General features: G+C 37.2%; 52 protein-coding genes (1 of these 52 running past the window's edge). 9 read left to right on the forward strand and 43 right to left on the reverse strand.

Annotated elements, in window-relative coordinates:
- Positions 1-179: 179 nt before the first annotated feature.
- On the reverse strand, positions 180-674 hold the full coding sequence (locus tag E7274_RS11800; RefSeq protein WP_304176147.1) for a nitroreductase family protein: 495 nt from the start codon (positions 672-674) through the stop codon (positions 180-182).
- 109 nt (positions 675-783) lie between these two features.
- Positions 784-1,344 carry a flavin reductase family protein gene (locus E7274_RS11805; RefSeq protein WP_304176149.1) on the reverse strand — a complete coding sequence of 187 codons (561 nt, stop codon included), beginning with the start codon at positions 1,342-1,344 and terminating at the stop codon, positions 784-786.
- Positions 1,345-1,479: 135 nt separating this feature from the next.
- Here E7274_RS11805 and E7274_RS11810 point away from each other — a divergent pair, with 135 nt between their 5' ends.
- Entirely contained in the window at positions 1,480-1,827 is a 348-nt protein-coding gene (locus E7274_RS11810) for a winged helix-turn-helix transcriptional regulator (protein WP_304176151.1), read from the forward strand.
- A 196-nt stretch (positions 1,828-2,023) separates the two neighbouring features.
- Positions 2,024-2,710 carry a hypothetical protein gene (locus E7274_RS11815; RefSeq protein ID WP_304176152.1) on the forward strand — a complete coding sequence of 229 codons (687 nt, stop codon included), beginning with the start codon at positions 2,024-2,026 and terminating at the stop codon, positions 2,708-2,710.
- Positions 2,711-2,910: 200 nt separating this feature from the next.
- On the opposite strand, the gene E7274_RS11820 is transcribed toward E7274_RS11815, so the two are convergent.
- The 19 genes from E7274_RS11820 to E7274_RS11910 form a co-directional block, all read right to left on the reverse strand.
- On the reverse strand, positions 2,911-4,281 hold the full coding sequence (locus E7274_RS11820) for an MATE family efflux transporter (protein WP_304176154.1): 1,371 nt from the start codon (positions 4,279-4,281) through the stop codon (positions 2,911-2,913).
- A 141-nt stretch (positions 4,282-4,422) separates the two neighbouring features.
- The gene (locus E7274_RS11825) at positions 4,423-4,803 is read right to left on the reverse strand and encodes a YbaN family protein (RefSeq protein ID WP_304176156.1); all 381 of its coding nucleotides are present in this window, start codon (positions 4,801-4,803) and stop codon (positions 4,423-4,425) included.
- 16 nt (positions 4,804-4,819) lie between these two features.
- Complete coding sequence (locus E7274_RS11830) at positions 4,820-6,487, reverse strand: amino acid ABC transporter ATP-binding/permease protein (RefSeq protein WP_304176158.1); 1,668 nt, start codon at positions 6,485-6,487, stop codon at positions 4,820-4,822.
- Complete coding sequence (locus E7274_RS11835) at positions 6,487-8,220, reverse strand: ABC transporter ATP-binding protein/permease (RefSeq protein ID WP_304176161.1); 1,734 nt, start codon at positions 8,218-8,220, stop codon at positions 6,487-6,489. The genes E7274_RS11830 and E7274_RS11835 overlap by 1 nt, the downstream gene beginning before the upstream one ends.
- Before the next feature lie 25 nt (positions 8,221-8,245).
- A complete protein-coding gene (locus tag E7274_RS11840) occupies positions 8,246-9,022 on the reverse strand; it encodes an ABC transporter ATP-binding protein (protein ID WP_304176163.1) in 777 nt (258 codons plus the stop codon).
- Positions 9,006-10,019, reverse strand: a complete 1,014-nt coding sequence (locus tag E7274_RS11845) for a FecCD family ABC transporter permease (protein WP_304176165.1) — start codon at positions 10,017-10,019, stop codon at positions 9,006-9,008. The genes E7274_RS11840 and E7274_RS11845 overlap by 17 nt, the downstream gene beginning before the upstream one ends.
- A gap of 3 nt (positions 10,020-10,022) precedes the next feature.
- Positions 10,023-10,949, reverse strand: coding sequence for a heme ABC transporter substrate-binding protein IsdE (isdE, locus tag E7274_RS11850; RefSeq protein ID WP_304176167.1), 927 nt, complete (start codon positions 10,947-10,949; stop codon positions 10,023-10,025).
- Positions 10,915-11,766: a heme-binding Shp domain-containing protein gene (locus tag E7274_RS11855; RefSeq protein ID WP_304176169.1), complete on the reverse strand. Its 852-nt coding sequence runs from the start codon at positions 11,764-11,766 to the stop codon at positions 10,915-10,917. The genes isdE and E7274_RS11855 overlap by 35 nt, the downstream gene beginning before the upstream one ends.
- The gene (locus tag E7274_RS11860; RefSeq protein ID WP_304176171.1) at positions 11,763-14,549 is read right to left on the reverse strand and encodes a hypothetical protein; all 2,787 of its coding nucleotides are present in this window, start codon (positions 14,547-14,549) and stop codon (positions 11,763-11,765) included. The genes E7274_RS11855 and E7274_RS11860 overlap by 4 nt, the downstream gene beginning before the upstream one ends.
- Positions 14,550-14,613: 64 nt before the next feature.
- Positions 14,614-15,582 (reverse strand): hypothetical protein, encoded by a 969-nt coding sequence (locus E7274_RS11865; RefSeq protein WP_304176172.1) that lies wholly within the window; start codon positions 15,580-15,582, stop codon positions 14,614-14,616.
- A 36-nt stretch (positions 15,583-15,618) separates the two neighbouring features.
- On the reverse strand, positions 15,619-16,533 hold the full coding sequence (locus E7274_RS11870; RefSeq protein WP_304176174.1) for a hypothetical protein: 915 nt from the start codon (positions 16,531-16,533) through the stop codon (positions 15,619-15,621).
- A gap of 33 nt (positions 16,534-16,566) precedes the next feature.
- Positions 16,567-17,046 carry a hypothetical protein gene (locus tag E7274_RS11875; protein WP_304176176.1) on the reverse strand — a complete coding sequence of 160 codons (480 nt, stop codon included), beginning with the start codon at positions 17,044-17,046 and terminating at the stop codon, positions 16,567-16,569.
- Positions 17,047-17,273: 227 nt separating this feature from the next.
- Entirely contained in the window at positions 17,274-18,074 is an 801-nt protein-coding gene (locus tag E7274_RS11880) for a hypothetical protein (RefSeq protein WP_304176177.1), read from the reverse strand.
- A 126-nt stretch (positions 18,075-18,200) separates the two neighbouring features.
- Positions 18,201-19,529, reverse strand: coding sequence for an MATE family efflux transporter (locus E7274_RS11885; RefSeq protein ID WP_304176179.1), 1,329 nt, complete (start codon positions 19,527-19,529; stop codon positions 18,201-18,203).
- A gap of 66 nt (positions 19,530-19,595) precedes the next feature.
- The gene (locus tag E7274_RS11890; RefSeq protein ID WP_304176181.1) at positions 19,596-21,560 is read right to left on the reverse strand and encodes a fructose-1,6-bisphosphatase; all 1,965 of its coding nucleotides are present in this window, start codon (positions 21,558-21,560) and stop codon (positions 19,596-19,598) included.
- A gap of 85 nt (positions 21,561-21,645) precedes the next feature.
- Positions 21,646-24,438, reverse strand: coding sequence for an alpha-L-rhamnosidase (locus tag E7274_RS11895; RefSeq protein ID WP_304176183.1), 2,793 nt, complete (start codon positions 24,436-24,438; stop codon positions 21,646-21,648).
- Between the two features lie 103 nt (positions 24,439-24,541).
- The gene (locus E7274_RS11900; protein ID WP_304176185.1) at positions 24,542-25,432 is read right to left on the reverse strand and encodes a glycoside hydrolase family 43 protein; all 891 of its coding nucleotides are present in this window, start codon (positions 25,430-25,432) and stop codon (positions 24,542-24,544) included.
- 14 nt (positions 25,433-25,446) lie between these two features.
- Positions 25,447-27,654, reverse strand: coding sequence for a family 78 glycoside hydrolase catalytic domain (locus E7274_RS11905; protein ID WP_304176187.1), 2,208 nt, complete (start codon positions 27,652-27,654; stop codon positions 25,447-25,449).
- A 1-nt stretch (position 27,655) separates the two neighbouring features.
- The gene (locus E7274_RS11910; protein WP_304176188.1) at positions 27,656-29,011 is read right to left on the reverse strand and encodes an MFS transporter; all 1,356 of its coding nucleotides are present in this window, start codon (positions 29,009-29,011) and stop codon (positions 27,656-27,658) included.
- A 170-nt stretch (positions 29,012-29,181) separates the two neighbouring features.
- Here E7274_RS11910 and E7274_RS11915 point away from each other — a divergent pair, with 170 nt between their 5' ends.
- Positions 29,182-30,201, forward strand: a complete 1,020-nt coding sequence (locus E7274_RS11915) for an AraC family transcriptional regulator (protein ID WP_304176190.1) — start codon at positions 29,182-29,184, stop codon at positions 30,199-30,201.
- Here E7274_RS11915 and pgmB read toward each other — a convergent pair.
- Genes pgmB through E7274_RS11930 form a run of 3 tightly spaced genes read right to left on the reverse strand, consistent with a single transcriptional unit; the run spans position 30,173 to position 32,613 of the window.
- Complete coding sequence (gene pgmB, locus E7274_RS11920; RefSeq protein ID WP_304176192.1) at positions 30,173-30,808, reverse strand: beta-phosphoglucomutase; 636 nt, start codon at positions 30,806-30,808, stop codon at positions 30,173-30,175. The genes E7274_RS11915 and pgmB overlap by 29 nt on opposite strands.
- A 5-nt stretch (positions 30,809-30,813) precedes the next feature.
- A complete protein-coding gene (locus E7274_RS11925; protein WP_304176194.1) occupies positions 30,814-31,662 on the reverse strand; it encodes an MBL fold metallo-hydrolase in 849 nt (282 codons plus the stop codon).
- A 21-nt stretch (positions 31,663-31,683) separates the two neighbouring features.
- Positions 31,684-32,613, reverse strand: a complete 930-nt coding sequence (locus E7274_RS11930; protein WP_304176196.1) for an alpha/beta hydrolase — start codon at positions 32,611-32,613, stop codon at positions 31,684-31,686.
- A gap of 216 nt (positions 32,614-32,829) precedes the next feature.
- Between E7274_RS11930 and E7274_RS11935 the strand changes: the two genes are divergently transcribed.
- On the forward strand, positions 32,830-33,951 hold the full coding sequence (locus tag E7274_RS11935) for an AraC family transcriptional regulator (protein WP_304176198.1): 1,122 nt from the start codon (positions 32,830-32,832) through the stop codon (positions 33,949-33,951).
- 20 nt (positions 33,952-33,971) lie between these two features.
- Here the strand turns inward: E7274_RS11935 and E7274_RS11940 are convergent, their stop codons facing one another.
- From E7274_RS11940 to E7274_RS11950, 3 genes are all read right to left on the reverse strand, one after another.
- The gene (locus tag E7274_RS11940) at positions 33,972-35,690 is read right to left on the reverse strand and encodes a glycoside hydrolase family 3 protein (protein ID WP_304176200.1); all 1,719 of its coding nucleotides are present in this window, start codon (positions 35,688-35,690) and stop codon (positions 33,972-33,974) included.
- 15 nt (positions 35,691-35,705) lie between these two features.
- Positions 35,706-37,151, reverse strand: coding sequence for an MFS transporter (locus E7274_RS11945; RefSeq protein ID WP_304176203.1), 1,446 nt, complete (start codon positions 37,149-37,151; stop codon positions 35,706-35,708).
- 107 nt (positions 37,152-37,258) lie between these two features.
- Positions 37,259-39,682, reverse strand: a complete 2,424-nt coding sequence (locus tag E7274_RS11950; RefSeq protein ID WP_304176204.1) for a glycoside hydrolase family 2 TIM barrel-domain containing protein — start codon at positions 39,680-39,682, stop codon at positions 37,259-37,261.
- Between the two features lie 221 nt (positions 39,683-39,903).
- Here E7274_RS11950 and E7274_RS11955 point away from each other — a divergent pair, with 221 nt between their 5' ends.
- Positions 39,904-41,637, forward strand: coding sequence for a methyl-accepting chemotaxis protein (locus tag E7274_RS11955; RefSeq protein ID WP_304176206.1), 1,734 nt, complete (start codon positions 39,904-39,906; stop codon positions 41,635-41,637).
- A gap of 51 nt (positions 41,638-41,688) precedes the next feature.
- Here E7274_RS11955 and E7274_RS11960 read toward each other — a convergent pair whose 3' ends face one another.
- Both E7274_RS11960 and hcp read right to left on the reverse strand, forming a co-directional pair.
- Entirely contained in the window at positions 41,689-41,850 is a 162-nt protein-coding gene (locus tag E7274_RS11960) for a hypothetical protein (protein ID WP_304176208.1), read from the reverse strand.
- Between the two features lie 86 nt (positions 41,851-41,936).
- Positions 41,937-43,568: a hydroxylamine reductase gene (gene hcp / locus E7274_RS11965; RefSeq protein WP_304176210.1), complete on the reverse strand. Its 1,632-nt coding sequence runs from the start codon at positions 43,566-43,568 to the stop codon at positions 41,937-41,939.
- 105 nt (positions 43,569-43,673) lie between these two features.
- Between hcp and E7274_RS11970 the strand changes: the two genes are divergently transcribed.
- Positions 43,674-44,327 (forward strand): Crp/Fnr family transcriptional regulator, encoded by a 654-nt coding sequence (locus E7274_RS11970; protein WP_033151745.1) that lies wholly within the window; start codon positions 43,674-43,676, stop codon positions 44,325-44,327.
- Positions 44,328-44,329: 2 nt separating this feature from the next.
- On the opposite strand, the gene E7274_RS11975 is transcribed toward E7274_RS11970, so the two are convergent.
- The 4 genes from E7274_RS11975 to E7274_RS11990 form a co-directional block, all read right to left on the reverse strand.
- Positions 44,330-45,334 carry a PAS domain-containing protein gene (locus tag E7274_RS11975; protein ID WP_304176212.1) on the reverse strand — a complete coding sequence of 335 codons (1,005 nt, stop codon included), beginning with the start codon at positions 45,332-45,334 and terminating at the stop codon, positions 44,330-44,332.
- A gap of 86 nt (positions 45,335-45,420) precedes the next feature.
- Positions 45,421-46,044 carry a DUF4317 family protein gene (locus E7274_RS11980; protein ID WP_304176214.1) on the reverse strand — a complete coding sequence of 208 codons (624 nt, stop codon included), beginning with the start codon at positions 46,042-46,044 and terminating at the stop codon, positions 45,421-45,423.
- A 56-nt stretch (positions 46,045-46,100) separates the two neighbouring features.
- Positions 46,101-46,577 carry a pyridoxamine 5'-phosphate oxidase family protein gene (locus tag E7274_RS11985; protein WP_304176216.1) on the reverse strand — a complete coding sequence of 159 codons (477 nt, stop codon included), beginning with the start codon at positions 46,575-46,577 and terminating at the stop codon, positions 46,101-46,103.
- A gap of 316 nt (positions 46,578-46,893) precedes the next feature.
- Positions 46,894-47,685 carry an HAD-IIB family hydrolase gene (locus E7274_RS11990; RefSeq protein ID WP_304176218.1) on the reverse strand — a complete coding sequence of 264 codons (792 nt, stop codon included), beginning with the start codon at positions 47,683-47,685 and terminating at the stop codon, positions 46,894-46,896.
- Positions 47,686-47,836: 151 nt separating this feature from the next.
- Here E7274_RS11990 and E7274_RS11995 point away from each other — a divergent pair, with 151 nt between their 5' ends.
- The 3 genes from E7274_RS11995 to E7274_RS12010 all read left to right on the forward strand — a co-directional run bounded on the left by E7274_RS11995 (position 47,837) and on the right by E7274_RS12010 (position 51,104).
- Positions 47,837-48,616 carry a DeoR/GlpR family DNA-binding transcription regulator gene (locus E7274_RS11995; RefSeq protein WP_304176220.1) on the forward strand — a complete coding sequence of 260 codons (780 nt, stop codon included), beginning with the start codon at positions 47,837-47,839 and terminating at the stop codon, positions 48,614-48,616.
- A 50-nt stretch (positions 48,617-48,666) separates the two neighbouring features.
- Positions 48,667-49,347: a dihydrofolate reductase family protein gene (locus E7274_RS12000; protein ID WP_304176222.1), complete on the forward strand. Its 681-nt coding sequence runs from the start codon at positions 48,667-48,669 to the stop codon at positions 49,345-49,347.
- Positions 49,348-49,580: 233 nt separating this feature from the next.
- On the forward strand, positions 49,581-51,104 hold the full coding sequence (locus E7274_RS12010) for a hypothetical protein (protein ID WP_304176224.1): 1,524 nt from the start codon (positions 49,581-49,583) through the stop codon (positions 51,102-51,104).
- A gap of 234 nt (positions 51,105-51,338) precedes the next feature.
- Here the strand turns inward: E7274_RS12010 and E7274_RS12015 are convergent, their stop codons facing one another.
- From E7274_RS12015 to E7274_RS12060, 10 genes are all read right to left on the reverse strand, one after another.
- Positions 51,339-51,752, reverse strand: a complete 414-nt coding sequence (locus tag E7274_RS12015; RefSeq protein ID WP_304176226.1) for an EamA family transporter — start codon at positions 51,750-51,752, stop codon at positions 51,339-51,341.
- A 13-nt stretch (positions 51,753-51,765) separates the two neighbouring features.
- Entirely contained in the window at positions 51,766-51,903 is a 138-nt protein-coding gene (locus E7274_RS12020; RefSeq protein ID WP_330598847.1) for a DUF4186 family protein, read from the reverse strand.
- On the reverse strand, positions 51,903-52,244 hold the full coding sequence (locus tag E7274_RS12025; protein WP_033151758.1) for a phenylpyruvate tautomerase MIF-related protein: 342 nt from the start codon (positions 52,242-52,244) through the stop codon (positions 51,903-51,905). The genes E7274_RS12020 and E7274_RS12025 overlap by 1 nt, the downstream gene beginning before the upstream one ends.
- Before the next feature lie 30 nt (positions 52,245-52,274).
- Positions 52,275-52,799 carry a nitroreductase gene (locus E7274_RS12030; protein ID WP_304176228.1) on the reverse strand — a complete coding sequence of 175 codons (525 nt, stop codon included), beginning with the start codon at positions 52,797-52,799 and terminating at the stop codon, positions 52,275-52,277.
- A gap of 15 nt (positions 52,800-52,814) precedes the next feature.
- Positions 52,815-53,294, reverse strand: coding sequence for a YbaK/EbsC family protein (locus E7274_RS12035; RefSeq protein WP_044935562.1), 480 nt, complete (start codon positions 53,292-53,294; stop codon positions 52,815-52,817).
- A 99-nt stretch (positions 53,295-53,393) separates the two neighbouring features.
- Positions 53,394-53,687: a hypothetical protein gene (locus tag E7274_RS12040; RefSeq protein ID WP_304176229.1), complete on the reverse strand. Its 294-nt coding sequence runs from the start codon at positions 53,685-53,687 to the stop codon at positions 53,394-53,396.
- 13 nt (positions 53,688-53,700) lie between these two features.
- The gene (locus E7274_RS12045; RefSeq protein ID WP_304176231.1) at positions 53,701-54,264 is read right to left on the reverse strand and encodes a GNAT family N-acetyltransferase; all 564 of its coding nucleotides are present in this window, start codon (positions 54,262-54,264) and stop codon (positions 53,701-53,703) included.
- Between the two features lie 83 nt (positions 54,265-54,347).
- Entirely contained in the window at positions 54,348-55,301 is a 954-nt protein-coding gene (locus tag E7274_RS12050) for an L-lactate dehydrogenase (RefSeq protein WP_304176233.1), read from the reverse strand.
- Positions 55,302-55,420: 119 nt separating this feature from the next.
- Entirely contained in the window at positions 55,421-56,566 is a 1,146-nt protein-coding gene (locus E7274_RS12055; protein ID WP_304176235.1) for an FprA family A-type flavoprotein, read from the reverse strand.
- Positions 56,567-56,669: 103 nt separating this feature from the next.
- Positions 56,670-57,671, reverse strand: partial view of an MATE family efflux transporter gene (locus tag E7274_RS12060; protein ID WP_304176237.1) — the 3' portion only. It continues 360 nt past the right edge of the window; 1,002 of the gene's 1,362 nt are visible here — the last part of the coding sequence; the start codon falls outside the window, past its right edge — the gene reads right to left on this strand; it ends in the stop codon at positions 56,670-56,672.

Consider the following 57,671-nt stretch of genomic DNA (forward strand, 5'->3'; position numbering starts at 1 on the left):
ATTTATTTCTCCTGCTTTACTATTAAGCAGATTACGAGAGATACATTTTCATATTTGGAGTATTTTATAAAGCGAGCTACCATTCGCTGCCGAAAGACAAATCGAATAATAGCCCGCTTATGTGATGTGTATGTGTTTAATTTTCAAATTTTTTTAGAACACAAATAGCGTTTCTTTTACTAGACCCAATGTATTCTAGACTCATCATATCTATCCTGTTGAGTGCGTGTTTCTGCAGGATAACCAAATGGAAGAAGTGCATATGCATGAAGCTTATCACCAATACCAAGAACTGCATCTGCCTTTTCCATTCTATCTGGGATTGGAGCAACTGCAAGCCATACTCCACCAAGTCCCAATGAATCAATCTCAAGCCATGCATTTTCTGTTGCAATTGCTAAATCTATAGTGTCAAACTCTGGAAACATAAGCCCCTCAGTGCGATAGCATGGAACCAATACAGCTGGTGCATCCTTTGCACAGCCAGAATATGGACTGCATTCTGAAAGTGCCTTGATTTTCTCTTTATCTGTTACCACATAAAACTCCCAAGGCTGCTGATTTCCAGCCGAAGGAGCTGCCATGGCTGCCTTCAAAATCTGTTCGATTTTTTCCTTTTCTACCTGCTTATCCTGATATTTTCTAATACTTACTCTTTCAAATATTTCTTTCATGATGTTCTCCTATTCTTAACATGAATAATCACACATACTATTAGTGCCAATGCAGCTACACTGTGAATGCACCTTAAAAAATTGTACTCCTCTCTAGGTCAAGTAATTTTTATTGCTCATAGTTTTTTCCTTCTACCCAGCATCTGCCAATTACTTTTCCCACACTTAGATATTTAGCACTTTGAAATTCGAATAGCACTGGATTTGCTTTCTCATAATCAATCTTGCCTCTTTCATTCAAACACTCTTCCTGCACATAAGTATGTTCTGGCTTCAAAATATAATTTGTGAAGTTGCCAACTTCAATTTGATCAATTACCCTACAAGCCATTGAAACTGGTGCTTCATCAATGATTGGTGCATTCTTAAGTTCCTCAAAATGGTGCTGAAATACCGTAGACTTATCTGTAGTTGCACCTTTTGCAATGCCACAATAATCAGCTCTAACTAGCATATCTTTGTTGATAAGACTAACCGAAAGTTCATTTACATTTTTTATCATAGCATCAGTTAGTGTATGAGCCTTATCAATACTAACAAGTAAATGCCCGTGATCAACAACACCTACATGAGCTATTACTAGAAAGTTTACCTTGTCACCATCTTTTACTCCGACCACAGTTGCTGGTGTTGGATATAATCCCATTACTGAACCTATATCTTTTTGCATTCTTTACCTCCTAAAGCATTTGCTTTTTCTTGCATATTTTTTGTTTACGTGATAAAAATAGCATGTGAATATATTTTTGTGAAGAATGCACTTTTTTGTAATATACTTACTTTTTAGAAACTATAGGAGGTCTATATGTCTAATAAATCAACCAATTCGGAAAAGCCTTTTCACTGCCCCGTAGAAGCGACTTTTAGTCAAATCGGCGGCAAATATAAAATGATTATCCTTTATCACCTATTACACGACGGAGTTCTTCGTTATAACCAAATCCAAAAATATATTCCACAGGCAACAGCTAAAATGTTGGCTCAGCAATTACGAGAACTTGAAGCTGATGACTTAGTTCATCGTGAAGTATATCCTGTTGTTCCACCAAAAACTGAATACTCTCTTACAGAACGAGGACTAAGTTTAAAACCAGTTATTGATTCAATATGTGATTGGGGTAGAGAGTATATGGCAGGTACATTTGATGAGTAAAAATCCCTTTGAATTTTTTTCTAAACTTGTGATATTATTTGCTAGGAAATTTAATAAATACATAAACGACACATGTAGTGCATGGCACGTAAATCTGATCACGGTACATATGTAATCTATTTAGATGAGGTATATATCCAGATTTCAAAAACCAAGCTACATGTGTTTTTTTATGCAAAGAAAAGGAGAAAATTTTATGCCAAGAAACCAATTTCAAAGAATGATTTTTGCTCTACTAACAGTAATAATCACAGTGCATGGCTACGTATTTTATAGCCTGTATGTTGTTAATGGAAAGCTACTAATGGAGATGAATGGAACAGGTAGTGTTCTAGATGCCATAAACACTCAGGGCGGTGTTTATATGTTTGGTAGAATGCTTCCAATCTGGGCTGTTGTCATTGTAGAATTCTGCTTCGCATATACGTTAGAGTGCTTATTAGGCAGCCCACTTTCATTTAAAATGGCTTGCTCAATGTTTGACCCACGTAAAATTCATCCTATGATTTTTGAAACAGCAATCATATCATGCACAGTTTTAATCATGTGTCCAGCTATGAGCTTCATTGCAGCATTTTTATACTATCCATATTACAATGGCTTTAATGTTTTCACATTACTTGCAAATTGGATTGAACTCATATGTCATAACTTCCCATTTGCATTCTTTTCACAGGTATTCTTTATTCAACCTTTTGTAAGATTTTTATTTGGAAAGATTTTTGCAAAGGACATTGCTGCAAGAAAACAGCAAGTTGAGTCTGAACGTCCACAAAATGAAGTGGAAGCTATCGCTGATATTTTCAAGAGAATGGATGAAATACAGGAAAGACTTGAACACGAACGTAGACAACGTAAGAAATTGGCAGAAAGAATGCAGTAACTAAGAGGCGGCCTTATGGCCGCCTTTTGGTTATTGTATTAATTCGGAATCACATCAAACAGCCTTGCCATTTACTTCAACCCTTCGTTTTATTATCCATCTCTTCAAAAAACAATCCCGCTATATACAAAGCTGATTGTCCATACAGTCCCAAATCATCATCATACTACTGACTAGCAAATGAGTCCTTCCCTCAATGATTATATAACCCTAAAACTTAAACTATTTTTTACTATTCTCTTAAGCATAATATATCCAATCACCGCAGTTATAACCTCTGCTATAATAAATGTCGTCCATATTATAGATTTAGATGCACTTCCCGAAATGACCATATTTGAAAATACATATGCTACAGGAATGACAATCAAAAACTGTCTTAAAACTGAGATCACAAGTGACTGAGGACCAGCATTAAGTGCTTGATAAATCCCCTGAAATGAAATATTAAATCCAGCAAATAAAAAGCTAATTGAGACAATACGCATTGCCGCAACACAAATGGACTCAGTTTCCCCTGATAGCCCAAACATATTTGCAAATGGACTTGCGAAAACCTCTAGAAGCAATGTTCCAAACAGCATTATTGCAGAAGTATAAAGTATTCCCCATTTCATTCCTTCTTTGATTCTCTTTTCATCCTTCATTCCATGGGCAAAAGAAATGATAGGTGTAATTGTATCTCTCATTCCAAATGCAGCGAATAATATGAACTGCTGAATCTTATAGTAGAGACCATATGCAGTAACTACATTTTCACCAATACGAACAAAGATTATATTTAATAAATAAGTCATTATGGACATGAGGGCCTGGGCTATGATTGCAGGAAAGCCTATTGAATAAATTTCTTTAACCATAGAGCCTGTCAGTTTTAAATACTTTCTATCATTTGACACTTCATTATCGTATCTACGATGGAAGTACCATCCTAATCCCATGGATACAAACTGACCTATAACTGTTGCAAGTGCAGCACCCACTACTTCCATTCTAGGAAGTCCAAGGAGTCCATAAATCAGGATTGGATCAAGCACAATATTTGTAAGAGCGCCCGCAATCTGTGAGATTGTTGAATACTTAGAACGTCCATGTGCCTGAAGTAGTTTCTCATAAACTGTAAAATAAACGTTTCCTAGTGAGAGCATGCAGCATATCCTAAGATAAACCACAGCCATTTCTGAGATAGTTGCATTTGATGTTTGAGTACCTATATAAAACTTTACTCCAAATGCTCCAAACAGGAAAAACATTGCAAATATTATAAATGCCAGAACTTTTGTTGTACCTGCAGCTTTAGATGCCTTTTCATAATCTTGCTGCCCTAAGCTCCTTGCTACAACGACATTCATTCCCACACCAGTTCCAATTCCTAGTGCAATCAATAGCACCTGCACCGGAAATGCAAGTGTCAAAGCATTCAACGCCATCTCTCCATTAGTACCCATATTTGATACAAACGCAGAATCTACAATGTTATAAAGCGCCTGCATCATCATTGATAAAATAATTGGTGTTCCCATCTTTATCATCAGTGAATTTACTGGTGCTTCTTTCATAGGATTGTTCATTTTATACCTCCAACAAAAAAGCGCATGTAACGAATGCTGCCAGACGCTGGACTTACGCTTTCGCTACACACGCTTTATAATCTAAAAGCTAAATTATCAAATTATCACTTATCTGTCCAAGGTAATTTTTACCAAAAATTCTTACTCTGCTTCCTTTACAGCTAACGTCTTCATTCTAAAGAAGACCATATACAGATGGCCTAGCCAAACTATAGCAAGAATTATTCTTCCTACTGGTACTTCATCCATCATATAAAATCCGAATCCCATAAGCAGTGTCACCACAACTACCATCTTGATTTTTGCTGACATTGTCATACCTTTTTCTCTTACAAACTCTTCCAGATGATTTTTGTAAAGAGATGTACCTATAAACCAATCATGAAGTTTCTGAGATCCCTTCGCATAGCAAAACAGTGTAGCTAAATAAAATGGAACCGTAGGAAGAATAGGCAAAGCAATCCCAACTGTTCCAAGAGCTAGACAAATAGAGCCTAAAACAATCCAAAATATTTTTTTCATTACAATTTCTTCCTTTCTAAAATTCCAACACAGTCTCTGCTACCTTCATAGTTGATTTGCGATGGGAAACAAGAATGATGTTTTTATTAGCCCCCGCTTCTTTTATTGATTTTAAAATCACAGCTTCGTTTAAGGCATCAAGAGCACTGGTAGGCTCATCCATAATCAACATCTTTCCATCATGTAAAAATGCTCTGGCAAGACCAATTCTTTGCTTTTCGCCACTTGATAATGTGGAGCCCTGCTCTCCTACCACAGTCTCAAATCCCTCAGGCAACGATTCAATAAATTCTAATATGCTGGCTTTACTTGCCGCTTCTCTTACCTCATCAAAGGTTGCATCTTCCTTAGCAATTTTAATGTTGTTAAGAATAGTATCATGGGCAATCCATGTTTCCTGAGTGACAAATGACTGATTACATCTTAAAGATGAGGTATTAATCTGATTTACATCCACCATGTCACCATTTATATCATATAAAATCTGACCTGCATCTATCTTCCAAAATCTCATTAATAATCGTATAAATGTAGATTTACCACAACCACTAGGACCGTGTATTCCCACTATCTTTTCCTTCGGTAGCTTCACTGTTTTGTTTTCAAATACTAATTTATCCTTGTACGAAAAAGTGATATTGTCAGCCACAAGATAGTCTTCCACCGAGGAATTATCCATTATTAAATCAATACCATCTGTCACATCCTCTGCCTCAGGCTCTTCGTCTAGAAGATCTAATACTCTTTTTCCACAGGCCAATGTCTGATTCAAATTATTAGATAAAGATGCTAGCGCAATTACAGGCCCAAAAGAACTCATTATCGCTACTACGGCTAATACCACTGATTCAAAACTGATTCTCCCATTCATATATTGCATAGACATAGCTATAAGCATTATTACTGAAACCGTCTGAATAACAACATTGGTAGCAGTTCTCTGATTTTTTTCATAACCTACTAACCTATTCTGGGTGTTCCCTAAGTCTTTTGATTTGGTATCAATTCCATTACTATTTTGTTCAAACGAATCATACTGAATAGATTCATCAATTCCATATGCCAAATCAAGCACATAGCTGTTTAGACTGCCCACTTCATTTCGAAAATCAGCACCAGTATTTGCACTTTTTCTTCCATTGTAAATTGGAATGATTATGCCAACCGCTACATAGCCAAGTAGTCCAATCAAGGCAGAGACAATACTAATATTTGCTAAAAATACAAGCATAATCACTGATACCAAGACAGCAATGGCGATAGGAGAAATGGTATGGGCAAAGAATACCTCAAGTAATTCGATATCTGTGGTAATCATTGTAATCAGATTGCCCTTGTCTTTTCCCTCCAGCTTTGCAGGACATAGCTTTCTTAAAGCTGCAAATACTTTATTGCGGATTATGGCAAGTATCGTAAATGCGATATAGTGATTGCAATACTGCTCTCCGTAGTGGAATATCCCTCGAAGTATGGCCACTACCACAAGCACCAATATCAGCTTCTGATAATTGCCCTGCCCCATTAGCATCATGGTAACACCCTTAGCTCCAATTACAGTGACTGCAATTGCACATAAGTGGCCAATAGTTCCAAGGAAGATACCAAGAGTCATAATCCATTTTAATGGTGCAACCAGCTTAATTAACCTAAGCATTATGGAGAGTCCTGTTGTTTTCTTTTCCATTAATTGGCACCTCCTATGCTTTCCATTTCATACTGTTTTTCATAAAGCTTTGCATACTTTCCTTGTTGATTGATCAAAGATTCATGGGTGCCATTTTCAACTACTCTTCCTGAATCCATTACAAATATCTTGTCTGCCTTCACCACATTTGCAAGCCTATGTGAAATCAAAATAACAGTCTTATTTTGAACCTTTGAAAGATCATATATTACCTTCATAATAATCTCTTCTGATTCCATATCGATATTGCTGGTAGCTTCATCAAAAATATAAAGAGGGCAATCCTTTAACAAAGCCCTTGCCACTGCAAGCCTTTGTTTTTGTCCACCTGAAAGATTTGAGCCGCCTTCCTTTAAAAGATACTCGAGGCCGCCCTGCTCAGATAGTTCATCATATAAATTTACCTTCTTGAGAGCTTCCACCAAATCGGCATCCTGTTTTTTACAGTCTACAAGCAGCAGATTATCCCTCACTGTTCCTGAGAAAATATAGCTTTCCAAAGAGACTATCGCCATTTTTTCTACCAAGGATTTGTTGTCTATATCTGACAACTCGACCCCATTTATTTTTAAAGAACCTTCGTATCCCAAATACTGTTTTCTAATCAGCTTTATAAGAGTAGATTTTCCTGATCCTGAATTCCCCACAATAGCATTGACTTTTCCAGAACAAAAACTAAGGTAAATATTATTAAGAATAGTTGTTTCTTCCGCCCTGTAATTTACATTTTCAAATGCTACTTCAATAGGTTCTTCAGGTATCTTCTGTTTTCCTTTTTGACCTTCCTCTATATCTAGAAAATCAAACATTCTATCAGCTGCTTTCATTCCATTCATACCTATATGAAAATATGAACCTAAAAGTCGCATAGGTAAGAAAAATTCTGCTGATAAAAGTAAAAATAAAATCGCTTCATACAGCCCTATCTGACCAACCCTTATTTCAGAAATAGACACCAGAATTCCTACTGCTGCACCTAAGTAAGCAACAATATCCATGACAATTGTGCTATTAAGCTGCATTGATAGTACCTTCATGGTAATTTTCCTGAATCGTTCCGATTCTACATCCATATCCAATGCCGCTTTATCATCTGCACCGTAAACTTTTAACGTAGTCATTCCCTGTAGTTTCTCTAAAAATGTATCCCCCAGCCCATAATAGATTTGAAAATACTTATCTAAAATCTTTTTTGCGATTTTCATTACAATCATGATTACTATTGGAATGAGAGGAACCATAACAAGGAGTACTACTGATGCCTTTAGACTATACCTACGTAAAAATACGAAGAGAGTAATTGGTGCAAGTAACGCATATACGAACTGACTTATGTATTTTCCGAAATATACCTCTAACTGTTCCACACCTTCCCCCATCATCTGACTGATTTGAGAAGTGGGAATAAACTGTTTGTATCCACTCCCCAATCTGTGAACCTTCGCGTATATTTCTTTTCTAATAACTCGTTTTACATCAACACTAGCCATAAATGAAGCTTGTGTATAAAGCCTATCAAATGCTGACTTTACTATTACAGCAAGGCAGATTGAAACCAATGCTTTAAATAGAATCAAACTTTCTATTTTTTCCTCATATAGACGTGAAATAATTAGGGCAATTCTTTCAACTATCACTATTTGCATGAGAAGACCAAGCCACTGATATACAACTTCTAATACTACATAGACTGTACTTTTCTGTAGCATTTTTAATAATCTTGTTTTTATCATAAATAATTCCTAAATTTCTTTCTCTCTAATATAAAATTGCATATGGCTTTCCTTCATAATCCTTTACAGGCAAGCTGATTCCAAAGATTTGCTCTAGAGACTGAGTATTTATTACTTCCTCTGGCTTTCCTTGCACTACCAGTTTTCCTTCCGGAGATAATGCAATTATTTCATCGCTATAATTGATAGCCTGATTAATATCATGAAGAACCATGATTATTGTTGTACCGTATTTACGATTTAGATTTTTAATAAGCCTTAATAACTGAATCTGATATCTGATATCCAAGTACGTGGTTGGCTCATCTAAAAATATTGTATCTGTCCCCTGGGCAAGGGCCATTGCAATCCAAACTCTTTGTCTTTGGCCTCCCGACAATTCCGCAATATTTTTATCCTTAAATGGATAAGTGCCTGTAATTTTTAAAGCCCTTATAACCATCTGCCTATCTAAATCTTCATCTATACTTCCACCTAATTTTCTATATGGTGTCCTGCCATATTCCACCAGCTTTTCCACTGTTAAATCATCTGGAGCCCTGTTATACTGATGAACAATGGCCACCTCTTTTGCATAGGCTTTCAGGCTAAGCTCTGCTATATCTGTATTCTTTAAAAGAATCCTTCCTCCAAGGGGAGTCAGATTCTTTGTCATCAAAGAAAACAATGTGGACTTACCGCATCCATTTGAGCCCATGATTGTTGTGACTTTTCCTTTTTTTATGTTTACATTTAGATGTCTCAAAACCGGTCTATCGTCATATGCAAAAGTTAAATCTTCTATTTCAAATAGGTTTTCCATCAATCCTTCTACTCCTTTGCAATAAAAATATAAACACCGGTCCACCTATTACATTCATAAGTACTGCAGCACTTACTTCGTATGGATAACAAATAGTACGACCTAAAGTATCTGCCGACAAATAGATAAATGCTCCTAGAAGCATAGAAAACGGTATCAGCGCTTTATGTCCATTTCCCACTATCAATCTGCCAATATGTGGAACCAATAATCCTAAAAATCCTACTACCCCGCATATTGCAGTTACTGAACTTGCAAGCAACACCGCTACTATTGAAACCACAAGTTGCATCACTTTAACATTCATCCCCAGTCCTCTTACTGTCTTTTCCTCAAGTGCCAGTAAATCGCACCAGTGAATACATAAAAATGAAAGCAGCAATCCTGGTAGAACGAAAACAGCAAGTATTCTTACATCATCCCAAGTTTTTAGTGTTATATTTCCATCTACAATCGCTGCAACTGTAGATACAGTTCCTCCACCAAATGAATTAACAGCATCCGATAAGCCTGTAAAAAGTGCCTGTACAGCAATTCCCACAAGTATTATCTTTAACGAAGAATATCCCTTACTCATTGAGATGCCATATACTATAAAAAATGCTAATAAGCCTCCCATAAAACTAAATATGGTCACATGATTATATAAAGCCGGAAGGGCCGCTGCTATAATTACTGTTACAAACTGAGCACCTGATGAAACGCCAATTATACCCGGGTCTGCCAATGAATTTTTCAATACTGCCTGCAGCAGAACTCCCGATACCGAAAGTGCTGCACCTGCAATGATGGCAATAAGAATTCTTGGGAAACGCAGGTCATAAACTGTGGCCACGTCGCTGTCATATTCGAAAAACAAGCCTCGAACCATTTGAAAAAAACCAACTTTTATACTTCCCAAATTTACCGAGATAAAAATCACCATTACACAAAGGATCATCATTATGACAATTGCAATGGCACTGGTAATAACTCTATTTCTTTTTTTCTTATCCATGCCTTATTCTCCGTATAATATTTCATCCAAATCTGAAAGAGCATCCTGATATTCAAAATTTGCACTCATTCCAAAATGAGAATAATTCAAATCATATACCTTGCCATTTTGAACTGCACCAAAATGCTTCCAAATATCATTTGTCTCAAACTCCTCTGCAAACTGCTCCATTACTTCATCTGGAAGCGCATGGGCGGTTCGTAGAATAATATCTGGATTCTTCTGAAGCATGTCTTCAGTGTTTACCGCTATAAAATCATCTTCCTCACCAGCATAAATATTTTTTCCTCCAGCAAGTTTTACCAAATCACCTACGTAGGAATTTTCTGTAGCTACCACATAGGAGCCTGGAAGTCCCATAAGTATCAGAACTGTAGGGCCTTCTTCCCCCTCATGGCTGGCATTATATTCATCCATATATGTATTGAATTCATCAACCAATTTCTGGGCTTCATCAGCTCTATCAAAAAGCTGTCCTAGCTCAGTAATTGACTGAAACATTCCTTCCACACTACTTAGATTTAAAAATGCATAATTGTATCCAGCAGCTTCATACTTTGGTTGCAAATCTCCATATAAAGATACAGGAGACAGCACCCAATCCGGATTAATGCTATCAAGTATTTCCATATCAGGACTCATTGGTGAGCCCAGCAAGGTTGCATCTGCATAACGTTCTGGGATTTCCACAAGGCTTGAGGTTGGTACGCCTACAAGATCCAAATCCAGAGCCTCGCATATCTGCATTGTTGCTGCAGATGTAGCTGCTATCCTCACATTATCTCCTGCTACCACGCTTGTAGCGCCAGATGTATTGCCTATCACTCCGTTACAGCCTTCAAGCAGTATTACTGCTGTAAGAACGACAGCTGTCAGGCCTAGTGAAATAGACTTTTTATAAATCCATTTCAAAAACTTCGAAATCTTCATATCTATCTAATCTCTTTATATTCTTTGCTCTAATTTCTTCATGGTTTTTCTGGATTCTTTTAACTAAGAGCATAACCGCTATCAACAAAAGTCCGGCCATAAAAACCGCTGTAAAAACAACACCAAATAAAGTAATCCAAACACTGTCATCAATGAGGCCTATTGGTGTTTGTGTGCCATCAGACTCTGATTCATCCGCAGCATCATTAGATGATGAATTTGAATATCCTATTGTAAGTCCAGTTCCATCTGTTGTTACTTCTGAGGTTTTATCATCCTCCGATGAATCCTCAGAACTTGTTGTTCCCTCATAAAGTGCTATGCTTGTGCTATTTCCAGAAACCAGATTGTCATAGCCAATGTAGAAGATTACGCTTCTTCCCATTGGCTCTACATAACACTCTGCTCTTACATATGATTCCTTTGCAGGGATTGGAATATAGAAATCCTTGGTTTCTGAAGTGCTTCCTGTAACTTCATAGCTTACTGATGACCATGTACTTCCGCCATCTTCAACAGTGCTGAAGGATACATCAGATATATTGTCCATCAGATTAAATCTCACATAGAGTGCATACCCGCCATCCGATAGCTCTTCTAACACACCTGTAGTTTCCACTACACTTTCAACCATAGACTGGCCCAATGCTTCCTGACTTTCTCCACCAGAATCCTCTATATTTCCATCAACAGGACTTCTATAATAACCACTTACATCTACCGTATATACGGATTCTTCCGCATTTACTATTTGAAATGGACATATTGTCATTATTGCAATTAATGCTGCAATCACTAATCTAACTATTCTTTTCATATAACAATGTTCCTCTTTTTATGTCTAAGATAAAGATTATATCCAACTAGTCCGGCAACAGCTGACAAAATAAACACTACTAAAACAATCACAAATATTGATTTTGCTGTAAGCTTTGTATTACCTTCCTCATCTGTTGTAATAAGTGATGATAATGGCGAATCATCCCCTTCCACTTTTTCTGTACCAGCTGTTGAGCTTGAAGATGAGCTCGATGTTGAACCACTACTACTCTTAGATGAACTAGACTTTGTAGTTGTAGATGTAGAAGAAAGATCAGTATCCACAGTTAATCTACATCCCACTTCCATACCCATTGCATTTACATACATAGTGATAGGAAGTATTGATGGTATCGGATTGGTAGTATTACTAATGGTAAAACTGTCATAAACTACTCCATCAAAGGTCTCAGCCTTACTTACCTTTGTGGCTTCTTCATCCTTGTATTTTATGTACTCAGGGCCGCCATTTTCTTTACCGGCAACAGTATGCTGAACATAGAATGTAAGCGCTGCGTCATCACCACTAACAACCAATTGTCCTGTAGGGTACATATATGTAGCCATCATGGAATCTTCATCGCTATTGCTTTTCTTTGCTCCCATTTTTACTGTATAAGTTCCATCCTCAAGCTTATCAGTAAGTTCTTCATCTTCAGTTTCTTCATCTGCATCCAGCTCCTCGATTTCATCTAAATCGACCAAATCCGAAGATGTATTTAAGCTTCCATCTTTAACTCTGTTTGCGGTATCAAATACCATGTAGAAACTTTCGGTAGATGCCATTACCGCATTTACGTATGCCTGCATCAATACTGTTTTATTTGATGACCCCTCTAAATACGAATATGGAATGCTGAAGGTTACCGGATCCGCATTATAGTATCCTGACGTAGGGATAAAGGAACTATCCGCCGCAAAATACAATCCCACTGCATTACTTGAATTAAGTGTTGCTGATACCGTCTTTGAACCATACTTTACCTTTACATTTGAAATAGGTGTTCCGTAGCTCTGGTAATTTGGAATTGGATCAATAACATATACCGTAACCTTCGCAGTACTTCCGCTTATTACTACTGTGGCATAGTCATAGAACAAGGTGTCACACATTGAATTTGAGCTAAAGTCACTGTATTTTTTCATGGTTACAGGAATCTTATAGGTTCCATCCTCATCATCCTCATCTTCATCATCTTCATCATCTGAACTTGTTGTCGAAGATGTTGATGATGTGGTTGTAGTATCATCGTCATCATCCGAAGTACTTGATGACTTATCTTCTTGATGAATTGCATATAACGAGAATTTATTGCTGTATAAATAAATCTTGTTTGCATCCTTATCAAAATAGAATGTACCGTCAATTGCACCGCTAGTTGTTCTCTTACTGATAGATGCAAATTGAGTAATGTCATTTTCATCACCGTGAGCTCTGAATACACTTACAGTTTTTGTGCTGTCATAAGTCCAAGGAATTACAATTTCCAACACATGGTCAGAGCCTGTTGAAGTAATAGCATTACCATTTTCATCAGTGATATCAATAGAATAGTAGGTTGTATCACGGCCATAATCTTTTGCAGTCAACAAATCTTCAATGGCAGATTTTGCTTCTACTGTCTCAGTATCCGAAGTTGGAGTAGTCATGGTCATGGAAACATCGCCATACTCTGGATTATCATTTGCAAAGTCTGATAAGCCATTTACATTAGAACCAGGTAAAGCTTCCGCTACAAACTCACTTCCTCCTGTGCTCCACTCATCCACATCATCAATAACAATGTAAAGCTTTTGCCAGCTCTGCATTGCAGTGCCTACAAATACCTCTGCAAACAGTGCTCCTGTCTTACTATTTCTAATAGCTGAATTGCTTACAGTAAATGTAATTCTGTCGCTGTCATAGTAGCCTGCTTCTGGTATAAATACTCCTGAAGCATCGTAATATAGACTGCTAACCTTTTCCTCTATTGTTGCCACGCTTGCAAAGGAATCGCTGTTCGCAACAATCTCATAATCTGATAATGTGGATCCAGTCACATTTACATCTTCGTCACTTCCACATGCTATAAATGTTTCTACCGGTTTTCCTAATGTAGAAAAGCCTGGTACCGGATCTATAGCATAGAGGCTTACTGTAGTAGTTCCATCATTGTTATCTGTCAAATATGCTTTGTCATAAATGAGAGGGTCACTCATACTAGCAGTACCAATATCTGTAAATTTCATAATGTGAACTGTTTTTTCTACTCCAGTCAAATCTTCTTCATAGGTAACCACTTCATCCTCTTCAATTGCTGGAATATCACTTCCTGCAGGATAAAATGTGCTTGTAATAGTGAGGCTTCCCCAGTAATTTCCTTTGGTGACCTTAGCAACATCTTCCTTTGAAACGGAAACTGTCGCAGTAATGTTTGTGCTTTCAGTAAAATCTCTAGTTTTAAAAGTGTTTGTATATTTTAAAGCGTCGCTACTAGTATCTCCATTCAAATAGAAATATCCTGTAGCTGCGGTGGACACTCTCAGCGTTCCACCTTGCGTATTTTTCATAGTTATTACAACATCGTAGGATACTGAAATATTCTTATCCTCTGTTATCTCCCCAAGTGAAATAGTACTAGGGAAGGTCACATAGTATTCTGGCTCAGCTGCTTCAACAGTCGCTGTTACCTCAACATCTCTGTTATCTTCATCAGCCATGGCTGCAAACGAAATTGCAGCTTGCTGCATGAATAAAAGCATCGCAAAGCCCATCACTATAATTCTTTTTACAATTCTCATAAACGATTATCCTCAAAAAAATCCTGCCGCAGACAGCGACAGGATATATTTTCAATTAGTTTAACTACTCAGCTGCATAGTAGCTAATTTCAAATGTTGTTGTACCTGTATAGTTTCCAGACTTTGCTGATGCTACATCTGTAGCAAGTACATTAATATTTCCTGATAATGTTGTAGATTCTGTTGCTACCTGTGTACCAAAATCGTTTGTAAAGGCGATTGTATTTTCTGAATTGCTATCTGAAACAAGACTTCCTTTTTCTGTTGCCTTAATCTCTACTGAATCTCCATCAAGGCTATCTGCAGTAACAGTAACATCATATGAAACCTTTGTATCTTCTTCCTTTGAGAGAGTACCTAGAGTTATTCCTGATGGAACTGTTACAGTGTATGTAGAAATATTTTTATCAACTGTACCAGTTACAGTAGCTGACTGCTCTGTTGTTTCTGTTGCATTTGAATCAGATGCTGATGAAGTCATTGTCATATCAGACAATCTTAAATAAAAATATTCCGTACTATTCATTACTGAATTTACATAGGCTTCTACTAAAATGCCATTTCCATCTGTTGTAGTTGCTTCGTCGATTGCAGCTGTTGGGAGATTAAATGTAATTACCTCCATTGGGTAGCTTTCACCGGTTGTTATTCCAAACAATGAAGATGTTTCATCGATTGCTCTTTCTGGAAGAGATGTTGTATCAATATCAGCTGTATATACGACATCATTATATGTAGCTTTTACATTTAATAGAGTTCCGTCTGTTCCTAGGTTAGGGTACGCTGGGATTGGGTAAGCCACATAAATTGTAATGATTGTGGCATCATCTGTTAATGTCACATCTGCATCATGGTCAAAGATTGGATCACACATACTTGTTGTAGTTGGATCTGTCTGCTTGTACATATGAACTGTTGCTTCATACGCGCCATTTGCATATGTGTCTGTTGCCGCAAATGCTGTAGCAGAAAAAGTTGTAAGTACAAGTGCCATTGATGTAAGTCCTGATACAATTTTGTTTCTAAGCTTCATAACATTCCTCTCTTTCTTTATTTATAATGATTATGTTTACTCTGCAAAATAGCTTATTGTAAATGTTGTTGTACCTGTGTAGTTACCACCCTTTACTGAAGCTACATCGCTTGCAGATACATTAATATTTCCTGTAAGAGTTGTTGACTCTGTTGCAGTCTGTGTACCAAAATCATTTGTGAAAGCAATTGTGTCATCGCCATCAGATGTAAGTTTTCCTTTTGATACCGCAGCTACATCAATTGATTCATTCTCAAAATTCTCTGCTTCTACAGTTACATTAAAAGCCACTGATGTATCTTCTGTCTTTGAAAGTGTTCCAAGTGCAACGCTAGCTGGAACTGTTACTGTGTAAGTAGAAGCATTCTTTTCAACATCAGCTGTTACTGTAGATGTCTGTGTATTAGATTCTGCTGGAGCTGTTCTAACTGATGAAAGAAGTACCCAGTAGCTCTGTGTAGCATAAGCTCCATTTGCATATCCAGCCATTGCAGGAATATAAGATGATACCAACAAACCGTCTGTAGTAATTGTTTCAATTGCTTCAGCTGGAAGTGTTAATGTCATTTTATTTGCAGCATGCATTTCACCATTAATTTCTTTTTGAACATCATTGTCAAAATCAATAGTCGCATCATATGCAGCCCCATCATATGTAACTGTAAAATTATCCACTGGATTCATGCCATAATCAGTTTTAGATTCCACATACCATGTAATAATTGTTGCCTCATCTGTTAATGTAATTTCTGCTTCCTTTGTAAAGAAAGTGTCACATGAACTTGTGGATGCTGTATTGATTGTTCCTGAAGAGTCTCTGTACATTGTAGATGTTGCAACATACTCTCCATTTGCATAATTTGTTGATGCAGCTAAAGCTGTTCCTGACATTGCAGGTACGAGAAGGGCTACCGCTGTTACCCCTGAGATGACTTTATCTCTTAATCTCATAAACATTTCTCCTTTTGTAAAAAATAAAACTAGTTACTCGACCACCAATTTGCAATTAACTTCTGCACCATTCATAGGTGTATAGTTTTCATCCATTGCATAGGTAGCATATTTTACTGTGAGATCATACTCTCCCTCATCTAATGCTTTATCCAACTCAATGTTATATAAACTCTGACCTGGTTCTATAAGCTTTGATGTGTAGATTGTTTCATCTGTCTCAGGCAGATAGAATGATATTTCAAAGTAAACATTGTTATCCTCTGGATTTGTTAGGTTTACTTCTGCCTCTGTTGAGCCAGCATCCAAATATATTGTGCTATACCCTGGAATTGCTATTCCTTCAGACGCCCCTGCTTCTGCAGTTTCCTTCTCCTGTCCCTCCTCAAATTCAAATTCTCTACTGGTAACCTCACCGGAGTAATTCAAGTGTCTGTACAACCCGTAAATTCCTCCAGCCACCACCAAAACTGTAGCAATAGAAATAATTGAATACTTTACCTTCTTTGTCATAGCATTTATCTCCTTCTAAACTATCTGGATATTTCTTAAGACGAATTAGTGAAGACTAACCATATGGCAAAAAAAATATCTCACGAGTGGAATACTACATTACAGCCAAGTACTGGTACAACCTGTAACTTGTTGCAGTAGCGCAACCATTCGTGAGAATTATTCTTAACAACTCCTATAGGTTAGGCTATTCTAACTGTTGCGAGTTTGCAACTAAAATCGCCTACTTAAAAAAATATCTCAATAATACCATCTCTTTCAACATCTCCCACGGCTTCTTCATACATAAATCTTATATTTACTGTTCCTACAAAGCCTAACTCACAATAATCATTCTTCCCCATCTGTGAAAACCCTAGGCACTCTATTGGTATAAAATACATATCCCCTAATTTCTCCGCCTGGATGAATTCACCATTATCAAAAAAACTTATGTCCTTAATTCTCTTGTTTTCTGGGAAAAATTGCAGTGCTCCTCCTTTAGCATCTACATTCAACTTTAGTCGATGAGGCTTTTCCTGGCTGACATATGTCATCAGCCCTGTATCTAACCTAAATAATAATGTGCAAGGTAAAGAATAGGAGCCCATATTTACCTTTTGCGCAAATTGGTTTCCAGAAAATCGCAATTTATCTGCCAGCAATTCCTTGCTCTTAGAGCGGCTTTCATACATTTCAATAGCTTGCATTATCTCATCGTTAGCATTCGCTGCTATGTGCAAAGCCAAATCTCTTGCATAAGCAGGATCAAGCTTAGCCCTCAGCAAAAATGATATTAGAGTTTCTACTCTGTGTTGATATTTCCCAATATATTCCTGGCCATACCTTGTAAGACTAGGAACTCCCTTTGAGTCTTTTTCAACTATGCCTTCTTCTTCAAGAGAAGAAATAATTCTACTTACCTGGTATTTCTCCACATTTAGTTTCTTGGAAATTCCGGTTACCGTATTTGTTCCGCCATCCTGACTGAAGCATAAAATTGTTCTATAGAACAACATATTTTTTATTACAATATGCTTGTTTTCCATATTGACACACCTCTTTTCTATATAAAAAAAGAGTATAGTAACCCTGCATAAGACGGACTTACGCATTGCTGCTACACTCTTGTGAGGTATGTTAGCATAGACTAACTCATTTAGTCAATTAATATTTTAGATTTTATCTTGTTTTCTAAGAATCATATAGGCCACTACACATATGATTAGCTGAATGACACCTCCAAGTGGTGCTGCAAGCCCCATTGGAAACAGAGTATCTGGATAATAGATTGATGCAAAATATGCTCCCGGCACTCTCATCAAAATGATGGATACCACGTTGTGGATAAATGAAATATATGAGTAATTGGATGCCACAAAAAATCCGCTAAAGCAGAAGTGGAATGAGGCAACAGTACAATCAAATACATATGATTTGATATAGGATACGCCAAGTGCAACTACCACCATATCATCAGTAAACATACCGATTACAGGACTTGCTATAAACTGGAATGCTATGGCAAAAACAAGACCAATTGATACCGCAATCGTCATGCCATAGAAGAGCGTTTTCCTTGCCAGAGGCTTGTCCCCTGCACCGATTGCCTGGGATGATATTGTTGAAATAGTTGATAGCATTGATGAAGGTACTAAGAATAGGAATGAAATAATCTTTTCTACAATACCTACTGCTGCAGATATTTCAACGCCTCGTGTATTTGCAATAATAGTGATAATTAAAAATGAAACCTGTATGAATCCATCCTGAAGACATACTGGAACGCCCACTCTTAGAATGCTTCCCAAAGTAGATTTATCAATTCGTAAATCTGTTTTAGAAATAGACACCAATTTCATTTTATAAATAGCGATAATGGAAATAAGGACGCTGAAAGCCTGAGCAATAATTGTAGCCCATGCTGCGCCCACGGCCTTCATTCCGAAACCACCAATAAAAAGATAGTCCAAAGCAATGTTGAAAACACAAGCAATTGCTATGAAAATCATTGGGCTTTTTGAATCCCCAAGACCTCTGAAAATCGCTGCAATTACATTATAGGCAACAATAAATGGAATACCTGCAAAACAAACAATAAGATATGCTGTAGTTTCATCAACAGCTTCCACTGGAGTACTCATAACAGAAACAATTGGATTCACTAAAGCCAACAAAAGTGCTGCTAATAATACAGCAACTATAGCAAATAAAACTATCGTATTTCCGATAGTCTTGGATATTTTAGCTCGGTCCTTAGCTCCTACATTTCTTGCAATCATAACAACAGAACCCATAGCAAGTCCTACAATCATGACAGTAATCATGTGCATTACCTGGGAACCGATTGATACACCTGATATAGATGCTGCTCCATTATACTGACCAACTATGAACAAATCTGCCATTCCATAGAGAGTCTGCAAAAAATAAGAGAGCAGAAAAGGCCCCGAGAAAATCATAATGTTTTTTAGTAAGCTTCCTTGTGTAAGATTCTTCTCCATTAGTTTATTCTCCTAACTAAATTTGGGCTCTATTCTACTCTAAATATCCTTTAAAATTCAACTATTTTATGATTCAACCAATATACCTGTGCGATATGCTTCAAGCAATTCTTCAAGCTCCATAATATTCTGCTTTAATGCTTGTCCATTGTCTGTGTCTGCCACAGTCTTTCGTCTGTCCACGTGTTGAACAAGCACTGTGTCAGAATGAATATCGCTTCCGGTTTCCACTGCTTTTTCTACAGATTCAAAAGGCTCATGTGCCGCAAGTAAGAAACCATATGAATTATATGTAAGTGTGTATCCCGCGATACCAGTCTTTGGTTGATAAGCTTTTGAAAATCCTCCGTCGATTACTATTAATCTTCCACCACACTTGATAGGGAGCTCGCCCTTTTTAGCCTCCACTGGAACATGCCCATTAATAATATGGCTCTCAGGTGAGTTAAGACCAAACTCATTGAGAATCATAGTTACAGTTTCGTCCTTGTCGTACCAAGTGTAATATGGATTCTTCTTCTCCACATGTGTCTCTTTGTCTGCTACAAAATAACGCTCGAATGTGGCCATTTTGTCTTTGCCGAATACAGGAGAATTTGCGTGGCACCATGTATACCAAAGCATGTCCATGCCCTTTTGTTTCTCCTCAGGGTCGATTGCATAGTATCCCTTTCTGAGAAGCTGTTCTAGGGCGTCATACAATGCTTTTCCTTTATAGTGTTTGCCACACAATTCCACATCCTTGAATTGGCCATTGTCATCAAGAGGAACACAGCCATGGAAAAGAAGATTGTTATTATAGGTCTTATATAATCCGCCTTTACGATATAAAAATCCCACATGCTCCTGGAGCTTCTCGCATTTCATGAAAGCTACGCGAAGCTTATCCATTACATCCTTTTCTTCTTTGGATAAAGCATAAGGGTCTTCTGGATTAACTGTTGGAAAATTGCAATCTAAAAGCTCATACTCTTTACCATCTATAAGGACAACTCCCCTTGTTAGATCCATCTTATCAAGAAGAAGTCGGTCATCCATATTAAATTCAGGATGTTCTTTTATGAGTTGCCCCTCAATTTTGAACTGAATGATTGCTATGGCCTTATGCATCTTCCTGTCAATTTCCGCATTTGCCAAATCATACTCGCCCTCACGATAGTGTAAAGCAAACTGGTCGCAAGGATCCTCCTTGTAGGTCTCCATAGCAAATTTGAACAGTGGAAGAAGATTTATGCCATAGCCATCTTCAAGAATATCAAGGTTTCCATATCTAGCAGAAAATCTGAGCACTGTGGCGATACAAGCAAGCTGTCCTGTTGCAGCTCCCATCCAAACTACATCATGATTTCCCCATTGAATGTCCACACTATGATACTTCATAAGAATATCCATGCAGATATGTGGACCTGGCCCTCTGTCGTAAATATCTCCTACAATATGAAGATGATCTACTACAAAACGGCTGATAGCATTCGATAGCGCCACAATAAGCTCTGGCGCTTTTCCAATACGAATTACCGTGTGGATAATTTCGTTAAAGTATGCTTCCTGGTCACTGTGGTCTCGTCTGCCAGTAATAAGCTCCTCAATAACGTATGCAAAATCCTTTGGCAAAGCCTTTCGCACCTTTGACCTGGTGTATTTGCTAGCAGCTGCCTTGCATACTTGAATCAGGCGGTTAATCATCACAACATACCAGTCGTCCATTGAATTACCCCAGCCTGATTCTTTAATCATTCTGATTCGCTCTTCCGGATAATAAATAAGGGTGGCTAAATCTCTCTTTTCTTTCTCCGAAAGCATGTTGCCAAACTCTTCATCGATTTTGCGCTTCACCGCTCCCGAGCCGTTTCTTAAAACATGAGCGAATTGCTCATATTCACCGTGAATATCCGAAAGAAAGTGTTCTGTGCCTTTTGGAAGGCTAAGAATCGACTGCAAGTTAATAATTTCTGTAGCAGTGGATGCTACATTAGGAAATTGCTTGGACAAAATCCTTAAATACTGCTTTTCCATTTCATTCTGTTGCATCTTCTCTCCTTTTGTATTCCCGTTTCCCTACATCTTTAATTAAACTTTACACTATCAAAGGAGCGAAAGAAACAATAATTTATTTCTACCAACGTTTCAAAGCAAAGATCTTCTCCGTAACTGGAAGTACAGTTTCAGGAGTGCCGCCCAAGAAGAATAGATATGGCAGTTCTGCAAGTGTATGATTTGCCATTTCCTTGTCATGAGAAATAATTATGCCATATGCCACTGGAAGCTTTTCTTTTAAAAGTTCCATTACCTCTGCGTCACCCTCAAGCTCAGCAAGTCTTGTCTGTGGGCTGTAGATGCTTCTGTAGTCCTGAGCTGGCATGTATGTTATTTCATAATGGCCAGCTCCTAAAGTGATACATCCTTCTTCTGAAATATCTGATGCTACACAACCCTTACAATTCAACTGTTCCTTTGAAAATCTTGGCAATGTAACTTTTGCCACTCCATTAAATGGAACTTCAACTTCAACTGTTAACATTCCATCTTCTACAATTTTCCAGTTAGAAACATATTTGCCTGCAACAGTTGTTATGGCCGAATTGAAATATCTAAATCTCATGGATGGCATTGGTGCAATATTTGCCACTTTAAATCCTGGCTCAGCTGGCTTAATTCCGCCAATATATTCATACATAAATTGGACAACAGTTCCATATGAATAATGGTTAAGGGAATTCATCCCCTCCTTTGAAATTGTTCCATCCTCAAAAACTGAATTCCATCTCTCCCAAATAGTTGTTGCACCCAAGTTTACGCAGTGTAACCAGCTTGGGAATCCCTCATTAAACAGGAAGTGATATGCCAAATCTGCCCTGCCACACTTAGCAAGTGTGGTACACAAAAGTGGCGCACCAACAAATCCACATTTTATTTGGAAACAGTCTCTGTTCAATCTATCCACAAACTGTTCAATTAGCTTTTCTCTATCAACATAGATATCAAACGCCAGAGCAACTATATAGGCTGCCTGTGTGTCACATGCAAGTCTTCCTGTAGGCGTGAAGAATTCATCTAAAATTGCTTTCTTAATTTTTTCAGCAAGCTTTGCATACTCTTTGGCATCCTCATTTTTTCCAAGTCGAATTGCCATCTCACAAGTGATTACAGTAGAACGATAGTAATAAACTGCGGCTAAATAATCATCGTTTGTTCCACCTTTAAAACTCTGTTCAGTAATTCCATCTAAACCGAGCCAATCTCCAAACTGGAAAGGAAGAACAAAGAAGCCTTTGTCTCCGTGTTCCACATCATTACGATGCATGTATTCCACCCAGTTTTTCATCATTTCGTAGTGTTCTTCTACATCTTCTACGGAGCCAAATGTGTTGAAAAGTACATTCGGTACAAAGGTTCCAACATCTCCCCAAATGCTACCTGTATTTGCCAGGTCTTCCCCTGCCGCAGATGGTATGTAGCTTGCCACTGCTCCCCCATGACGCTTTGCATCGTAGCCTAAGTCTCTCAAGAATTTTTTATAGAATGCTCTAGTGTCCATATTGTAGCTTGCTGTCTGCGAGAAAACTTGCGCATCGCCAGTCCATCCCAATCTCTCATCTCTTTGTGGACAGTCAGTTGGCATATCCAAAAAGTTAGACTTCTGTCCCCAGATACAGTTTTCGTAAAGACGATTGATTTTATCGTTGCTAGTGCTAATGTAACCCGTACGCTCCATATCTGAATAGATAACATTAGAGCGAACTTTATCCAAGGTAAGCTCTCCTACCCATCCTTGAATCCTCAAATATCTGTAACCAAAGAAAGTAAATCTAGGGTGAACAGTTTCTTTTCTTCCATCAGAGGTATATACAAATCTAGAACGAGCAGATCTATAATTTTCATTATAGAAATTGCCCTGCTGCAATATCTCGCCACAATCTACAGTTATTACAGTACCTGCTGGAAAATCTGCATCAAACTCCATAACACCTGCATGATTTTGGCCGAAATCAATAACTGTTTCACCTGCTGGTGTAGTGATAATCTCTTTAGGCTGTAGCACCTCTTTAACAACAACTGGAATACTATATCTGTCTAAAAGATTTCTTTCTGCCGGCACTTCCACTGCTTTTCCCTTTGGGACAATTCCTGCAGTCCTATCTAAGTCTTCGCCGTAATATATGCCAGATTCAATAACATCAGATGCACTCACATCCCAGCTAGAGTCTGTTCCGATAACTTCTGATGCGCCATCTTCATAGGTAACGTGTAGCTCAGCAATAGCTTCCATTCTGTCGCCATAGTTATAGCCACCTTCCAAACCAAAGTTTGACATGTACCAGCCCTTGGCTACCTGAATGCTTATTACGCTATCCTGCCTTAACTGCTCAGCCACATCAAAGGTAATTATCTGCATACCTGTCTCATAATCATTGATGTAAGGTGTGAGGATTTCATTTCCAACTTTTTTATCATCAATATAAGCTTCAAATACTCCTAGGCAGCTTACGTATAGTCTTGCGTCCTTTACATTTTTAGCAAGATCAAGCTTTTTAGAAAACAGTGGATGGAAGGATGAATCCTCTGCTGCAATCCATTTTCCGGTCCATGGCTCATCCATTTTTCCAGTTTCAAAATACTGAACATCAGAAGTTGCACTATCTCCATTATCTCCAGTGATAGTAACTCTCCAGAAATATCTAGTTCGAGGCGTTAGCTTAATATCAATTACTTCCCCGGTTTGATTGATTTCTGCTGACTCTTTTTTGTAAATAATATTCGTAAATGCGATATCCTCAGCCACCTCAAGTACGCCATTTTTTATAGTTTTAGCATCAGTATCTTCCACGTTCCATGATGCAATTATTTTCTTAAAATCAAATCCAATAGGATTAACTATTCCGTTTAATTTTGCCCTTGTAATTATCATTTAATACCGTCTCCTTTATTATTGATATAGGTCACTATAGCATTATTTATTAGTATAATCACGTAGGCAAATACGACATCTTTTCTGCTATATGCGACATATATTATAAGGACAGAATTCCATCTTTATTTTTTACTTTAAAAAACTGTGGTCGTTCCATATATTTGTCATTAGGTGAATGTAGGGTAAATAAAATATCTCCCTGTAAATCCTTGAAGAACATACCATGGCCTCCATTTTCTGGATATAATGGTTCATCCTGTAAAATCCATGGACCATTTATAGTTCCAGACTCTGATACTGCAACACCTACCGCATAACCGTTAATACTCCAGCTTGAGAAAATCATATAAAGATTTCCATCATCCAGCTTCATAAAAAAAGGTCCATCACTAAAGTAGCAGTCTCCATCCAAACCAAACTCTGCCTTTGCAAATGGAACTGGCTTTGCCCAGCTAGCTTCTTTAGGTGAGAATAGGAGCTTTGGTGTAGAAACCGCTTCCTTTAAATCACTTGATAATTCCACGACGCAAAAATCTCCATCAGTATTCCCTGTGCCGTCTAAAGCATCCTCAAAGGAATGGGAAAATACTAAGTATATTTTTTCGTTTTCAAAATGTAGGGTTCCATCTATACAAGTCCAATTATCCGGTGTAAGTCTTTTTGAATACAATGAAAATGGTCCTGTTGGCGAATCAGCCTCAAGGGCATAAATACCTTTTTTAATATCTTTTCCACCAAATGTAGTTACTAAATAATACTTATCCCCAATTCGGTAGCACTCTGGTGCCCAAAAGTTTTCCGTTGCAAAAAATCCATTAGGTCTTTTAAATATTTCTATTGGCCCATCGAAATTCTCTAAATCGCTGCTTACATAACAGTCAAAACCAAAGGCCTCTCCCCAACAAGTTTCGCTTCGTGTTCCATATAAATAATATTTTCCATCATCCACCAATACATATGGATCTCTGATATTTATGTCTTCTCTTTTCATGCTTACCCCTTTTGTTATTTAACAACCTTTATTTCACCAGGCACCTCTATTTCAAATACAGGCTCCCCATCAATTCTTTTTCCTGTCACCTTGATTGGTCCGTGTACAGAATTATAGATACATGTAAAATCATTTATAGATTCTGGCATCCATGGATTTATTTCCACCTTGGCAAAGCCCGGCTCCAATGGCTTAATTCCTGCAATCCCGTTGTAGTACCACTCAATAATGTGCCCCATCATATCATGACAATGGGAGCGAGGATTTGTCTCCCAGTATTCACCAAGTGTAGTTTCTCCATCCAATACAAAGGCATAGTAAGATGGATGTTCTTCCGACAAAATACACTGTGCAATCAAGTCATTCATTCCATACTTAGCAGCCGTCTGGATTACATATGGAAGTCCAACTTCACCTGCCACCAAAGCCTTGCGACTTTCAATATTTTCCTTTAAACAGCTGATTACATCTTCCATTGCATAATCTGGCACCATTCCCCAGTACAGAGGAAGAGCCTCTATAGTTTGAGTTGTGATAAAAGCTTCGTTCTTCTTTTCAAAACTGCAATAGCAGTATTTTCCATTGGAATTCTTAACTAACAATTTATTGTTATAGTTTGCTTTAACTTCCTCTGCAAATGCTTCTAATTCCTTCTTTTCACTATCTTGTCCTAATGTGTCTGCAAACCATGCAAGTGTAATTGCATCAGCATATAAAAATACTGTCTCCACATTCTCTCTTGCTAGCTCTCCGTCAGGATTGCCCCAATCACCAAGGCCATGATTTATAAATCCATCTGGGTTGATTTTTGTTTTTAAATGCTCAAGATATCTTAATCCAGCATCATAGTTTTCCTGAATTATGCTCTCATCTCCATAGAATATATAATGCCATCTTGCTCCCAAGATAAGTGAGCTGCCCCAAGGAATGATGTCGTAAAAGCTTCCCATTCCTGGAACCGGTAAAACATTTGGAATGTAGCAAGGCGCTTGAGATGGAACCAATCCATCCCCTGGATATATCTCATTTCCAGCAAAATCCTTGAAACTATCACTAGCAGTGTGCTGAGCATCACGCATATCATTTAAGAATTTTCGCCAAAGCTCACTTCCATCCTTCATATACATGATTGCAGCGCCCATCAAATGATTAGGCTCCTGCCATGGGAAGCGCTCAATTGTAGGACAATCTGTGTGGACGCTAAGCATATTTGCTTCAACAGTTTTCTCAATCATATCGTAAATACGATTGTATCTTTCATCGTCACAAGAAAAGCTACCATTGTTTTTCCATGCAGATGTTATGGCATCTCCATACAATTCAAGAACTTCAGCATCTCCCTCCACAGCAAAATAACGTCCTGAAAAATATGTAAAGGTCTGCTTTACTTCCTCTACACTGTCATCACTTGAGACTTCATAGGTAATAACATTATCTATAAGCATCCAATTTTTTGCCATTTGATCCGGCATTCCATTTTCATCCAATTTTTCTGCTGGTTTAAAGCTAATTTTCTGGCCTGCTTTCCCTTTAACCTTTGCCCTTAGCAAGCCGGAAATATTTTGCCCTAAGTCGTATATACGAATTCCATTCCTGGTATTAATCAACTTACCTTCATATGATTTGATAACCTTTATGGCTGGTTGGTTCTGTAGTTTTAATTTACCCCTAGGAATACTTTCCTCTCCTGCCAGCTCAGCCCATCTCCATTCATCATTATCCGGTCCGATATATTCCGAACCATAAACATTGGTATGCTTGATTTTATGGGACTTTACTTGCCAGCTTTCATCTGTAATAAGCTCCGCTACTTTTCCATCCATAAATTCCATAACAAGCTTCATATTGCAAACTAAATATTCACCAAAGGCCTTATAAGGATTTGGATTTGGTGGCATAAACTCTGGAAAATGAAAACTATATCCAAATTCCATATCCCAATTGAACCAGCCGTTTCCTACTTCTATCTCAAGAGCATGATTCCCCTCACAGACTAAATCTGTTACATCAAAATCAACATATTGAACTGTTTTTCTGTAATCTGTCCAACCAGGATCCAACACATGATCAGATACCTTCTTTCCATCTATATAGAAATTAAACTGGCCAAGGCCAGTCACAAATGCCTTAGCACTTTTAACTGGCCCCGATACAGCGATTTCTTTTTTTGCAATAAATGGTTTATCAGTTTTATTTGTTATCCATTTTCCTAATTCATTCATTTTATTCGTCAATCGCTTTCATACTTTCTTTCATTTTGTTAATCTCTGCTCTATGTGGCTCAACTGGATTGAATATCAAGCAAACAATCAGAATCACACAGGTAGCAGCTGGTAATGCAAATCTTAATGAATTGATAGCAATCATTGCTGATTCTGGTTCCTGTCCAATTGCATTTGCAATATATCCGCTAGCAGCAAGAACCGCTAATACACCTGAGCTTACAAGTGTAGATCCACACTTATATGAAAAGCCCTTAATAGCTGATACCATACCATTCATACTTACATTTTCTTTCAACTGAATATAGTCGATAGTGTCGTTTACAAAGAAGTTAATTAGTGCCTGTTCCATAGCTGAGAATGCTGTAGCAACACCTGATACTACAAATAAAACTGTCATATTTTTATTTCCAACAAAGAATAAAAGTACATAGCATACAAGTGTTACTGCCTGAGTAAATATAAATGCCTTTGTAGGTGTTTTGAAAACCTTTATGAAAAATGGCATCAATACCATCATGGAAATAAGTGCTCCAATAGAAAGGACGCCCATGTATACACCAATCAAATCTGGTCTCATAATGTAATACATCATGTAATAAACTGATGTAGAGAACATTGCACCATATCCTACTGAAGACATCATCCAAATGATTAACATAATAATCAGTTTCTTGTGTCTACCAAATACCTTCAAATCCTCCCATACTGAACGACCATCTGTAGAAATAATGTATCGTTCTCTAGTGTTTTTAAACAACATAAGATTTGCGAGAATAGCAAGTACACCGTAAATAATCATTAATGGTGCATAGCTTCCGAAAAATCCAACAAAGCTTGTTGTGAATGTTGATGCAATCGTAAATGCGATAGCAACAGAAATCATTCCTAGCGTTACAGCATGATTCCTTTCCTTATCATTCTTAGTAACAGCTGGCATAAGTGCCATCTGAGGCATTGTCAAAGCTGTCACTCCCATTCCATAAAGAATATAGAATACGCCAATGTAAAGTACCTTCTGTGTTGTAGTTAATCCTGATGGATTCAAAAACAAGAAAAATGAAACAACTGTAAGAACTATTGGAACCCATAATAAATATGGTCGATAAGAACCATGCTTTGTTTTGGTTCTATCACAAATTCCCCCCATAATAGGATCGTTTATGGCATCCCACAGTGTTGCAATAAACATAATGATTGAAGCTGCCGCCGCTGGAATCATAACTGTGTCTGTCATAAAGTTCGAAAAGTAACTAGCAACTGTTGCCTGAATAAGCATAAAGCCTCCACCTTGTGATAAGGCATATGCTATTGCAGTCTTTTTCGTGTAGCCTGAATGCTTTTGTTGATTTTCCATGATTACCCTCCTAAATACCTTCGTTCGCATTTCTTTCTTCAACGTAGGCTAAGAATAACATGATTGTTTTTAAATAACTTTTACCCTACAAGACAATTATTATTGGCAAAATCGGACATCTATTGTAATATCATTTTATTACCAATATATTGTATTTATGAGGCTTAGTCATGAAACCATTTTCAGAATTAGAAATAACACTTAGTGAAATATGCCATTCAAACCCTTTCATCCTCAAGAGAGATTATGTTACCAAGAATGAACTTGATAATATTTCAAAAATAACAGGGATTGATTTTAGAAACTCCCTTCAAATTCCTTTTGATGACGCTCTCGACGAAGATAGCTTTTTCAATCCTGGTGAGAATATAGGCATAGTTGAACACGCAAGGTATTTACCTCCATTGCTTCACTCTCATACTTTCTTTGAACTGGTTTACAACAGAGAAGGACATTGCGTTAATTACATAGACAACAAACCTCATACTCTTTCGCCTGGTGATATTTGTATCATCGCCCCTGGCCATGAACATGCCCTTGCTGCTTTTTCAGATGATTGCGATGTTATAAATCTTCAGATTAGAACCAGTACCTTCGAAAGCTCTTTTCTTGGACTGATGTCTGAAAAGGATGTTCTTTCAGATTTCTTTATGCACTGCCTTTACAACATCCAAGGTCAGAATTGCATAACATTTAGAACTGGTGAGGATCCGGTCCTAAGAGGAACATCCGAAAATCTTGCAAAAGAGTTTTTGGGAAATACAAAATACAAAGGTCACATGATGGATACCATGATTTCCTATTTCTTCATTCATCTTCTTCGCTATCACGAAAAAGATGTTCTTCTGGTGCCTGACGGAAATACTCCCAAGGATGAAAACCTAGTTTTAATGCTTCAATACATACAAAACAATTATGCGAATCTATCTCTCGCTGAGCTAGCAAGATTTTTCGGATATAGTGAGCGACATGTAGCAAGAATCATAAAAAATAGTACCGGTAAAAACTTCTCAGAAATAACAAAAGAGCTCCGCATGAAACAATCAGCAGAGCTCCTTAATAACAAAGATATTCCTATTCCATCTGTAATGGAAATGGTTGGATATAATGATTTGAGTACATTTTATAAAGCATTTAAAAGCTTTTACGGCATGACTCCTGCTAAATATCGAGAGTCAGTAAATCCTTAAAGCTTCCCAATTTGTATGTCACACTTGGATGCTCCGTGGCTTCTCCTATGCCTGCGCTTTTAAAGCCGCCTTCAGTGGCAGCTTCAATTCCAGCTTTGGCATCCTCCACCACTAGACAATCCATTGGAGATTCTCCAAGAAATTCTGCTGCCTTCAGGAACACCTCAGGGTCTGGTTTTGATTTTGTGATATTGGTTCCATCTGAAATGGCATCGAAAAATTCACCAAGTCCTATCTGCTTTAAAATCATTTTTGTGTTCTTGCTTGATGAACCAATAGCTAACTTATATCCTCTATTTCTGAGTTCATCTAATGTATTTTTTACTTCATCAGATAAATCTGCTGGACTCATTTCTTTTAAAAGCTCAACATAACTAGCATTCTTCTCAGCAGCCATTGCCTCTTTTTCTTCAGCAGTATATGTTCTATCGGCTCGCTCTAAAATAATGTCTAGACTATCCATTCTTGATACACCACGTAGCCTATTATTTATTTCTTCATCAAAATATATTCCATTTTTATCAGCAAGCTTTTTCCATGCTATATAGTGATATTTATCTGTAAAGCAGATTACTCCATCTAAATCAAAAATTAACGCCTTCAACATCACACCTACTTTCCATACACTGTCATTAATAAATCTTTCTTAATAAAAATACTGCACTTCCCAAATCGAACTCGACATAAAGTAGGTGCCTTAGGATCCATCTCAATATACTTGTGATTTAACTTATCTTCAATTTTTGCCGTTCCTGCAAATACACTATCTACCAATCCAATAAAATCATCCAAATAGCTTGAAGCAATTGGTGTTCCATTATGGTTAGGGAAGATGTATCTTGGTTTGAGAGCCTTTATTCTTTCACAGTTTTCCCGCATGCAATTAAGTCTGTCTCTAACATCATATGGAGCTTCAGGATTACATGAATTATCAAACATATTTACCTGTGCAGCCTCCACTTCATCACCAACAAATATCATCCCCTGCTCTACATCATAAAAAAACAAACTAGAATTGCAGTGTGCTGGCTTTACCTCCATAACTTTAATTTTTCGATTGCCTAAATCAATTACATCACCTTCTCCAATAATCACCTTTTTATAATTTGGATAAGGCAACTTTGAAATATCAAAGGGAATCTGTCCCGGCATATTTACAGAAGGTGCATCAATTTCCCATCCTGCTGCAACCATTACTTCTTCAAACTCACCATTTCCTGCAGAGTGATCTGGATGAAAGTGTGTGTTTACAACTAATACTGGCTTGTCTGTTAATGACTCCACAAACGCTTTTAGATTTCCTACTCCATATCCTGTATCAATTAAAAGTGCTTTCTCGCTTCCCTCAAGAAGATACATGTACTCCGTTCCATTCATAAAACTAATAACCCATGTATCATCCGTAACTTTGTATGGCATATAACTACCAAAAATTTCTTCTAATGATGGTTCCATTCCCATATTTTCTTTCTCTCCTCACAATTAAAATGGCATATCCGCAAATGGATTTTCCTCTTTCTTAAGAGTGCTTTCATCAATCATATGCTGCAAAAATGTCTTTGCCATTGGAAGCCAGGCTGCTGCATCATGAGTAAGGCTATCTTTGAATGGCTCAAATACATTTCTTCCTAGCGCAAAGCCATGGTCTCCATACTGGAATAAATGACATTCGTATGGCACTCCAATAGACTGAAGCTTTTCTGCCATTCTAATTGTATGCATTGCTGGAACCAGCCCATCATTTGTTGCATGCGCCAAAAACATTGGTGGCATATTTGTTGTGGCGTTTTCAACTGGACTATATTTCTTTAGTGTTTCCTCATCTGGATGCGCACTTCCAAAAATTGGAACATTACCTGAACCGTCAGACATAAAATTCGGATGCTTTGCATTGAAATCTTCCTGAAGAACGTAATCATGCAAACCATAAATGCAAAGGGCTGCCATGATGTCTAAATCTTCTACCTTGCACCCAAACTTCTCTGTTAGAAGCTCTTTATTGACTGTGTTATAAGTTGTTGCATACATTGCTGTTACATGGCTTCCTGCCGAAAAACCTACAACAGAAATCTGATTAGCGTCGATATCCCACTCATCAGCATGTTCTTTGATTGTTAAAATAGCCTTTGCCATATCGATGGTTTGTGCAGGAAAAAGTGCCTTCCCCTCAGGCGCTTTTGTAGCGTTAGAATATTCCAAAACAAAACCCTGGTAACCATCAATTGCAAATGCCATAGCAATAGGATCCCCCTCATTACCATGTCTTGGGCATGTCTGATACGCCCCACCTGGTACTGAAATAATTGCAGGTCTTTTTCTTTTTATCTTTAAAAATGGATCATCCAAGTTTAAAAACATGGTTAATTCAACATCATCTCTGTCTTCCCATAATTTGATTGTTTCAATACGCATAATACTTCTCCTCATACACTTTTTAGTCCGATTCCGAACAATTAATGGTTATATTATAAATACATGCCTTAAAAATGTATCCGACATATTTTAAGGTGAATCCATTATAATTTCATTTATACTTCCGATAATTTCACATTGTGGTATATAATGAATCTACAAATTTTATCAACATCACTACATATTTTTTTAACTGTACACACATGAGGATTTAGTATGAACTTATATACAACTTATGGAAAATTTCAAAATGAAATGAACGCTTATTACAAACGTACGGGACTTAAGCTCCAGTTTACAGAAATGATGAAGCGAATGTATGAAAAAGGTTTATTGGATAGTACCCCCACAAGAATGACTCTTTCGGAAGATTCATTATATGTGGACGATTATGAATTTGATAAGCTGGTTGATAACACTCCGATTTATTTTTCAGCTCAAAGTGGATTGGATAAGGAAGTACGTGAAGAACGAATGATTCCAAAGTTTCAGGATGTTTTTACGATTCGCCATCCAAGATTTACCCGCAGATATTCCCACACTCACAACTATTTTGAGTTAAACTTTGTGGTTAAGGGTAGCGCAATATTTTATTTTGAGGAAGAACCACATGTTATGAATGAAGGAGAGCTTTGTATCATAGCACCAGGGTCAAATCATGATTTTCTGATAGATGATGAAACATCTATCGTATATACGATATGTATCAGAAGAAGTACCTTCGATAGCACATTCTCATCAATCATGAGCCACCAGGACTTACTATCAGGTTTCTTCCGCCAAATCCTAAAAGATGATGGCAAGGCAAACTACCTGATGCTATTTACCGGTAACAATATGGAATGCCGCGTATTACTTAGAAAGCTTTTGATTGAGTCTGCCAAAAAAGATGAATATAGCAATGGATGTTGTGTAAGCATTATCAATTTGCTTTTCTGCAACATGCTAAGAAACTACAGCAAGACAATTGCATTTTATAACTATGAAATTGGCTCTGATTTCTCTTTGGTTTTACAGTATATTCAGCACAACTATCAGAATATTACGCTCTCATCTTTAGCGGAATTTTTCCACTACAGTGAGCCACACTTATGCACTCTTATAAAGCAAAATACCGGCGAAAACTTTACTGAATTGATAAAGAAGTTGCGTATGAAGGACGCAGTGAGCTACCTGCTGAACACAGATTTAAAAATAAATGAAATTGCAGAGCAGGTAGGATATAATTCGGCGGATCATTTTTCAAGAGTGTTCCGTCAAACTTACAAATGCTCTCCTGCAGAATATAGAAAGCAGAACAAAAAAGAAAGCCCATTCATTCCATTCTCTACCGAATAGAATTAATGAGCTTATCTTTATTAAAATCTGCTTCCCCAGATATTACAGAATGGGTCGATTGGGCTTTTACCTTTAAAGCTTGAACGGCCCATTATTTTTTCTACTACTTGCTGGCATACCTCTTTTGTAGGTGTGTAAGCATTGATAAATGTCTTTACCATTGGGACATCCACAAGATGATATGGATTTGCTACAGATATAAACATTGTAGGTATTTCATCAACAAACCATGGAGCATCTGCCGCCATCAAATGTACCCAGTCAATTCTACGGACTGATTGATTACTTGCGGTATCAATGCAAGCTACATAAATTGCTAAATCAAATTTATCCTTAGCATATGAAACTCCCGCTTCAAACATCTCATAGAAATCTGGCTTGCCATAGTCATAAACACTAACCTCAAATCCTTCTTTCTCTAATAAATCCTTGAATGCAGCGATTTGGCTATCACCGTCTTTGAAGCCGCCTCCCACTCTATCTTCGATGTAATACAATCTAATCTTCTTATACTTTTCAGCAGAGATAGGCAGAAGATTTTGTGTGTCCTTTACAAGGGTGACTGCTTCGTCGGCACACTTAACAGTCCACTCTTTATGCTCATTGCAGCCCACGTCTGAAAGAGCTGATATCTCTGGCACCAGTGTACCTTCTGCTTTCTTTTCTGGAAGCTTCATTGCGGCCTTCATTGCAAGTATTCTGAGAACAGCTTCATCCAAACGTTCTCTAGTTAATCGTCCATCCTTTAATGCATCTCTAATAAATTGATAGTCTTCTCTTATATCTTTGTTAAAAAGAATCATATCGCATCCGGCCATGATACAAGCTGGTAAAGCCTCGCTTCGAGCCATTGATGCAGTAAATCCTACCATCGGTGTCGCGTCGGTAACTATTACTCCATTGAATCCAAGCTTATCGCGTAGTAAGCCTTGCAATAATTCCTTGGAAAGAGTGGCTGGTAGAATATCCTCATCCTTTAATTCTGGATTGAAATACTTGCTGTATGCAGGCTGTAAAATATGTCCAACCATGATTGAAAGGATTCCAAAATCTACTACTTCCTTCCAAATCTTGCCATATGAATCATCATATTCCTCAACAGACAAGCTATTTACAGATGCTACCAAATGCTGATCTCTGAAATCTACTCCATCACCTGGGAAATGCTTTGCAGCTGCTGCAACGTCATTTTCATCTAGTCCCTTCAACTGCTGTTTTACATTTTCTATTACCGTATTTACGTTATCTCCATAGGTACGTACATTCATGATTGGATTCATGAAATTTTTATCCAAATCACAAATTGGAGCAAAGGACCAGTTACAGCCTACAGCTCTTGCTTCCTTGCCAGAAATATATCCTAATCGATATGCGTTTTCTTTATTGGCTGTTGCTGCCACTCCCATAGGTCGTGAAAAATAAGTGCCATCACTGGCAATTCCCACACCACCTGATTCAAGGTTTGCAGCCAAAAGCATTGGAATATCTGAATTGTCCTGAAATGCTCTATGGCAATTTTGAATAGTCTCTGCAGGCATTGGTCTATACAATACTCCGCCTGGATGAAACTCATCAATAAATCCTTTTATTTTTTCTGGCTCTACCTCGCCGTTTATTGGACAGAAGATTTGACCAATCTTCTGCTCCTCTGTCATATTTTCTATTGTCTCTTTAACCCAATTTACCTGGGCATCGCCCAGGCAAAAAGGTGTTTCCTTTAATATTTCAAAGTTCAACATTTATGTAAATCCCCATTAATCCTCGTGCATTTTAGCTTTCATTTCTTCGATATCTTTCTTGTATTTGTTAATTGGTCCAAATACAACACAAAGAATAACGATGATTCCTGTTACAGATGGTGCACCAAACTTAATAAAGTTAAGAGCAAACATAGCTGATTCTGGCTGCTGTCCAATTGCACCTGCAACATATCCAGAGATAGCAAGGATTGCTAGAATACCAGAAGATGTTACTGTGTTACCACACTTCTGTGCAAAGCCCTTGATTGCTGAAACAAGTCCGTTTGCTGTCTTGCCTTCCTTGTACATAACAAAGTCGATTGTATCGTTAACAAGAATGTTTACTAAAGCGTTTTGCATTGCACTTGTTACTGATGATACAAATGTAAGAACGCAAAGTAATGTAAAGCTTGATTTTCCAAAGAAGAACAAGATTACATAAAGAACGATAGATGTAATCTGTGATACGCAAAGAGCTCTCTGTCCTGTCTTGAAAACCTTAAGGAATATTGGCATTGCAACAACCATAGATACAAGTGCACCAATTGAAATAATACCCATATAGATTCCAATAAGATCTGGTCTTTCATAGTAATACATCATGTAGTAAACAGAAGATGAGAACATAAGACCATAGCCCATTGAAGCACCAACCCAAGCAATGATGTTTGGATATACTTCCTTGTGACGAAGAACCATTCCAAGTCCCTTAAGAGGATTCTTTTCAGGCTCTGTTAAGTATCTTTCCTGTCCCTTTGATACCTTGAATAATCCCCAGAATGAAACAAATGAAAGTGCTCCGCAGATAAGCATGTAAGGAACATATCCATTTGAAAATCCATGATTTGCAAAGAATGCTGTAATATTTGTTGTAAATGTATTACCGATTGTAAACGCTGCAGCTGTGCAACCAGCACCCATTGTAATAATAATGTTTCGTTCCTGATCTTTCTTTACTGCTGCAGGAAGAATTGCCATTTGTGGCATTGTGTACATTGTTACTGTCATTCCATAACCAATGTACATTACTAAAATATAGGCTGCTTTTGCTGTTGTGCTAGCAAATCCCCAATCAACCCATACCATTGTTCCAAAAAATGTTAATAAGATTGGAGCGAAAATAAAGTATGGTCGATAACGTCCCCATTTTGAATGAGTATTATCCGCAATAACACCCATCATTGGATCATTAATAGCATCCCAAAGAGTTGCTATAAACATGATAAGTGAACATGTTGCTGCAGGTATCTGAAGTGTATCTGTCATATAAACTGAAAGATAACTTGCAAGTACTGCTGCAATTGTCATTGCACTACCACTTACTGAGGTTGCATGAAACCATTTAAAGGCTGTGCTAACTTCAGAGTTGGCTTTTTTTGTAGTTGCTTTTTTTACCCCGCTGTTTGCCTGGAAGCCTTCAAAAACATCTCCGGCTTGCCTTGCTGCTGAATTATTATCCATTTTTCTTCTCCTTTACCGTAAATGGTTTTCTTGATGGGAAAATAATACAAGAATAATCCAGTGGCCTCCATGTAATAAATTTTATGAAAACCGACGTTTTTTAATTTCTAGATTGTAATCTCTGTTCCACATCCATTGTCTGAAGATATTTTTACAACAGTTTTTCCGCTGCCTTTTCTGACTACGATTAAGGCGCGTCCATTCCATGTTTGAGTTGTATTTCCCAAATAAGAATCCTGTGCTTTAGGGTCGCCTGAGCCTATACCAAGCAGCTGTCCATCACCCTCAAGCTCTGCTGTAAGCTTGTATTCTTTGGCTGTATTAACCTGATCTCCATCGGCTCCGATTGCAACATTTATATATACAAGTTCTGATTCAACTGGCAGATTTGTATCAAAGGATGCATGTAATTTTTCGTTTTCTACTGTTTTTAAAACATACTCTCCTAACACCTGATTTTCCTTGTAAGATACTGCCTTAAGTGTTCCCTTAGCATACTTAGTCTCAAAAATCACTCTGCAATTATCTGACTCACTTACAGCCTTTTTACCAAGAGATTCATCGTTTAAGAATAATTCCACTTCATCTCCGTTAGCATATACTTCTACAACAACCGGTTTATTTTCATATCCATCGTATGTCCAGCTAGAAATCGCATCACTCATTACCCATGGAGTCTTGATTAAGTTTTCTCCGTAATGAGCTGGATTTTGCACGGCAATATATGGCGCTTTTCTAAGACCAAACACAATCTCACGATAGTAAGACAAAGGTCTTCTAAATCCAGTGATATCAATATCCCCTGTGTATGCAAGCTTTGCTGGGAAGTGGGCTCCAAATCCGCCTTCTCCCCACTTATATGCAGGAATACCTACTCCAGCTTCTCCCAAATAATCCCAGCCTGTCCAAGTGAAATCACCGATAACCTGTGGATACTTGTTTACTTCTCTCCAGTTCACAGCAATCTCTGGTGGATAAGTTTCTGAACCTACCATAATTCTGTTTGGCTCTTCCTTTGCATCAAGCGCATATCTGGCAGTCATGTAGTTGTAACCTGCAATATCTGTTGCCACACAAGCCTTTTTCAAAACCCTTGTAATTTCTGGATGAACCACAATTCTATCCATGTATTTATCCATGATTGTCATGAAGTCATTTACATTGACAGAATCATCCTGATCTTTTACCTCTCCTGCCACATCTGCAGTGATTTTGCCTACAGCATCGCCTGCTGCGAACACGCCATTAATAGATGCAAGTGTATATCTAGTGCCATCTAATTCATGACATAAATCGCTGATTTCTGCAGCTAATCTACTTCCCTCATTTGTACCTATTTCTGGTATTTCATTTCCAATTGAATACAGGACTACAGATGGATGATTGAAGTCTTTTTCTACCATGGCTTCTACATCCTTCTTCCACCAATCTGTGAAAAACAAATTGTAGTCGTAGTCAGACTTCGCCCTTGTCCACATATCGAAGGTTTCATCCATCACATATACACCAAGCTCATCACATGCTCTTAAAAGTGCAGGTGATGCAGGATGATGAGACATTCTTATAGCGTTAAAGCCTGATTCTTTTAAAATCTTTACTCGTCTATATTCAGATTCATAATAAGTTTTTGCGCCTAGTACGCCGTTGTCATGATGAATGCAGGCCCCACGAAGTTTTACTTCTTTTCCATTTACTCCCAGTCCATGAGCTGCATCCAGTGAAAGCTTTCTAATTCCAAATGTAGCAACATCTTCATCTACAGTCTCACCCTTTTCCTCCAATGAAACCCTAACCGTATATAAAGTAGGGGTATCTTCTGACCATAGTTTTGGATTATTAATATTTAGACGTGAGCAAAAGGTCTTTTCCTCATTTCCACGTACATAAACTACGCCCGTATCTTGATTTACCAGGCTATCATTCTCGTCGTAAACCTCTAATAAAAAGCTAAGCTCTTTGCCTGAAAAATCCTTGTTAACAATTTTTGTTTCAACCTTAATAGTTGCAAACTCATCATCACAATCTTCTGTGATTACTTTAGGACCTTCCTGGCTGATATATGTTGCACCTGAAGTGAGCATATAAACGTCTCTATAAATTCCACTTCCTGAGTACCATCTACTATTTGCCATAGCACCATTTCTTACTTGGACTCGGATTTCATTTTCTCCTTCCTCCTTTAACAAGTGAGAAATAGGTACGTAAAACTGTGAATATCCATATGGACGATTTGCAGCAAGCTGACCATTTACATATACAAATGTATTCATGTAAACCCCGTCAAATCTAAGCATGATGTTTCTTTGCTTATCACCAGGCTTTGATTCGTACATCTTCACATATGTATATGAACCGCCATCATAGAATCCAGTATTGCTTCCGTTTAATGAGCCTTCATGGGCATCATTTTCAAGCATGGCATCATGAGGCAGCTGTATTTTTTTTGCACACTCCGGTATATCCCAAACTAATGCAAACGCATCCTTACTATTCCAAAATAACCAATTGTCATTCCATAGTTTTTTATCCATAAATACCTCCAAATCAAAACTTCAAAAGATACTGATATTATCAAGAAAAAATTTTTCTTATTCAATAAAATAAGTCGCCATATTTTAGGGCAAATACGACATATTTTCTTCGGGCTGTCAGTTATACTTCCAAAACGACCAGTTATCCTATATAAATAGCATTCGTTGAAAATGATGGTATATTGCTTCTAGCAAAATGGGAATAATGGAGGATTTTGTATATGAAAAAGTCTATTAAACTACGAATTTTAACAACCCTAGTTGTGCTGCTGATTCTGTTTTCGGTAAATGCTGGAATGAGTGGTGTAACTAACGATCAGGTACAGCTATCTACAACTCTGCTGGCTGATTATACGGTGGAATTAAAATCTCTTCAAAACGATTTGAAACAAAACATGGCTATGCTTGAAATCGGAGCCCTAACAAAAATGAACGGACAAGATTGGGCTGTAGTAAGTGATTACAGTGCTTTAGTTGATGGATTGCTGGAAACTTCTGAGTCAATTAAAGCCGATGTGGATGCATTTTCTGATGCAGAAATGAATGATTCACTGTGCGATTCTTACGCTGATTATTATGATTCAATCCAATCTTATGCAACTCAGGCGTATAAGGTTGCTGCCGCAATAAATGCCGGTAATCCTGCCATACTTAAATCAGAATATCAGACCTTATCAACTATTGTTGCCGATATGCAAACCCCTGAAACCGAATATTTAAACACCCTTGATTCTTTGGTTGAGCACGAAACAAGCCTTGTGAAAGTACGTGTTAATCGCGCTACCGCAATCACTATCGTAATGGGTGTTATCTTCATTATCTCTATGGGAATTGCAATTTTCATTACCCTTAGAACAGTACTTAAACCTCTCGAAAATATGCAGGCGAAGATGAATCAAATGATCGATGAGCTTCAGTCTGGTCAGGGCGATTTAACAATGCGATTGGATTATTTGTACGAAGATGAAGTTGGACGAATCGCCATTGGAATAAATACATTTTTAGATGAATTACAGCAGGTGATAAAATCTATTCAAAATGGTTCAAGCAACATACAGTCTGCAACATTCAACATGAATAACAATATAAATGATTGTGAAACCACTTCCGCTTCCATCTTTGAAAGCCTTAGTGAGCTTTCTGCAAACATGGAAGAAATAAATGCTACTCTTCAAACCATCGACGAATCTTCAATGAATATTCTTACTGCTGCAAAAGAGATAAAAGATGGTTCTGTAGAGAACACTGCTCAGGTTCAGGAATTGCTTGCACATGCTGAAATTGCTAAAAACAATTCTGAAACAAGCAAGGCACAAACCATGAACATGATTGAAGATATTCGTTCTCGCATGGAAGAATCAATTGAGAAAAGTAGTTCTGTGGAAAACATAAGAGAACTTACTGACAACATTCTTTCCATTTCAGACCAGACTAATTTGTTAGCCCTTAACGCTTCAATTGAAGCAGCCCGAGCCGGAGATGCAGGCAGAGGATTTGCTGTAGTTGCTACAGAAATTCAAAGCTTGTCTGAAAACACAAAATCAATCGCAAACCGTATTCAGGAAACCAATATTATCGTTCTTGATTCCGTCCATGAGCTTGTGGCCAACGCCAATGAATTACTGGAATACCTTACTTCAAGCATCCTTGTTGACTATGACAAGTTTGTTGAAAATGCTGTTGAAAACCAAAACGGAATTACGGAGATTAACAAACTTTTAATGAAGTTCTCTGACCATGCAAAGACCATGGAAGAACTCACCGAATCACTTTCTGCTGGCATCAGCGAAATCAGTGTAGCATCTGAAAACAGCGTTGCCGCACTTATCAAATCAACAGAAGAAATGAACACACTCCATCAATCAGTTGAGGATATTCAAAGTGAATCTGAAAATAATAGTGAAACTATAAGAACCTTAAATGTAGAGGTTGAGAAATTTAAAGAGATTAGCTAGAGGATTTCTTGATTGAAAAATAGGGCTGCTGAGCGCAGCCCTATTTTTCTATTATTTAATATCCTTTACAGGGTTGTGAATCTCCTTCAGTAAATCTACTTCCAGTTGTTCACCCTTTTCCCAATCCTTAGCCATTTTCTCAGCGACTTCAGCTGTTGAAACAAACTGGCCGTTGTCCTTGTCTGATTTCATTTGTTCATTTATCATACTCATTTTCCTCTCCTTTCGATATCTGCCTACACCTTACAGTATTATTATACTCAAAAATATAAATTTATATAATATTTTTAGATATATAGTTATATCAATGCCTTGATATCATCTTCTACATTTGTAATTCCTGCTATACCAAAATTCTGTACAAGCACATTGGCAACATTTGGTGAAAGAAATGCTGGAAGTGTTGGGCCAAGATGGATGTTCTTTACTCCAAGGTAAAGTAGTGCAAGAAGAACTATTACAGCTTTCTGCTCATACCATGAAATGTTGTAAACAATTGGAAGTTCATTAACATCATCAAGTTCAAACACTTCCTTGAGCTTTAATGCGATAAGCGCCAACGAGTATGAGTCGTTACACTGTCCTGCATCTAAAACTCTTGGAATTCCATTGATATCACCAAGGTTTAACTTATTGTATTTGTACTTTGCACATCCTGCTGTAAGAATAACTGTATCTTTTGGAAGTGCCTTAGCAAATTCTGTGTAATACTCACGAGATTTTGCTCTTCCATCACAACCAGCCATTACTACAAACTTTTTGATTGCTCCTGTTTTTACTGCTTCTACTACACTATCTGCAAGTGCAAATACCTGCTCATGAGCAAATCCGCCGATAATTTCACCACGTTCAATTTCCGTAGGTGCATCACATTTCTTTGCCATTTCAATGATTTCTGAGAAATCCTTTGTTTCACCATACTTTCCATCAATATGCTTACAACCCGGATAGCCGCTGGCACCTGTTGTAAACATTCTATCTTTGTAAGATTCTGCAGGTGGCACGATACAGTTCGTTGTCATTAGAATTGGGCCATTGAAGCTTGCAAATTCTTCCTTCTGCTTCCACCATGCATTACCATAGTTTCCAGCAAAATTATCATATTTCTTAAAGAATGGATAGTAATGAGCTGGTAACATTTCTGAATGAGTGTATACATCTACTCCTGTGCCCTTAGTCTGCTCTAAAAGCATTTCCAAGTCCTTCAGGTCATGACCAGAAATAAGAATACCAGGGTTATTTCTAACGCCTATATCTACTTTTGTGATTTCAGGATTTCCATAGGCTGATGTATTGGCTTCATCAAGAAGTGCCATACCTTCCACTCCATATTTTCCTGTTTCAAGAGTTAATGCAACCAAATCATCTACAGAAAGACTATCATCTAATGTTGCTGCTAGTGCTTTTTGAAGAAATGCATCAACATCCTTGTTATCCTTTAAAAGGGCGTTTGCATGCTTCGAATAAGCAGCAAGTCCCTTAAGACCGTATGTTATTAATTCTCTCAATGATCGAATGTCTTCATTTTCTGTTGAAAGAACACCTACTGTCTTAGCTTTCTCATCATACTGTGCCTTAGCTCCATTCCAGATAGCGGCATCAGGAAGATTACTCTTGTCTGTAAGCTTATCTACTAACTGTTCTTTAGCGTTAATAGTTTCTTCTATCTTCTGTGCTATCGAATCATAATCAAAATTTGCATTTGTAATTGTTGTAAAAAGATTTACCGAAATCATATGATTAATATCTTCCGATACTTCTTTCCCCTCAGCTCTAAGCTTTGTTGTTACAAATGAAATACCTTTGGTAACATATACCAATAAATCCTGAAGATTGGCAACCTCAGGCTTCTTTCCACAAACACCTGACATTGTGCAGCCAGTGCAGCCTGCTGTTTCCTGACACTGATAACAAAACATTTTATTTTCCATTGTTTACCTCCATTTTCTAACCGGATTTCTTTGATGCTCATAATATACAGCTAGAACGGGAGTCAGTTTGTTGCAATTGCAACAGTTTGATTTTATAATAAGCTCATGAAAGAAATAGATTACAATGATATTCCCCTATTCGAGGGAATTCACCCGGACAATTTAAATAAACTACTGATATGCATTAACTCCTTTAAAAAGGATTTTGAAAAAGGGGAAACCATCATTATGGAAAAGGACAAAGTCCCTTATATTGGAATTGTTCTTTTTGGAAATGTACATCTTTTGAAAGAAGATATATGGGGAAACTCTTCACTTCTATCATATGTTGGACCTGGTGAACTTTTTGGAGAAAACTTTGCTGTCAGTGTTGAGCAGGAATCTTCTGTTACTTTTGTTGCAGTAGAAAAAACAAGAGTATTATTTCTTGCTGCCTCAAAAATTATCCATACCTGTGAGAACGCTTGTAGCTTTCATGCCAGAATTGCAGAAAACATGTTTCATCTGCTAGGACAAAAAAGCATCTCCTATATGAATAAGCTGGAAATCATGTCAAAAGAATCTATTCGTGGAAAGCTTATGGCATATATTTCCACCCTCGCTCAACAGCAAAAGTCAAAATATATAAAAGCTCCCCTGTCACGAACACAGCTGGCTGATTACCTATCCATCAACCGCAGCGCTATGACAAGAGAGCTTGGTAAAATGCGTGACGAAGGAATTATCGATTTCGATAGAAATACCTTTGTCATCAAATAATTCTATTTTTCAAAATGCTTTTTTGCTTCATCCATTTTTTGAACGCATTCCATTGTGCCGATATATTGTCCATTGTCATCTCGAACTGCAATGTACTCTACAAGCACTGGGATGCCTTCTTTTTCCATCCAAACTGACACTTTATCCCTGGCGCCAGATTTGAAGTCCCCAATTATAGAGCGAACCATCATCTCAATCTTTGGTGGATGACAACTATACACATCACGTCCTATGGCCATGCCGGCACGTTTAAATAGCTTTGGTCCTTCGTTAAAGAAACAGTTAATATCATTTTCATCTATAAATGATATTTCTACGGGAAGAGTATTGAGCATTGCTCTAAGTTGAGCAGGTGTGAAATGTCCACCTGGAAGATTAATCATATCTTCTGTAGTATTGCTAGTAGCGTCTTCTTTGGACAGTGTTGTCTCTGCCTCAGGCCATTTTACAAAATCAACCAAGCAAGGAGCATAATCCTTTGAATCCTGATAAATCTTATACCATTCTTCATCAGTGAAAAACTTGGTGCAAATAGGGAAGAGAATATTCTGCTCCTTATAAATCATTTCCTCCATGCGGGTAATGGCATGTTCTAATCTTCCCAAATATTCAGCATTTCTAAAATCAGAGTCAGCTATAAATTTCAGCTCATCTCTTATCTCATCATCAACAGACCACATGACATCTGAAGGACCTGAAATGTCATATTTGGCCTTCATATGAGGATAAAGTAAATCACCCTTCTTAGCATAGTGAATAGCTACTTTTCTGAGGCTATCTATAATTTCAATTATTTTTCTATTGTTATCATCAGATGGATCAATCTTGATATCTTTAATCAAACTCTTGGTTTTATTAATCACTTCCGTGAGAGCTTCATTTTCCTTAGTAAAAAGATGAAGTGGATGTCCCACTATTTCAGCCTGTTTTTTTGCAGCTTCTCTTTTTTCTATAGTGATATTGGATGTAACTCTTGCAGCTGATGCTTCAATATTCTTTTCTTCCATGGCTAACCTCCAATTCAAACAATTTCTATTTACACGTACAATATAGCAATTTGTCAAAACTGGAGTTGTTGCAATTGCAACAGTTTTCATGCTTTAATATTCAAAAACTCCATTAATTCCTGAGCCTCTTCATAGTCTTTGCTATAGAAGTTCACATGAGCTACATCTGTGCTTCTATTTGTAAATGCAGGATAAAGAAATCCAGTTTCTGGGCTATGTGGAACCTGTTCTTCATCAACTGGCGAAATAGCAAGTATCAGATACTGATAAACTTCCTCTGATTCATCCTGGTAGGCTTTATCAGATCCTTTGATAGGAACATCATATGCTCCGTAATACATATAGATAGCATAAGGTCTTCCCTTAGGATATTTCTCTGCTATAAGCTCATAAAGATTTAGCATCAATGCATCGTTTTGCAAGCCACAGTCTTTTAATGCATATATCATCTGCCAGATGGAACCTGGTCCAAGACCTGGAATCTTATATGAAATGAGCTCCTCATTTGGCTTTGCAAAAGGAATGGCTTTCGCTATCTCAAGACATCTTCTTTTTTCTTCGCCTTTCAAGCTTAAAAAGCTTGTATTGAAGGTACCGTCAATATAACCTTCTTCATCTATATATGCCCCTGCTATTCTCACAAGGTTACTTCTTGCTGAAGTCATTCTTCTAGTAAGCTCCAGCATATCATCTCTATTAATCTGTCCCATTATTATTTTTGATTATCCTTTTTTCACTAGGCCAAAAAATGGTCATTTAGTCTTTTTTAAGATTCATTCACTAGTTTACCAGTTATGTGCTCTGGTATAAGCTCAAGACATTGTACATTACGAAATGATTTTTGAATTTCCTGCTTTAGATATTCGTCGTCATCAGTAAACTTTTTGGTGAGTTCAGAGCAAATTTTTAGAGCTGTAGCTTCATCCTCCACCAAATGGATTCTTCCAAATGTAATTACGCTTGTAATGTTAAGGGCCCAATCCCCTTCTTTGCGATAACCATCGTTATATACACAGAAACTTGCTTTATCACATGATTTTATTGCATCAATTTTGTGTCCTGCTTTTGCCCCGTGGAAGTATATTTTTCCATCATCTTCACAATAATAATGATTAATAGGTATGCCATATGGATAACCATCATCTCCAATTACAGAAAGTACACCACGTTTGGTTGTCTTTAATATCTCGATACACTCCTCATCTGATACCTGTTGCTTAAATCTTCTCATTTCTCTAAACATAATTAACACCTCTCTATTTTGATAATATTTTTAATCCAGCTATTCCAATAATAATAAAAATCGCCACCCCCTCACCTGCTAAGACCTAACGGCAAAGGAATGACGTGAATCCCATTACTCGGTAGCAATAGGCGTCTGTATTATTTCATTGATGAGATGATAACTCAATATAACTTGATTCGTCAATAATTATGTCGGTAGAAACTAAGACAAAAAAGTTCGGGCTGCCCCTTAAATTGAAGCAGCCCAAGTTTAAATATTTTTCTTATATTAATACCTTCCATAACGCTCTTTACCGAGATCACGCTGAAAGGGATTAACAAGCAACAGTATCAAATAATCCCAACTTCTCGCAGGCATTATAAATTCCATCTTTATCAACGTCGGAAGTCACATAGTCTGCAAGCTTCTTCAGTTCAGGAATAGCATTTCCCATGGCAACCTTTGTCCAATCATCTGTAAACATTGAAATATCATTGCCAGAATCACCAAAAACAACAGCATCATTATAATCAGCTTTAAAATAATCCATTATCTTTTTTATACCTACCGATTTGTAGCTTGGCTCAATAAACAAATAACGTTCATGAAATCTACAACAAGGAAGATTCTCAAGTGATTTGAGATTTTTCTCCTCTTCTGCTCTGCAGGCTACATACGCTTTATATATATTTTCATAATCTTCAGGATTCAATCCCTTAACTATCTTTTGGTCCATATATGTATCCTTTGCGATTTCATTAAATCGCTCATCTGGCACATATCTTACAGCTGAATTTTCTGGCTGAATCCCCCATGGATATCCTTTTTCCTGACATTCTCTTATTAAAGCAACCACGTTTTCTTTTGGAAGTGGCTTGATTCCTAATAGAGCTTTATTAATGGTAATACCATAACCACCATCACTCACCATATTTTCAAAGCCTAACTCATTCATTATATCAACTGCAAGAGCCTGAGCTCTGCCTGTCGCAATGCATAGAAAATGACCAGCCTTTTTAAGCTTTTGCAACGCTACAACAGTTGAGTCAGGAATATAGAAATTTTCATATCCTCCTGCGGCTAGTGTGCCATCAATATCAAAAAACAAATACTTTTTCTTACACATTGCTATCTCCTAACAATATTTTATATTTCCGATTGCAAAATGATAATAGCACATGTATTAACATGGTTTAACGTTCGATGTTGTTTATTTCCCCAATTTCTGTGATATAATTATGTTTAATAGAACATTATATCCTCTGAAGGAGCTTTCTATGAAACAGGTAAATGAAAATAATGGAATAAGCCGTCGTGAATCTATATACGAATTATTAAAAGAACAGACTACCGTATATGTAAAGGATTTATCACAAAAATATGGTGTGTCTGATATGACAATCAGAAGAGACTTACACATAATGGAAGAACAGGGAATACTTGTTACTCATTATGGTGGTGCTACTATCAGGCATCCAAGTTCAGTTATACACACTTTTGACATGCGAAAAGAAAGCTTTTTCGAGGCTAAAGCCGCAATTGCCCGCCGCGCTGTAGAATTTATCAAAGAAAATGATGTAATTTATCTAGATCCAAGTACCACAGTATTGCTTATGACTAGATATCTCCCACCTTTGCTTCACACCGTTGTAACAAGCTCATTGGCTGTAATGCATGAGTGTTCTCACAATCCATATGTCACATTATACATAGCTCCTGGCAAATATCAGGACTCAAACGACGGCCCTATGGATATGGATACTGTGACATATCTTTCAAATTTTCATTTTAACGCTGCCTTTCTAGGAACAGGCTTTATAGATACTGTCTATGGTGTTACCAGCACAGAAATGGATTGTTCAATAAAACAAGCAGTAATGAGAAATTCGGAGCAAAATATTCTTCTGGTTGACCACTCAAAATTCGGGCAACATACCATGAAAAAGTTCGGAGATATCAAAGACTTTAATACTATTATCACAGACTCTGATATCTCCGATGAGGATCAATATAATATTTTAAAAGAAAAGGTAAATCTAAACATAACACATTGTTGAGGATAATATTGTATCCTGTGTAGTGAATACTTAAATACAAAGGGGGAAATATGGAGAGACCAATTACAACATTGTTTATGCTAATGTCGGTTGATGGAAAAATTAGTACAGGCTCAACTGATGAAATGGATTATGATAAGGATTTTCCTAATATTGCTGGACTAAAAGAAGGTTTGCATCAATATTATGAGATTGAGCAAACAACAGATTTGTGGTCTTTTAATACTGGTCGCGTCCAGGAAAAAATGGGAGTAAATACAAACGAAATGCCTTCAAAAACTCCGGTATCTTTTGTAATTCTTGATAATCATCATTTAACTGAACATGGTGTTAAATACTTTTGTGCTTTATCCAAGAATGCTGTAATTATCACATCAAATTCAGAACATCCAGCATTTAAGGTTAAAGAAAGAAATTTACATATTATCTACCAAGAAAAACCATCAATAAAAGATGCATTAGAACGATTAGCAACGGAATGCAATTGTGATAGGTTAACAATTCAATCTGGTGGCACAGTTAATGGTTTGTTTCTTAGAGAAAAATTAATAGATTATGTGGATATTGTAGTCGCTCCTGTTTTGGTCGGTGGGCGGGAGACATCGACATTGATAGATGGAGAATCATTAGCTACAACTAAGGAGTTGTCATCTTTAGGGGTACTTAAATTAGATGAGTGCTCTGTCTTAGAAGATTCATACATTAGATTAAGATATAAAGTATTAAGTTGATAAATTTAAAATAAACGGCTAGTTGATACATTTTCATTTCAAGCACCAGGGTTTTATATAAAGCATGGGTATGATGAAGTTTTTACACTTGCTGAATATCCATATACAGGCAAAAGACATTACTATACAAAAGAACTGTAAAATGTAAACGAATTGGAGTTTGAGTAGTACTTTAATATTTAAGGTATAGTGCTTAGATAATATAATTTAGATTATGAAAGTTGGTTTTAAAAATGAGAATTGAATCAGATAATTACGACATACTTTTTAGCGGTAAGAAACGAGGAATTCTTTATTTTTTGATATTTGTCTTTACAACTATATGTATTATACGAAATATATATGTTGGCTATACAAATCAAGTCCTTTTGGGGATAATCTCAATATTTTTTCTATCTCAGTTTATAAGGTGGTTTTTCTTTAGCTGTGAAGTAAAAGGCAATAATATACGGATAAAAGAACTTGGAAAAACTACTTGTTTTACGAAAGATTCTATTTGCGGTATCTACAACATGGATTTCTTCGGAACCCTCATTGAATATGAGCGAGATAAAAGAGTGCTTATTCCTTCTAGCAAACGTGTCTTTCTAGAAAAGTGTTCTAATAATCATTTTTATTTTTCTCAAGATGTACTAATGGCTAAAGCTCGAAAGAGAGGTTTTATTCTGGTAAGACCAAATTGGATGGGTATTCTTTTTAGGGCGCTTTTTCTATATCTTTTTGTAGGTGCATCATTAAAAATTATTATTGAAGGTCACACTGCCCTTCAACATGAATCTATAAGTGCGTCTTATGTTTTTTACTTAATCATGATATTAGCTTTTGTATTAGCTTGCATTTTATGGGTTAATGCTAGTTTCACGTTTATTAATGAAGAATATATTTGGCAAGGGTTGATATTTCCACGCTTCAGGCATAAATGGGATGAGGTTGCATATTATATTGAAGACAAACATTCAGTGAGAGGGTTTACAATACATACTGTATCCTTATACTTTAAGGATTTCGGTAAATTCCGTATAAAAACTTCAATTAAAACAAACATGCTTAATGCAGAGGATTTGATGTTTTTAATACACCTTAATAATATTCAGTTTGGGCACACCAAGGATATAAAAGAGGTCAAAGGACGAACAAAAAAAGTCACTGACATATTTGATGTTATTGGTAGACTTGCTCCTTTAGGTAAAGAGGTACTTGTATACCCACTAATATTTTTACTTTTTGGCATCTTCCCGTATTTTATGTATCAATCCTTAACTATGTCTATGTTAGTCGGATTTATTGGAGCTGTTATATTGTGCTTTGTTTCTATGGGAATTATATCTAAAGAAAACGACGAATTGTACCAGCAAATCAAAGTGAGAACTCTTTTTGAGGAAGAATTTATAATATACGGCATTATAGCAATAAATATGCAATTATTATTTCTATATCATAGAATTGATATTTGTATTGAAATGACTGCATTTATAGTGGGGATTAGATTAATTAAAATACTTTGGGTTATGAATAAAATAAAAAAAGGACGATATGGTTATTACATGAATGGGACAGTAAATACTGGGCTAATATTTGCTAGTTCAAGCGCAGGAGCGCTATTTTATAGAAATTTTAATACAGAAAGTATGTCAGTTTCTAATTTTACTATACTGCTGCTAATATGCACATTTATTATCGAGATTTTAATAGTAGTTTTTTGTGTTGACCCAACTGTTGCATGTATAATAAAGTTCTGGGAAAGAAAAACAAATTAGGGGTTCTCTTGAGCTATTTAAATTGATTATTAATTATACCAAGAGCAGTTATGACAAGATAACTGCTCTTTCTTATTTCGCAAATTTAAAAATAATTAATAATTGCGAAATATAAATAGCATTAAGAGATATATACATTCGAGCATTTAGTTGCCATTTGCTTTAAGTCGTAGGGATTTGTTATAATCATTATTTTCAGAGATTAAGTCCGAAAACAAGAATTTATCTTCATGCTTAAAGTACCAACAATAAGGTTCCAGCACCAATTAGTGCGCATCCTGCAAGTGATTTTATAGTAAAGTCTTCACGTAAAAATACAAAAGCTAAAACTAGAGTGATAACAACACTTAGCTTATCAATCGGAACAACTTTAGAAGCATCTCCAAGCTGCAAAGCTTTGTAGTAACATAACCATGATGCGCCTGTGGCTAAGCCTGACAGTATGAGAAATATCCAGCTCTTTTTGCTTATAGCAAATACGCCACTTTGAGTATTTGTGATAAACACCATTATCCAGGCCATACCTACTACAACTACAGTACGTATAGCTGTAGCAAGATTTGAGTTTACGCCTTCGATACCAATCTTAGCTAAGATTGAAGTTAAGGCAGCGAATATAGCTGATAGTAAAGCAAATACAAACCACATAATAGTCCTCCCATTATTTTGTGTGTTTATTTTCTTCTAACTCTTTGTCATGTATATATTCTATATCTTTTTGCTTTAATTTAAAACTTGTTCTAAATTTAGAATTGCCCAGCCGTGTAAACAGCTGAGCAAACCATTCTTCTCTATTCATTAAAAGTTACTTCCATTCCAACCCCAGTCATTTACAGGGTGATAAGTTACATATACGGCATTACCTGGAATACCAAGCTTTTCCTCAAACAAATTACAGATTTGGCCAGTGAGCCTATCGTATGATTCTGCAGGAGCATTTCCGTATAGACTTACAGAAACATAAGCTCCTTTATCAAGCTTCTTTCCACCAAGCCATAAGTCATAGGCATCTTCGATTCCTACCATTAGATAGGTTTCGCTTTTACCTAAAGTAGTTATGAGCTTTCCTAATTCTGATTTGATTTCTTCCTTTAATTCGGAAGTAACTGGTACTGTTATTTTTGAATCAATAAATGGCATGACAATAATCTCCTATCTTATATTGTTAATCTATATATAGTATACATAATTATCTTTTCTAGGAGCAGCTGGTTTTGCTGGCTCTTCAGCATAGCCAAGTGCACAGTGACCGATTCCTTCATAATCACCTTCAATGCCTAATTTCTTAAGAATGTTCTTCCCAAAATCAGATTCAAATTCTTCTTTGGCTCTATGAATCCAGATACTACCAATGCCTAAACTTTCAGCTGCATTCATAAGATTTCCCATTACAAGAGAACCATCGTATACATGAGTAACAACATCTTTATCAGCTAAAACAATTAAGATAACAGGTGCTCCATAGAATGGATCAAATCCCTCAGGCGCGCCAGCAATTTTAGCGTTTTCTTTAGAGAGTTCATCTCTAAGTGTTTTGTCTTTAACTGCAATAATAATTGGGCTTTGTTTTCCCATACCTGTGGCCGCATATGTTCCAGCTTTAATTATTGCACCTAAATCCTCTTCTGCAATTGCGTCCGCTTTAAATTTTCTACAGCTGCGTCGACTTTCAATTACCTTTAATGTTTCATTCATTGTAATAATCCCCCTTTATTCATTGTCATTCCACCCTTTGCAGATATCAACCCAGCCTTCGGCGCCAGAAGCAAGCTCAAGCTCATCTGGTGTGATTTTTACAGATGTGAACTCATTTCCACCTGCAGGATGAACGTATTCAAATCTTTGCATTGAAACATCAAGCCAAATCGGAATGTCCTCAGGTACAGCAAAAGGACAAACACCACCTGGCTGAAATCCAGTTATTTCTTTCACTTGATCACGTGGAATCATATGAGGCTTTGTGTGAAAATAAGATTTAAACTTGGAGCTGTTTACTTTTCCATCTCCAGCCATTACTACAATAACTGGCTTATCTTCTACCACAAAAGAAAGCGTTTTCGCAATCTCTGGCTCAGTGCATCCAATTTGCTGGGCGGCGTGCTCAACTGTATCAATTGTTTCTGTATGGACTGTCAGTCTATCCCCAAGTGATTTTTCATCGAGGAAGGCCTTAACCTTTTCATTAATCATGGCATATACCTCCTAATACTTGTAATTATAGACTACCTGAAACAAATATATGCTATAGCTATTTTCTATAAGCAGTTATCAATTTACATTGTAGAATAATTATTCCTCGATATTATCAAATATTCCAGCCTGTCTATAATTATTCCAAGCTGCATTATAGCTTTCTTCAGCCTTTTTATCCATGATTTGCTTTCTATCACTTAATATAGCAAGCATCTCATCCGCAATTTCTACTTCTGGCAAATGGTCATAGTGAGCAAGATATCCTAGCATTCGACCAGCTGTAAAATCCGTGTTTAGATTATCTGTTATCAACGTTGCAAACTGGTGCCCGTAGCCATCCTGCACTAATGTATTATAAAGTTCTATGCTAAGTGGTGATTTATTTCTCATATCTAATATTTCTTTAATTTAGTCTCTTTATGTTTTTTATAAATTTATCTGTCGGTAAAAAACCATTATAGAATTTCTCATATAAATTCCAAGCCTCATCCTGATTTTGACAAAGCTTATTTCCAGCCTCTAGGACAATGTAATTTACTCCAAAGCACTCTACTCTTAATCCTGTATCACTACAGTTATTGCGAAGGTAAAAATTCAAACGTCTAGTCTGAAGCTGCTTTTGAGATTCATCTTTTGTATAAGTAGGGTCTTCCACTTCTCCTATGATTCTGTCTGCTTTTTCAAGATATTCGTCTATAAGGCTAAGAAGTTTGGCTCCTATACCTTTATTTCGTAATTCTGGGAAAATAGCTATGTAATCTATAAGATAGCTATTATCAAATCTTACTAAAAAAGTGTAACCTACTATTTTTTTCTTCTCAAAAAGACCAAGACACTCATAAAATCCTTCTTCAACAGATTTAAGAATCATCTTTAATGGTTTCAGCTCATCTTTAGGAAAGTCTATAACCATATGCTCTTCATAGAGCTTTGAAATTTGTTTTTCATTTAACTGCTGTAAATTCATTTCCACCTGCACCATAATATGACATTGATATCAAAGGCGAGGGAAACCCTCGCCTTTATTAATTATATAGTTAGCACATTATTTTACCACTCAATAGTATCTACTACCTCTTTAAGAGTTTTGGCAGATTCCTGAAGTGCCTTTATCTCATCTTCATCAAGAGAAATTGGAACCTTTGTCTCCAATCCATCAGCACCAACAACAGCTGGCATTGAAAGACATATGCCATCGATATCATATTCTCCATGCATCATAGATGATACTGGAAGGATTGATTTCTCATCACGAATGATTACTTCACAAATACGTCTTACGGCAACAGCTACGCCATAATATGTAGCATGTTTCCTCTTTATAATCTCGTAAGCAGCATTTTTTACACGCTCTGCAATGGCCTTTTCAGATGCTTCGTGATTGAAATGACCTCTCATTTCACAGAAATCATTAAGAGGAATACCAGAAACATTAGCACTTGAGAATGCAGCAATTTCGCTATCCCCATGCTCACCAATAATGAAAGCATGCACCGAACGGCTATCAATGCCAAGGTGCTCACCAAGCTCAGTCTTAAGACGAGCAGAATCTAGAACTGTACCTGAGCCGATTACTCTATTTTCTGGAAGACCAGAAAGCTTTAAAGCAGCAAGAGTAAGAACATCAACAGGATTTGCTACGATAAGCAAAATTCCGCCAAAATCTCTCTTAGAAATTTCTGGAATGATTGATTTAAAGATACCAACATTCTTGTGTACAAGATCAAGTCTTGTCTCACCTGGCTTTTGTCCTGCACCAGCTGTGACTACACAGATAGCTGCATCTGCCACATCATCATAATCTCCTGCATAAATCTTAATAGGCTTTGTAAATGGTGCGCCATGGGAAATATCCATTGCCTCACCTTCTGCCTTTTCATGGTCTGCATCAATTAAAACCATCTCTGAAAACAAACCACTCTGTGAAAGAGCAAAAGCTGTAGCTGAGCCTACAAATCCCGCTCCTATAATCGCTACTTTTCTCTGGTTTACTTCTACTGCCATACGCACCTCCTATACTACGCAAGTCACGTCCACAAGCCTGATGAATTCTCCGTTCGGCAACACGCCTCACTTGAGAATTATCAGAGCTTGTGTACTACTTGCTCACTTAAAAATTTTTATTACTTTAATGCTACTACCAAATCATCTAACACCGATGAATCCTGTAGTGTTGATTTAATGGAAACCACTGGCTCCACAAATTCCATATTTTTCATTGGCTCAAGAATTGCCTTCATGCACTTAGCTGCCTGAGGCGCCCATGTGCCATTTTCAACAAATGCCACCTTACGATTCTGATAAGCCTTTGCTGTAAGATGATGTAAGAAATCCTGCATTGGTGGGAATAATCCTCCATCATAAGTGCAAGCGCAGCACACCATCTTATCCCAATAAAATGCTCTGGCAACTGCCTCTGACAAGCTTTCTCTTGTAAGGTCGATAAACTGCACCTTTGTGCCATTTGCCTTTAGCTTATCAACAAGCTCAAGGGCAGCTTTCTTAGTGTTACCGTGGATAGAAGCGCATGCAACAAGCACGCCCTCTTCCTCTGGCTTATAACTGCTCCATGTTTCATAAAGATTAATATAGTAACCTAAATTTTCTGTCAAAACTGGTCCATGCAATGGGCAGATTGTCTGGATATCAAGATTTGCTGCCTTTTTCAACAATCCCTGCACCGATGTGCCGTACTTACCCACAATATTAAGATAATATCTACGGGCCTCGTCAATCCATGGCTCATCCACATCAAGTGCACCAAACTTTCCAAATCCATCTGCTGAGAAAAGAACCTTCTCTGTAGATTCGTACTCAACCATTACCTCTGGCCAGTGAACCATTGGTGCCATGATAAATGTAAGCTCATGGCTTCCAAGTGAAAGTTTATCCCCTTCAGCCACCACATGCTTTCTATTTTCAAATATGCTGGCATTCATAAACTGCGCCATCATTGTAAATGTCTTGGCATTTCCAACTACTGTGGTATCAGGATATTTTTCCAGGAATATCTTGATTGAACCAGAGTGATCTGGCTCCATGTGCGAAACCACAAGATAATCCGGTGTACGTCCAGCCAGCTCCTTATCAAGATTTGCCAACCACTGGTCTGTCACTCTAGGATCTGCTGTATCCATAACAGCGACCTTTTCATCTAAAATCACATATGAATTGTATGATACTCCGTTAGGAACTGGATACTGACTTTCGAACAAATCGATAGTCTTATCATCGCAGCCTATATATTTAATAGCTTCTGAAATTGTCATTACCAAATCCTCCTTTTACATATCTCTATCTTATCAAATAGCAATATAACTATCTATGATTTCATCTTTATCGATAAAAAGTTCTCAAATAGAAATTACTAAACTATTTGGTCAAATTCTGCACCCATTTGTACTTTCTAAAGCGAATCATTACCCAAGGAATTTTACCTACCTCATCCAGGCATGTACATGAATATACAAGCAATACCGGCCAGTGGAACACAAAAGCCCCTAGAAGAGCCAATGGTATGGCTATTCCCCACATACACACTGCCAGGCTATACATATCGAATATGGTATCTCCGCCGCCATCTAACACTCCGTTAATTGTGACAGTGTTTACACATCGCCCTATCATGTACACAGCCATTATACACATCATACCTGTAAGGTATTTTCTGGCTTCATCAGTGAGAAGTACCAAATGAACTGTCAGCGGAGTTACCGCAAATACTATAAGCATAGATGCAATGCCGATTACGTAAGAAATCTTCATAAGCTTGATACCATAAGCTTTTCCCATTTCTAGATTACCAGCACCAAGCTCATTTCCAACAATGATGCCTGCTGCACTTCCAATACCATTACAAACACAGCAAATCAAATCTCTTACAACTGCTGCAATTGAATTTGCTGCCGCAGCATCAACGCCCATATGTCCCATTATTGCTGTATAGGAAGTGAAGCCTACACCCCAGAAAAGCGAACCACCCATTAGTGGCAGACACTGTCTCCAGAAATCCTTTGTAAGTTCCTTGCTGATTTTAAACATCTTGCTTAGTGCCGGCCTAATGTAGCCTGCCCTACCGGAAATCACAAGACAAATAACAAGCTCGATTACTCGTGCAATGGTTGTTGCAAGAGCAGCACCTTTCGCTTCCATTCTAGGAGCTCCAAGGAAACCAAAGATAAATATCAGATTGAATACTACGTTCATCACAACCGCACAGCTACTAATCCATGCACTTTCATTTACATGGTCCGTAACCTTCATTACAGCAAGATAACTCTGGGATACACCAGTTATCAGATAAGACCATCCAGCAATGCGAAGATAATCTGCACCAAGCTCTATCAAAGTCTGGTCGCTTGCGAACACATGCAT

Origin of the sequence: Pseudobutyrivibrio ruminis, from assembly GCF_015057245.1 — a bacterium.
Classification (GTDB): domain Bacteria; phylum Bacillota; class Clostridia; order Lachnospirales; family Lachnospiraceae; genus Pseudobutyrivibrio; species Pseudobutyrivibrio ruminis_E.

Excerpts from the sequence above, each read along its gene's own strand:
- E7274_RS11800 (WP_304176147.1), bottom strand. The coding sequence starts at position 674 with ATGAAAGAAATATTTGAAAGAGTAAGTATTAGAAAATATCAGGATAAG.
- E7274_RS11805 (WP_304176149.1), bottom strand. The coding sequence starts at position 1,344 with ATGCAAAAAGATATAGGTTCAGTAATGGGATTATATCCAACACCAGCA.
- E7274_RS11810 (WP_304176151.1), top strand. The coding sequence starts at position 1,480 with ATGTCTAATAAATCAACCAATTCGGAAAAGCCTTTTCACTGCCCCGTA.
- E7274_RS11815 (WP_304176152.1), top strand. The coding sequence starts at position 2,024 with ATGCCAAGAAACCAATTTCAAAGAATGATTTTTGCTCTACTAACAGTA.
- E7274_RS11820 (WP_304176154.1), bottom strand. The coding sequence starts at position 4,281 with ATGAACAATCCTATGAAAGAAGCACCAGTAAATTCACTGATGATAAAG.
- E7274_RS11825 (WP_304176156.1), bottom strand. The coding sequence starts at position 4,803 with ATGAAAAAAATATTTTGGATTGTTTTAGGCTCTATTTGTCTAGCTCTT.
- E7274_RS11830 (WP_304176158.1), bottom strand. The coding sequence starts at position 6,487 with ATGGAAAAGAAAACAACAGGACTCTCCATAATGCTTAGGTTAATTAAG.
- E7274_RS11835 (WP_304176161.1), bottom strand. The coding sequence starts at position 8,220 with ATGATAAAAACAAGATTATTAAAAATGCTACAGAAAAGTACAGTCTAT.
- E7274_RS11840 (WP_304176163.1), bottom strand. The coding sequence starts at position 9,022 with ATGGAAAACCTATTTGAAATAGAAGATTTAACTTTTGCATATGACGAT.
- E7274_RS11845 (WP_304176165.1), bottom strand. The coding sequence starts at position 10,019 with ATGGATAAGAAAAAAAGAAATAGAGTTATTACCAGTGCCATTGCAATT.
- isdE (WP_304176167.1), bottom strand. The coding sequence starts at position 10,949 with ATGAAGATTTCGAAGTTTTTGAAATGGATTTATAAAAAGTCTATTTCA.
- E7274_RS11855 (WP_304176169.1), bottom strand. The coding sequence starts at position 11,766 with ATGAAAAGAATAGTTAGATTAGTGATTGCAGCATTAATTGCAATAATG.
- E7274_RS11860 (WP_304176171.1), bottom strand. The coding sequence starts at position 14,549 with ATGAGAATTGTAAAAAGAATTATAGTGATGGGCTTTGCGATGCTTTTA.
- E7274_RS11865 (WP_304176172.1), bottom strand. The coding sequence starts at position 15,582 with ATGAAGCTTAGAAACAAAATTGTATCAGGACTTACATCAATGGCACTT.
- E7274_RS11870 (WP_304176174.1), bottom strand. The coding sequence starts at position 16,533 with ATGAGATTAAGAGATAAAGTCATCTCAGGGGTAACAGCGGTAGCCCTT.
- E7274_RS11875 (WP_304176176.1), bottom strand. The coding sequence starts at position 17,046 with ATGACAAAGAAGGTAAAGTATTCAATTATTTCTATTGCTACAGTTTTG.
- E7274_RS11880 (WP_304176177.1), bottom strand. The coding sequence starts at position 18,074 with ATGGAAAACAAGCATATTGTAATAAAAAATATGTTGTTCTATAGAACA.
- E7274_RS11885 (WP_304176179.1), bottom strand. The coding sequence starts at position 19,529 with ATGGAGAAGAATCTTACACAAGGAAGCTTACTAAAAAACATTATGATT.
- E7274_RS11890 (WP_304176181.1), bottom strand. The coding sequence starts at position 21,560 with ATGCAACAGAATGAAATGGAAAAGCAGTATTTAAGGATTTTGTCCAAG.
- E7274_RS11895 (WP_304176183.1), bottom strand. The coding sequence starts at position 24,438 with ATGATAATTACAAGGGCAAAATTAAACGGAATAGTTAATCCTATTGGA.
- E7274_RS11900 (WP_304176185.1), bottom strand. The coding sequence starts at position 25,432 with ATGAAAAGAGAAGACATAAATATCAGAGATCCATATGTATTGGTGGAT.
- E7274_RS11905 (WP_304176187.1), bottom strand. The coding sequence starts at position 27,654 with ATGAATGAATTAGGAAAATGGATAACAAATAAAACTGATAAACCATTT.
- E7274_RS11910 (WP_304176188.1), bottom strand. The coding sequence starts at position 29,011 with ATGGAAAATCAACAAAAGCATTCAGGCTACACGAAAAAGACTGCAATA.
- E7274_RS11915 (WP_304176190.1), top strand. The coding sequence starts at position 29,182 with ATGAAACCATTTTCAGAATTAGAAATAACACTTAGTGAAATATGCCAT.
- pgmB (WP_304176192.1), bottom strand. The coding sequence starts at position 30,808 with ATGTTGAAGGCGTTAATTTTTGATTTAGATGGAGTAATCTGCTTTACA.
- E7274_RS11925 (WP_304176194.1), bottom strand. The coding sequence starts at position 31,662 with ATGGGAATGGAACCATCATTAGAAGAAATTTTTGGTAGTTATATGCCA.
- E7274_RS11930 (WP_304176196.1), bottom strand. The coding sequence starts at position 32,613 with ATGCGTATTGAAACAATCAAATTATGGGAAGACAGAGATGATGTTGAA.
- E7274_RS11935 (WP_304176198.1), top strand. The coding sequence starts at position 32,830 with ATGAACTTATATACAACTTATGGAAAATTTCAAAATGAAATGAACGCT.
- E7274_RS11940 (WP_304176200.1), bottom strand. The coding sequence starts at position 35,690 with ATGTTGAACTTTGAAATATTAAAGGAAACACCTTTTTGCCTGGGCGAT.
- E7274_RS11945 (WP_304176203.1), bottom strand. The coding sequence starts at position 37,151 with ATGGATAATAATTCAGCAGCAAGGCAAGCCGGAGATGTTTTTGAAGGC.
- E7274_RS11950 (WP_304176204.1), bottom strand. The coding sequence starts at position 39,682 with ATGGATAAAAAACTATGGAATGACAATTGGTTATTTTGGAATAGTAAG.
- E7274_RS11955 (WP_304176206.1), top strand. The coding sequence starts at position 39,904 with ATGAAAAAGTCTATTAAACTACGAATTTTAACAACCCTAGTTGTGCTG.
- E7274_RS11960 (WP_304176208.1), bottom strand. The coding sequence starts at position 41,850 with ATGAGTATGATAAATGAACAAATGAAATCAGACAAGGACAACGGCCAG.
- hcp (WP_304176210.1), bottom strand. The coding sequence starts at position 43,568 with ATGGAAAATAAAATGTTTTGTTATCAGTGTCAGGAAACAGCAGGCTGC.
- E7274_RS11970 (WP_033151745.1), top strand. The coding sequence starts at position 43,674 with ATGAAAGAAATAGATTACAATGATATTCCCCTATTCGAGGGAATTCAC.
- E7274_RS11975 (WP_304176212.1), bottom strand. The coding sequence starts at position 45,334 with ATGGAAGAAAAGAATATTGAAGCATCAGCTGCAAGAGTTACATCCAAT.
- E7274_RS11980 (WP_304176214.1), bottom strand. The coding sequence starts at position 46,044 with ATGGGACAGATTAATAGAGATGATATGCTGGAGCTTACTAGAAGAATG.
- E7274_RS11985 (WP_304176216.1), bottom strand. The coding sequence starts at position 46,577 with ATGTTTAGAGAAATGAGAAGATTTAAGCAACAGGTATCAGATGAGGAG.
- E7274_RS11990 (WP_304176218.1), bottom strand. The coding sequence starts at position 47,685 with ATGTGTAAGAAAAAGTATTTGTTTTTTGATATTGATGGCACACTAGCC.
- E7274_RS11995 (WP_304176220.1), top strand. The coding sequence starts at position 47,837 with ATGAAACAGGTAAATGAAAATAATGGAATAAGCCGTCGTGAATCTATA.
- E7274_RS12000 (WP_304176222.1), top strand. The coding sequence starts at position 48,667 with ATGGAGAGACCAATTACAACATTGTTTATGCTAATGTCGGTTGATGGA.
- E7274_RS12010 (WP_304176224.1), top strand. The coding sequence starts at position 49,581 with ATGAGAATTGAATCAGATAATTACGACATACTTTTTAGCGGTAAGAAA.
- E7274_RS12015 (WP_304176226.1), bottom strand. The coding sequence starts at position 51,752 with ATGTGGTTTGTATTTGCTTTACTATCAGCTATATTCGCTGCCTTAACT.
- E7274_RS12020 (WP_330598847.1), bottom strand. The coding sequence starts at position 51,903 with ATGAATAGAGAAGAATGGTTTGCTCAGCTGTTTACACGGCTGGGCAAT.
- E7274_RS12025 (WP_033151758.1), bottom strand. The coding sequence starts at position 52,244 with ATGCCATTTATTGATTCAAAAATAACAGTACCAGTTACTTCCGAATTA.
- E7274_RS12030 (WP_304176228.1), bottom strand. The coding sequence starts at position 52,799 with ATGAATGAAACATTAAAGGTAATTGAAAGTCGACGCAGCTGTAGAAAA.
- E7274_RS12035 (WP_044935562.1), bottom strand. The coding sequence starts at position 53,294 with ATGATTAATGAAAAGGTTAAGGCCTTCCTCGATGAAAAATCACTTGGG.
- E7274_RS12040 (WP_304176229.1), bottom strand. The coding sequence starts at position 53,687 with ATGAGAAATAAATCACCACTTAGCATAGAACTTTATAATACATTAGTG.
- E7274_RS12045 (WP_304176231.1), bottom strand. The coding sequence starts at position 54,264 with ATGAATTTACAGCAGTTAAATGAAAAACAAATTTCAAAGCTCTATGAA.
- E7274_RS12050 (WP_304176233.1), bottom strand. The coding sequence starts at position 55,301 with ATGGCAGTAGAAGTAAACCAGAGAAAAGTAGCGATTATAGGAGCGGGA.
- E7274_RS12055 (WP_304176235.1), bottom strand. The coding sequence starts at position 56,566 with ATGACAATTTCAGAAGCTATTAAATATATAGGCTGCGATGATAAGACT.